Origin of the sequence: uncultured Amnibacterium sp., from assembly GCF_964250715.1 — a bacterium.
Lineage (GTDB): Bacteria > Actinomycetota > Actinomycetes > Actinomycetales > Microbacteriaceae > Amnibacterium.
The window spans coordinates 283,040-340,710 of sequence record NZ_CAXUGX010000001.1; the positions used below are offsets into that span (position 1 = coordinate 283,040).

Sequence of the window (57,671 nt, forward strand, 5' to 3'; positions counted from 1 at the left end):
TTTCCGCAACTCCGCACGCAGCCGCCCGGATCTCGGTCACCGTCCGTCCAGTCGGGGGCCTGCATCCGCGCTGCGGCCTGCACCGCAGTCCGGCCGCTGTACACACTCGTGCGGCGGCGTGCGCGAGATCGGGCAGCAACCGGTGTCGGGAGCGCCCGACGGCGGCGCCGTTACGCTTTCACCCAGGTAGAGCGCACCGACGCGCGAGCAGGAAGGACGAATCATGCCCGAAACCGCTTCGGAACCCTCGACCGAAACCCTCGAGAATCTCGCCCACGAGGACCGTCGCTTTCCGCCGTCGCCGGAGTTCGTCGCGCAGGCCAACGTCACCGAGAGCGCATACGCGGACGCCGACACCGACCGGGTCGCCTTCTGGGAGCGGGCCGCCGACCGCCTGACCTGGGGCGAGCGGTGGACGACCGCGCTCGACTGGTCCACCCCGCCGTTCGCGAAGTGGTTCGTCGGCGGTCGCCTGAACGTGGCCGTCAACTGCCTGGACCGGCACGTGGCGGCGGGCCTCGGCGACCGGGTGGCGTTCCACTTCGAGGGCGAGCCGGGCGACACCCGCACCATCACCTATCGCGACCTGACCGAGCAGGTCTGCCAGGCGGCCAACGCGCTGACCGACCTGGGCGTGCGCGCCGGCGACCGCGTCGCCATCTACCTGCCGATGATCCCGGAGGCCGTCGTCGCGATGCTCGCGTGCGCGCGCCTGGGTGCGCCGCACACCGTCGTCTTCGGCGGCTTCGCCGCGGAGTCGCTGGCAACCCGCATCCTGGACTGCGACGCCCACGTCGTGATCACCGCCGACGGCGGTTACCGCCGCGGCGCTCCCAGCGCGCTGAAGCCCGCAGTCGACGAGGCGCTGCAGCAGTGCCCGGACGTGACCGCCGTGCTGGTCGTCCGCCGCACCGGGCAGCCGATCGAGTGGACGGAGGGCCGCGACCGCTGGTGGCACGACACGGTCGGTCAGGCGCCGACCACCCACCAGGCCGAGCTCTTCGATGCCGAGCACCCCCTCTACGTGATGTACACCTCCGGCACCACGGGCAAGCCGAAGGGGATCCTGCACACCTCCGGCGGTTACCTGACGGGCGTCGCGTGGACGCAGTACGAGGTCTTCGACCTGAAGCCCGAGACCGACGTCTACTGGACCGCCGCCGACGTGGCGTGGGTGACCGGCCACAGCTACATCGTCTACGGACCGCTCGCGAACGCCTCCACCTCGGTGATCTACGAGGGCACCCCCGAGACGCCGCACCGCGGACGCTGGTGGGAGATCGTGCAGAGGTACGGTGTCACGATCCTCTACTGCGCGCCGACCGTCATCCGCACCTTCATGAAGTGGGGGGCGGAGGTGCCGGCGCAGTACGACCTGTCGTCTCTGCGGGTCATCGGTTCGGTGGGGGAGCCGATCAATCCCGAGGCGTACGTCTGGTATCGCCACCACATCGGCGGCGACCGCACCCCGGTGGTCGACACGTGGTGGCAGACCGAGACCGGGTCGATGATGGTCAGCCCCCTGCCCGGGGTGACCGCCGGCAAGCCCGGCGCCGCGATGCGCGCGCTCCCCGGGATCGCGGTGGATGTGGTGGACGATGCCGGAGTCGGCGTGCCGGACGGCGCGGGCGGCTACCTGGTGGTCACCGAGCCGTGGCCGTCGATGCTGCGCACCATCTGGGGCGACGACGACCGGTACGTCGACACCTACTGGTCGCGGTTCCCCGGCAAGTACTTCGCCGGCGACGGGGCCAAGAAGGACGACGACGGCGACCTGTGGCTGCTCGGGCGCGTGGACGACGTGATGAACGTCTCCGGTCACCGCCTGTCGACGACCGAGATCGAGTCCGCGCTCGTCGCCAATCCCAAGGTGGCCGAGGCGGCGGTCGTCGGCGCGTCCGACGAGATGACCGGTCAGGCCGTGGTCGCGTTCGTGATCCTGCGGGCAGAGGCCGGCGACGGAGGGCCCGAGGTGGCGAGCGAGCTGCGCGAATTCGTGGCGACGCAGATCGGCAAGATCGCCCGTCCGCGGCAGATCATGGTCGTCGCCGAGTTGCCGAAGACCCGGTCGGGCAAGATCATGCGACGCCTGCTGCGCGACGTGGCCGAGCACCGGCCCGTCGGCGACGTGACGACGCTCGCCGACTCCAGCGTGATGGCGACCATCAGCGCGGGGATGGCGGCGGCGGCTCCGGAGGACTGAGCGGGGCCGGGTGAGCTCTTCCGGTCTTCGACCCACCTCAACCGCGCCTCAGCCCGCCGGCGCCCCGATCCCGATCGTCGCGAGCTGCAGGTTGTGGTCGGAGCCCTGCAACTCCGGAACGAACGCGGTGCCGTTCAACGCGAGCACGTTGGCGTAGGCGAACGTGTTCGGGGAGTGCAGCAGCAGGATGTAGTCGATGCGGCTGGCCGGAGTCGTGCGCGGGATCACGTGCCGCGGGTAGCCGTCGTCCGGTCCGTCGTTGCCGTTGCCGGAGTTCTGGGTGCCGTACTGGATGCCGACGCGGTTGGTCGTGGCGGCGGCGTCGACGTAGCCGGCGCGGATGAATGCAGTCGGTGCCGCGTTCTGCTGGCGCACCGGGTCGGCGTTCAGGTCGCCGGTGAAGACGATGGGCAGGTGTTCGGTGTTCAGGCGGTCCAGGTAGGCGATCAGCCGGGTGGCCTCCTCGGCGCGGAGTGCCACGATCTGCGCGGTGTTCCCGACCGGGAAGTGGCTGGCCACGGCGATGAAGCGCCGGTTCGTCCCGTCGAGCATCGTGAACCGCGCCCAGGACGCCCAGCGGTCCCCGATCGCAGGCGTCCACCCCGGCACCTGCAGGTCGAAGACGGGGGAGACGAAACCGTTCGCCTCGGGATGCAGGCGGGTCGGGTCGTAGAAGATGTGCGCCCCGGCGGTGACCGCGTTGTTCCACTCCGGGTGCTGCAGCATCTCGAGGTGCACGAGCCGGTAGGCATCGGGCGTCGCCAGGGCGTAGGGCGCAGGTCCGGTCGCCAACTGGCCGGCCAGGTCGGAGTCCATCGAGTCCGCGCTGCACCAGATGTTCGCGGCGGGGTCGTTCCCGCTGATGCAGGGCCGCACGAGCGAGGTCGACAGCTCGGCCGTCGTCAGCAGGTCGGGATGCGCCCGCTCGATCGTGGCCACGACGCGCGGCTTCCGCGCGGCCCACTGGTCGGCCACGGTGAAGCCCTTGCTGGCACCGACGCTCTGCACGTTGAACTCGCCGACCGTCAGGCGGCTGCTGTCCGCTGCGGGGGCGGGCGGGCCCGCGAGCGCCCACGCACCCGGATCGGAGAGTCGCAGGCGGGCTGCACTGTCGTTCCCTGTCCCCTTGACCGGGTGGAGGCTCACGGAGTTGGTCTGCAGCACGCGCACGAACACCGGCTGCGCGCTGGTGGAGCCGAGCTGCGGCCGGAGCGCCTCCGGCACGGTCAGCACCACGCTGCGGGTCGTCGCCGGCAGCCACGTGGAATGGAAGCGCAGGGTCACAGCCAGCAGGTCGGCGCCGGCCGCGACGGCCACGTGGGTCGCGGTCCCACCGCCGCTCCAGCGCACGCGCACCCGGTTCGCTCCGGCGGCGGTCGCGGTGACGCCGGTCACCGGGGTCGGCAGCCCGGCGGAGGGAGTCGTCGTGCGCACCGGCGAGCGCAGGGTGCGGCCGTTCGTCAGCTCGGCGGTGACCTGCATCCAGAGGGTGCGCTCGTTCTTCAGCGAATGCAGGATCGCGTGAGTCAGCGTCGTATGCTTCGTCGTCGCCGCCGACATCGACTTGTGGCGGCTGATCCGCACCGCGTAGCGCTTCGCGTGCGGCACCGCGTGCCAGGACACCGACACGGTTCGGTTGCCGGCGATGAGGTGCGTCAGGCTCACTGGGGGCTTCGCTGTGGGCGTGGCCGCCTGCGCCGGCCCGATGACTCCGCCGCCAGCGAGCAGCGCACCGGCGAGCGTCGCGACGAGCGCCCCGACCACGGCTGTGCGCAGTCGACGGGCATGGCCATCGGAGCGGTGCATGGGTCGGGACATCGTTCGGTGCACGGCGGACCCCCCTCGTCGGCTCCGGGCAGCGGAACCAGCACGGTACGCGGCGGGCGTCCTCGGACACTCCTGCCACGCGGCAGTGGAGGTGCGCGACTAGGGGTCCCCGATGCCCAGCCAGGCCATTTGCAGGTTGTGGTCGGTGCCCTGGTACGCGGGCGTGAAGCGGTTTCCGGTCAGGTGCAGCACATTCGTGTAGCGGAATGTGACGGGCGAGTGCTTGACCAGGATGTAGTCGATGCGGCTGGTCGGGTAGGCGTGCTCGACGGCGTGCACCGGATAGCCCGGGTCGGCGCCGTCGGTGCCGTTCGTGCCGTTGGACGTGCTGTACCGGATGCCGCTGCGATGTGTCGTCGCCGCTGCATCCGCGTAGCCGTGCTGCACGAAGACGGTTGCGGCCGGCTTCGGGTCCCGAACGGCGTCGGCGTTCAGGTCGCCGGCGAATACGATGGGGGTCGGGCCCGCCAGGTGGTCCAGGTACGCGGTGAGTCGCTCCGCCTCCTCGTGGCGCAGAGCGACGATCGCGGCGGTCTTGCCGACGGGAAAATGGGTTGCCACGGCGTAGAACCGCCGGTTCGTGCCGTCCAGCAGCTGGAACTCGCCCCAGGAGCTCCAACGGTCCCCGATCGCGGGCGTCCACTCATCCATGTGCAGGTCGTAGACCGGTGAGATGTAGCCGTGCGCCAGCAGCGTCATCTTCTCGGGGTCGTAGAACAGGTGCGAGCCGTCGGTGACCGCGCCGTCCCATTTGCGCCCGTCCCGCGCCATCTCGGCGTGGACGGCCGCGTAGGCGTCCGCGGTCGCCAGGGCGTAGGGGTGCGGTCCCGTCGCAAGCGCGCGGGCCAGGTCCATGTACTGCGTCTGGTCGGTGCACCAGCGGCTGAGGCTGGGGGCGTTGCCGGCGGGGCAGGGTGCCGTCAGCTGGGTGGAGAGCTCGGCGGTCGCCAGCAGATCCGGATGCGATGCCAGCACGGTGGCAGCGATCCGGGGCAGCCGCGCCGGCCACTGGTCACCCGCCGTGAACGTGGCCGTGGCGCTGACGCTCTGCACGTTCAGTTCGCCGACGGTGATGCGGCTGACGTGCTCGGTGGGTGTGTTCGGGGTTCCAGCCATCGACCAGGTGCCGGGTGGTGAGAGCCGGAAGGCGTGGCGGGCGTCGAAGAAGAGCTCCTTCGCCGGCTGGGCGGTCGTGGCGTTGGATGCGATCACCTTCACGAAGACGGGCTGACCGCTGACCACGCCCAGCTTGTCGCGGAGCCGCTTCGGCACGGTGATCGTTACCGACCGGGTGGTCGCCGGCAGCCAGGCGGTGGTGAAGCGGTTGAACCGGGTGATGCTGTCGGAGCCGGCCGCGACGGCCACCTTCGTCGCGCGGCGGATGCCCGGCCAGCGAACCAGGATGCGGTTCGCCCCGGCGCCGCGGGCCGTCACTCCGGTGATCGGCTGCGGGACGCCCGCCGCCGGCGTTCCCGACGCCGTGGCACTCACGCGGTCGCCGGTGCGGGCGTGCGATGTGACACGCACCAGATACGGCGTGCCGTCCGTCAGGCCTTTGAACCGCGCGTGCAGGCCGGCGGTGCGGGCCGTGCGCGTGGGATGGTGCGGGGCGGTCAGGACCACGTCGTAGCGGGTGGCGTGAGGGACGGCCGCCCACGCGACGGTGATCGTGCGGTGACCGGCGACGACCCGCACGACGGGCGCGCCGGCGCCGCTCGCGTCGGCGGACGGACCGACCGCGACCGCGAGCGGTACCAGGGCCAGGGCGAGCGCCACCAGCAGTACGACGCCCGCTCGGCGGGCTCGCACAGCGGTGGGTATCGGAGGCACGTGGGACTCTCTCATCGGACTGGCCGGTACGGGCCGGGGGAGTCGGGAGGCGCCACGTTAGTGCCCTGCGGGTCCCGAACGGGCCGCGGCCCGCCCCCTCTTCTCGGGTCGCGCGTCTTCTTGGGCGCGTTCCCCTCTAGGGCGAGCGCCGCCGGACCGTGCGCAGGCGCTGTCTAGGCTGAGGCGATGACGGCGCTGAATCTCACCCGGCAGCGCCCGCTCGCCGATCGCAGTTCCTCAACGCCGTATCCGGTCGACGGCCCCGCCGACGCGCCTGTCGACGGACGCCCGGCCGAGGTACTCACCGCCGGTCGCCCCGCCCGTGGCCTGCTCGACCGGTTCGGCCGGACCGCGACGGATCTGCGGATCTCGGTGACCGAGAAGTGCTCGCTGCGCTGCACGTACTGCATGCCGGCGGAGGGGCTGCCCGCGATACCCGGGTCCGATCTGTTGACGCCCGCGGAGATCGGCCGGCTGGTCGGTATCGGCGTGCGCGAGCTGGGGGTGCGCGAGGTGCGCTTCACCGGCGGCGAGCCGCTGCTGCGCGCCGACCTGGCCGACATCATCGCGGCCGCTCGGCAGGCCGCGCCGGCCGTTCCACTCGCCATCACCACCAACGCGGTCGGCCTGGACCGGCGCCTGCCCGCGCTGCTCGCCGCCGGCCTGAGCCGGGTCAACGTCTCCCTCGACACCCTGGACCGCGAGCACTTCGCGCGCCTCACCCGCCGCGATCGCCTGCCGGCCGTGCTCACCGGCATCGAGGCCGTGCAGCACGCCGGCCTGACGCCGCTGAAGGTCAACGCCGTCCTGATGCGCGAGACCCTGGCCGATGCGCCCGACCTGCTCGCGTGGTCGCTGCAGCGCGGCGTCCGGCTGCGCTTCATCGAGCAGATGCCCCTCGACGCCGACGGCGTCTGGACGCGCGACGGCCTGGTCGGCGCCGCCGAACTGCTGGCACTGCTGGAGCGGCGCTTCGACCTGGTGCCGGTGGGCCGCGACGATCCGCACGCACCGGCGGAGGAATGGCGTGCTGTCGAGCGCACCACGACCGGGACGTCGACAGCGACCCCGCGCTCCGGGACCGTGGGCATCATCGCCTCCGTCACCCGTTCGTTCTGCGTGGAGTGCGACCGCACGAGGCTGACCGCGGAGGGCAGCGTGCGCGCCTGCCTGTTCGGCGACGACGAAACCCCGCTCGCCCCCCTGCTACGCGGCGGCGCTCCCGACCGGGTCGTCGCAGACGCCTGGCGGGCCGCGATGTGGGGCAAGCAGGCCGGGCACGGGATGGACGACGCCGACTTCCGCCGCCCGATCCGCAGCATGGGAGCGATCGGTGGCTGAGCCGATCGACGTCACCGTGCGCTACTTCGCCGCTGCCGCCGAAGCCGCGGGCCGCGAGCAGGAGGTGCTGCAGGTCGCCCCCACCGCCGGTGCCCTGCGCGCCGAACTCACCGCCCGGTACGGGCCGGCGATGGCGCACGTGCTGCAGATCGGCTCGCTGCTGGTCGACGGCGTGGTCACCCGCGACCCCGACCGCCCGGTGCGCGCCCGCGTCGACGTGCTGCCCCCATTCGCCGGCGGCTGACCCCCGCCCTCTCCTCCCGCCCCGCCCTGTTCCGCCCCGATCGCGCGAGGAATTCAGGACTTTTCGAGGATCTGAGCCGAACTCGGCCCGGTTTCGCCTTCATTCCTCGAAATCGCCTGGATTCTTCGAGGCGGAGGCGGAGGCGGAGGCGGAGGCGGAGGCCGAGGAGGGCGGCGGGGCGCCGGTCAGAGGTTCTGCCAGGTCGAGGTGCCGTCGTCGTGGTGCTGGCGCTTCCAGATCGGCACCGTCGCCTTGATGTCGTCGACCAGGGCCGCGCACGCCGCGAAGGCCGCCGCGCGGTGCGCTGCCGCAGCCACCGCCACCAGGGCGACGTCGCCGATACCGAGCACGCCGATCCGGTGCTGCGCCGCCACCGTCACACCGTCGACCGCGGCCCGGTCGCACGCCGCCAGCAGGAACGCGGCGGCGTCCGGATGCGCCGAGTAGTCCAGCCCGGTCACGCCCCGGCCGCCGTCGTGGTCGCGGATCACCCCGCGGAAGGTGACGAGCGCGCCGTCGGCCGCGTGCAGCACCGCCCGCTCCAAGGCGGCGGCATCGAGCGGCTCGTTCGTCACAGCCGCCGAGACGACCCCGCTCACGAGCTCGTCGAGGGCGGGTCGACCGGATGCGGCGCGAACTGGTGGGCAGGCGACTGGTGGGCGCCGTGCTCGTGGTCGGCCCGGCCCCGCACCTGCCGCAGCAGATGCGGCATCAGTTCGCTCAGCACCTCGAGCCCGTCGGTCACGCCGCCGGCCGACCCGGGCAGGTTCACCACGATCGTTCCGCCCGCCTGCCCGGCGAGACCGCGCCCGAGCGCCGCGGTCGGGGTCGCACGCACGCCGCGCGCGCGGATCGCCTCGGCGATGCCGGGCATGGTGCGGTCCAGCAGCGCGGCAGTCGCCTCGGGCGTGCGGTCGGACGGACTCGGCCCCGTTCCACCGGTGGTCAGCAGTACGGCGGGCCGCTCCCGGATCGCCGCTGCCAGCGCGGCACCGACGTCGGCATCGGCGACGACCCGGGGCTCGCCCACGTGCAGTCCCGACTCGCGCAGCCAGGCGACGAGCAGCGGCCCGGTCGTGTCCTGCCGCGTCCCCTGCGCGACGCCGGTCGAGACGACCACGGCGATCCCCAGCGGTGCAGCATCCTCGTCCGGCGCCGCGAGGGACCCCTGCCGATCACCTTCCCGCCCGCCCTCCCGCGTCCAGGTGCCGCGGGTGCCCCCGCGCTTCTCGAGCAGCCGCACATCCGTCAGCATCGCTCCGGGGTCCACCGCCTTCACCATGTCGTGCAGGCTCAGGCCGGCGATCGCCACGGCGGTCAGCGCCTCCATCTCCACGCCGGTACGGCCGGTGGCGCTTGCGGTCGCGGTGATCGACACCGCATCCTCGCCGACGGTCAGGTCGACCGTCACCTGGTCGAGCGGCAGCGGATGGGACAGCGGGATCAGATCGCTGGTGTGCTTGGCCCCGGCGATGCCCGCGATGCGGGCGGTCGTCAGCGCGTCGGCCTTCGGCAGCCCGTCGGCGCGCAGCAGGCGAGCGACCTCGGCGGTCGTCACCAGCCGCCCGGCGGCCGTGGCCGTGCGCCGCGTGACCGGCTTGCCGCCGACATCGACCATGCGAGACCGCCCCGTCTCGTCCTGATGGGTCAAGCGCTCCCCGGTCACAGCGGCAGGACCGTGACTCGGTCGCCGGCCGCCAACTGCAGCACCTGCTCCGGCACGTCGATCAGCACGTCGGCCCGCGCCATGGTCGTGACCAGGTGCGAACTCGCCCCGCCCACGACCCGCACCGTGTCGCCGCGCGCCTGCCCGCGCAGCCACTGGCGCTTGCCGGGGACGGATCGCACGTGGGCCTCCAGCGTCAGCAGCCGCGGCTCGATGGTCGCTAGCCCGGCCGCCCGCCGCAGCAGTGGACGAATGAACACGGTGAACGAGACCTGCGTGGAGACCGGATTGCCCGGAAAGCAGACGATCGGCACACCGCTCAGTACCGCCGTCGCCTGCGGACCGCCCGGCTGCATCGCGATCTCGGTCACCTCGGCGCCCGCCGGCTCCAGCACCTGGCGCACGACCTCGTAGTCGCCCTGCGAGATGCCGCCCGAGGTGACCACCAGGTCGGCCGCGGCCACCGCGTCGGCCAAGACGTCCGCGAAGGCCCCGGGGTCATCGTCCACCAGGGCCTGCAGCACCACCTCCGCCCCCGCCTCGCGAGCCAGTGCGGCCAGGGCCGTGCCGTTGGAGTCGTAGATCTCGCCGAATTGCAGGTGCCGACCCGGAGCGACGACCTCGGCACCCGTAGTCAGGATCGCGACGCGGGGCCGGGCACGGACCGCGACGTCGGCGGTGCCGGATGCGGCCAGCGCGGCCAGATGCCGGGCGGCGAGCACGGTGCCTGCGGCGACGACCAGCCCCCCGCGATCGAGGTCGGAGCCGACGATGCGCACGAAGTCGCCGGCCGCCCGGGAAGCGAGCACGGTGGCCGTGCCGTCGCCGGTCCTGGTGTCCTCCACGGGGACGACGCAGTCGGCGCCGTCCGGCAGGGGAGCGCCGGTCATGATGCGCAGCAGGTGCCCGGCCGGCAGACCGCGTGGCGCCGAGCGCTCCGCCGGCGCCACCCCGGCGACCGGCAGGGTGACCGGCAGCGTCGTGAGCTCCTCCGCCCGCGCCGCGTAGCCATCCATCTGCGCGTTGCGGAAGGGCGGCAGGGGGATGGCGGAGTGCACGTCCTCGGCCAGCGGCCGGCCGGCAGCCTGGGCGATCGGCAGCCGCTCGGTCCCGAGGGCGACGAGGGCCGGCTCGACGATGCTCGCGATGCGCACCGCGTGCTCGTCGACGCTGCGTCGTCGCGCCGGCATCAGTAGCGGGGCACCCGCGGGTCGACCATGTTGCTCCATGCATTGATGCCGCCGCGGAGCGAGGTGGCTTGGAAGCCCTGCGCGGTCAGCAGGCGAGCGGCTTCGGCGGAGCGGACGCCCGAGTGGCAGTACGTCACCACCGCTCGTTCCCGGTCCAGCTCGCCGAGCCGACCGGGCAGCTCGCCGAGCGGGATCAGCACGCTGCCGGGCAGCGTCGCGATCTGCGCCTCCCACTGCTCGCGCACGTCGACCAGCTGCACGTCGCCGTCCGGCGACTGCAGCAGCCGCTGGAGCGCGGGCGCGTCGATCTCGGTCGGCCGGACCGGCGCCGCGGGGGAGTCCTGCTCCTCGGCTTCGCCGGCCGTCCCGGTCTCGTCGGCCGAATCCGGGGAGACGGTGGCGTCTGCCGGTGCGATCATGCTCGACGAGGCGGCCGTATCCGACGAGTAGGGGATCTCGCAAATCCGTCCCGTCAGCGCGTCGACCACCAGCACCCGGCCGATCAGCGGCTCGCCGAGGCTCGTCAGCAGTTTGATCGCCTCCGTCGCCAGCAGCCCGCCGACGGTCGCGCACAGTCCGGGGAACACGCCGGTCTCCGAACAGGAGGGAGTCGCGTGGTCGGCCGGCTGCACGGGGAACAGGTCGCGCCAGCGCGGGCCGGCGGTCGTCCACGCCACCCCGACGTATCCGGTCGTGCCCTGTGCGGAGCCCCACACCAATGGGATGCGCGCGCTCGCCGCGGCGTCGTCCAGCGCATACCGCGCGGCGAGTGAGTCGGAGGCGTCGATCACCAGATCCGCTCCGGCGATCAGGGCGGCTGCGTTCTGATCCGTCAGGCGACGCCGCACGCCGGTCACGGTGCCGGCCGCGAGTGGTCGCAGCGCCTCGACCGCCGAGTCGGTCTTGCCCCGCCCGACGTCGGCCGTGGTGTGCAGAGTCTGGCGGTGCAGATTGCTCGGTTCCACGTCGTCGTGGTCCACGACGACCAGTTCGCCGATGCCCGCCGCGGCCAGGGCCGGCAGCACTCCGCTGCCGACGCCGCCGGCGCCGACGACCACGATCCGTGCGGTGCGGATGCGCTGCTGCTGGCGCGGGCCGAATCCGGGCACCGACAATTGGCGGTCCCAGCGCCCCGCGAGCGGCCGGACATGGCGGACGGCCTGGAGGGGTTCGACGTCGATCAGGGTCATCTGAGGATCATCCCACCCCCGGCCAGGCGGCGACCAGCTGCCGCATCCGCGGTGGAAGGTAGTCTGGAACACCGCACCTGCGGGGAGTGGATCGGAGGTGCACGTGCCCGATCGCATCCGCGTGGCCGACGGCGCCGCGTTGCTCGGGGTCAGCGACGACACGCTGCGCCGCTGGTCGGAGGCGGGCCGCATCACCATCCACCGCGACAGCGGTCGTGCAACGGTGGACGGCGCCGAGCTGGCGGCGCTCGCCACGCAGCTGGCCGCGGAGTCGCCGCTCGCGCACCTGGGTCCCTCCGAGGGCACGTCCTCGGCCCGCAACCGCATCCCGGGCATCGTCACCCGCGTCGTCCGCGACACCGTGATGGCCCAGGTGGAGTTGCAGGCCGGGCCGTTTCGCGTCGTCTCGCTGCTCAGCCGTGAGGCGGCCGACGAGCTGGATCTGCAGCCCGGATCGCTTGCCACCGCCACCGTCAAGGCCACCAACGTCGTGATCGAGCGCAGCGAACCGCCCGCCCACGATCCGCACCGAACCAAGGAGTCCCGTTGAGCCGATCCCAGCTCCAGGCCCGCTTCCCGGCGCACCTCCTGACGCGCTCCCGCGCTCGTGGCGTCGCGGCCCTGATCACGGCCGGGTCGGCGGCCGTATTGCTCGCCGGCTGCAGCAGCACCCCGTCGACGCCCGCGTCCTCCGCGGTGCCGCAGTCGGCGGCGGCCAGGACGCCCGCTGCCGACAACGGCCTGACCGGCTCCATCACGGTGGACGCGGCAGCGTCGCTGAACGGCGTCTACCCCACGCTCGCCGACTCCTTCACCGCGGCCAACCCGGGGACGAAGATCGCCTTCAACTTCGGCGGCAGCGACTCCCTGGCCGCGGCGATCGTCTCCGGTGCGCCCGTCGACGTCTTCTCCTCCGCCAGCACCAAGACGATGCAGACCGTCATCGACGCCAAGCTGACCGCCGCGACGCCGGTGGTGGTCGCCCGCAATCAACTGGAGATCGCCGTGCCGAAGGGCAACCCCGGCAAGATCACCGGGCTGGCCGACTTCGCGGACGCCGACAAGACCATCGTGATCTGCGCGCCGACCGTGCCCTGCGGCGCGGCCGCCCAGACGGTGTTCGCGGCCGCGAACGTCACGGCCAAGCCGGACAGCACCGAGCAGGACGTCACGAGCGTGCTGAACAAGGTGAAGCTGGGCGATGCCCAGGCCGGATTGGTCTATAGGACGGACGTGCAGGCTGCCGGCGGCGCGGTGAAGGGCATCCAGTTCCCGGAGTCGTCGCAGGCGATCCAGAGCTACCCGATCGCACCGCTGACGGGTTCGAAGAACCCGACCCTGGCCGCCGCCTTCGTGCGCTACGTGCAGCAGCAGGAGAGCGTGCTGCAGGCCGCCGGCTTCCTGACCCCGCAGTAGCGACGAGCGTCACCGCGAGGGTGCAGTAAAAGAGGAGTCGTGGGGCGGCAGGTGACGGCTCGGCGCGGCCGGCGACCCGGTCGGGCGCCGGGCTGGGTGATCCCGCTGGCCGTCGTGGGTGCGCTGCTGCTGGTCGGGCCGCTCGTCGCGCTGCTCGTGCGCGCGCCATGGAGCCGCATGCTCGCGATCATCACCGGCCCGGTGGTCCCGCAGGCGGCCGGTCTGTCGGTCGGCACCGCAGCCATCGCGACCGGACTGAGTGTCGTGCTCGGCGTCCCGCTCGCGGCCGTGCTCGCCGGCGCGGACGGCTGGCCCGCGCCCCTCCGACGACTCGCCCGGGCCCTCATCATCACGCCGCTGGTCCTGCCGCCCGTCGTCGGCGGCATCGCCCTGCTGCTGCTGCTCGGCCGGTTCGGGCTGCTGGGCGCACCCCTCTTCACGCTCTTCGGCGTCACGGTCCCGTTCACCACGGCCTCGGTCGTCATCGCCCAGGCGTTCGTCGGGCTGCCCTTCCTCGTGCTGTCGGTGGAGGGGGCGCTGCGCGGCGTCGATGCCCGATACCCGCGCGCGGCCGTGCTACTGGGCGCCGGTCCGCTGACCGTGTTCCTGCGGGTGACCCTGCCGCTCGCCGCGCCCGGACTGCTCGCCGGCACCGTGCTCAGCTTCGCCCGGTCGCTCGGCGAATTCGGCGCCACGATCACCTTCGCCGGCAGCCTGCCGGGGGTCACCCAGACGCTGCCGATCGCGGCCTACCTCTCCCTGTCCAGCGACCTGGACTCCGCCGTCGCAATCGCCGTCGTGCTGGTCGTCGTCTCCGCCGTCGTGCTGATCAGCCTGCGCGACAAGTGGCTGACAGGGCTGCGCACGTGAGCCGCGGTCGTCTCGACGCGCGCGTCGCGGTCCAGCACGGAGCGTTCGCCCTCGACGTCGCGCTGACCGTCGAGCCCGGTACCACCGTCGCGCTGGTCGGCCGCAACGGCGCCGGCAAGTCGACGCTGCTGAACGCGCTCGCCGGCCTGGAGCCGGTGCAGCGGGGGAGCATCGTCCTCGATGACCAGGTGCTCGACGGCGGTCCCGGCACCGAGTCCGTGTCGCCGGAGCGGCGCCCGGTCGGCTTCGTGCAGCAGCAGGTCGCCCTGTTCCCGCACCTCAGCGTGCTGGACAACGTCGCGTTCGGGTTGCGCACCGCCGGCCGCTCCCGTTCCTCCGCCCGGACGGCCGCTCGTCGCGCACTGGAGCATGCCGGCCTCGACGCCCTGGCCGAGCGCCGCCCCGCGGCCGTCTCAGGGGGTCAGGCCGCCCGTATCGCCCTGCTGCGCGCCACCGTTCGGCGCCCCGCGCTGCTGCTGCTCGACGAGCCGCTCGCCGCGATCGACGCGGAGTCCCGCCCGGCTGTCCGGGAACGCATCCGCGCCGACCTGGCCGACTTCGACGGCTCGGCGATCGTCGTCACCCACGACGTGCGGGATGCGGATGCGCTGGCCGATCAGGTGGTGGTGCTGGATGCGGGGCGGCTGCTGCAGATGGGCACCCTGGCTCACCTGCGGGCCGCCCCGGTGGATCCGGTGGTCACGCTGCTGCTGAAAGGGCAGCGACAGAACGGTCAGACGTCCAGGAACTCGCCGGCGGTCAGTGGGTAGTACTCGCCGCCCGCCGCGCGCGTCACGGCGGCGATCCGGTCGTTGGTCACTCCGAGCCCCGCCGCCGACAGCAGCCCGTCATGGGTGGGGAAGGCCCGCTTCGGCGCGACCGCGGTGACGTAGTCCATCACCTCGGCGACCTTCATCCACGGGGCGCTCGCCGGCGCCGCCAGCGTGTCCACGGTCACGCCGTGGGGGATCGTGAACGAGTCGCCGGGCGTGTAGATGCGATCGTTGATCAGCACCCCCAGGTTGTCGACGATGGGGATGGAGGAGTGGATCAGCGCGTGATCGCCGCCGAAGAACTGCAGGTGGAAGACGCCGACATCCACGATGTCGCCCGCGGCGACCGTCTCGACCGCGAAGTCGACAGCGGCCGCGGCGACGCCGGCCGGCCCGAAGATGCGGGCGGCCGGGTTGGCCTCCAGCAGCCGCTGCAACTGGGCAGGCGTCCAATGATCGGCGTGCTCGTGCGTGATGACGATCGCCTGCACGCCGTGCACCCCCGTGATGGGCGTCGTCAGACTGCCGGGATCGACGACCAGCGTGTGCCGCCCCTCCTCGACGATGAACGCGGCGTGCTCGAGCTTGGAGATGCGCATGCGCTCAGCCAAGCCCCACGCCGCTGGGGGAGTACTGCGAAGGCGCGGCGGAAGCGCCGGGGCCAGCGCGATCGGTCGGAGCGCTCGGCCGGAGCGCTCGGCCGGTATGGCATACTCGGGGGTCGCGTCGACACGGCGCACGGCACGCGGCCCCATCGTTTAGCGGCCTAGGACATCGCCCTCTCACGGCGGTAACGCGGGTTCGAATCCCGCTGGGGTCACAGCACGACAACCGAACGTGTCGTCCGCTTGGCCGGCCGGCCCGCCTCTCCGTCGCCGAGCACGGTGCGGTGGGCCGACACGTCAGGCTGCGCCGAGCGCCTAGCGCACGAGGAAGCCGGCGTCGACCGGCAGGGTGACGCCGGTGATGTAGCCCCCGTCGTCGCTGACCAGGAACAGGATCGCGTTGCTGATGTCCACCGGCTCGATCAGATCGACCGGCATCAGGTTCGCGGTCATCTTGGCGGCCTCGGGGTTCTCCTGGATGTAGTGCCCGATCACTTCGTTCATCACCATCGGCGTCCTGACGCCGGTGGGGTGCACGGTGTTGACCCGGATGTTGTGCGGGGACAGCGAGTTCGCGAAGCTGTGCATCAGGCCGACCACACCGTGCTTCGCCGCCGCGTATCCGGTGGCCGCCACCGATCCGTCGGCACCGCGCCCGGTCAGGCCCTGCGTGGAGCTGGTGAGCACGATCGCGCCGCCCTGACCACGCTCGATCATGTCGGGGGCGACCGCGTGGACGGTGTTGAAGACGCCGTTGAGATTGATGTCGATGACGTCCTTGTAGGTCGGCAGCGGGTCCGGCTCCTTGCTGCCGAGCTGTGCGATGCCCGCGTTCGCCAGGACGATGTCCACCGGGCCGAGCTCGGCGACGCCCGCGTCGTAGGCGGCCTTCACCTGGCTGAAGTCGCGGACGTCCGCCTTCTTCGCCACGATGCGCCGGTCGAGCGCCTCGATCTGACGGACGGTCTCGTCCAGGTCCTCCTGCGTCGACATCGGATAGTCGATTGTCCCGACCTGGTCGATCAGATCGAACGCGATGATGTTCGCCCCCTCCTGCGCCAGCCTGAGCGCGTGGCTGCGCCCCTGCCCGCGCGCCGCACCGCTGATGAAGGCCACTTTGCCGTCGAGCTTGCCCATGTGCTTCTCCTCTTCGAGTCGCGCCGAGCACCGTGCGCCCGGCCTCGGTCGCATTGTGGCACCGGGTGCCTCGGCGTGACCTGCGTGTGGCCGCCTTCGTGGGACGGGCAGGGAGCGTCGGGCGGATGACAAGAGCGGCGTCAGAGGTGCGACCAGGCCGCGTCGTTGCAGCCCGACCGCTGCACCACCTTCTTCAGCGCCGGAACTTCAGGGGCGTATCCCCGACTGAAGCGGCCTGAACCCGTTAGCTGTTGACCGACCGGGCGGCCCGGATGCGTGCTGCCTCGGCGATCGCATCGTTCTCCGGCGCGTTCGATCGTCCGAAGGGCCGCGCGATGACCATGTACAGCACGCCGATCAGCACGACGATGCCGAGTCCGATCAACACGATCCACCGGTCCACGAAGTCGACGTCCGGCGCTCCCGGCTGCGCCAGGATGACCATCGCGGCGATGCCGTACACGAGCGCGAGCACGTTGATGACGATGCCCGCGCGGCCGAGCGACCAGATCCCCGCGGGCTTCCAACCGCGGATGCGCTGCACCAGGCTGGCGAACACCACCATCTGGAAGCACACGTAGATCCCCATCACCGCGAAGGCGGTGACTCGGGTCAGGCTGTCCGGCGAGAGGAAGACCAGCAGGCAGATGATCGCGGGTGCGACCGCCGCGACGACCGCGGCGTTGCGCGGTGCGCCTCCCGTACCGCCGACCTCCGTCCGGAGACGGGCCAGCCAACGGTGACCGGGCAGCATCTCGTCGCGAGCGAACGAGAACAGCAGGCGGCTGAGCGCCGCCTGCAGCGACAGCATGCACGACAGGAACGCCGTCAGCGCGATCACCAGGAAGACCTTCACGCCGACCGGCCCGAGGCTGCCCGTCAGGATGGAACTGATCGGGTCGGCCACCTTGCCGGCGACGATGGCGCTCAGGTTCGGCGCCGCGAGGATGTATCCCAGGAAGGCGATGAACGCCGAGACGAATCCGATGACGATCGTCAGGTACATGGCGCGAGGGATCTGGCGGCCCGGATTCGCGACCTCTTCCGCGACATCGCCGCACGCCTCGAAGCCGTAGAAGAGGAACAGGCCCACGAGCGCCGCACCGACGAAGGCGGGGAAGTAGTTGCCGCCCTGCGCCGTGCCCATCGCGTCGAAGACCACGCCGAAGTCGTTCTTGCGCTGGAAGATCAGCAGGAACAGGCCGACGGCGATCACGCCGATGATCTCCGCGAAGAAGCCGACGCGAGCGGCGACGGACAGCACCTTCGTACCCGCGAGGTTCAGTACGAAGGTGACCCCCAGGAGAAGGACGGCGATCAAGAGGGTGGAGCCGGTCGCCGGAGTGAACCCGAACAGGGAGCCGACGTATGGCACCGCGAACTCGGCGATCGACGTGATCGTGACGATGAGCGCACAGAGATAGATCCATGCGACCAGCCAGGCGTACTTGCGACCCCAGAGGCGCCGGGCCCACGGGTAGAGGCCGCCGGTGATGGGGTACTGCGAGACCACTTCGCCGAACACGAGAGCGACCAGGAACTGTCCGCCGGCGACGATCGCCAGCCACCAGATGGCTGGCGGGCCTGCGGTGATGAGGGCGAACACCAGGAGCGAGAGCACGCCCGCCAGCGGCGACAGGTACGTGAAACCCAGGGAGAACGTCGCCACGAGCCCCATCGACCGGTCGAAGGTCTGAGGCGCGCCGTCCGGCTGCGTCGAGAGCGGCTGATTCCGAGTGGTCGACATAGCGCCGCCGTTCTGAGCGTTGGGACCAACGAGAAGGAGCAGAGAGAAAAGGGGAGGAGCACGTCCGTGGGACAGAGAGGCACCGCTACCCCGATCGAGGTGAGACGACCCCTCGAGTGGCGCCACACTATCGAGCGGGTGCAGTGGCGGGCAAGAAGTTGAACGAAAAACATCTCACTGTGGAACTTTCCTGCCTTGACGGTCCGGTCACGGCCCCGGACGACCTCGCGATACGCTCGGGCATGCGCGCGGACGAGGTCGTCGCGGCACCGGGGGCCGGCGTCGTCTTCCGCGCGGTTGACTCGTCGCGGCCGACTGCGGCGATCGTCGAGCGCATCCAATCGGGCATCAGTGTCGGCGTGCTGGGCGACGGTCAGGGATTGCCGTCGGAGCGCGAGCTGGCACGACTGTTCGACGTTCCGGCATTCACGCTGCGGGAAGCGCTGCGGGCTCTGCGGAGCGAGGGGTTGATCGAGACCCGACGCGGTCGCGGCGGAGGCAGTTTCGTTCGCCTTCCCGAGGGGCTGAACCGCGAGGTGGCGACCCGCCGACTGCGTCTGCTGTCCTCGGCGCAGATCAGGGACATCGGCGATTGGCGTCAGACACTGATGCTCGGTGCCGTCACGCTGGCCGTCGATCGCGCGGATCACGGCCAGGTCGAGCATCTCGTCGATCACGCTGTTCGGGTCGCCCACGCGGATTCGCTGACCGTGGCACGCCAAGTGCACTCGCGCTTTCACCTCGAGCTCGCGGCTGCGTCGCAGTCCACCCGCATCAATGCCGCCGAGATCGAGTTGCAAGCAAGTCACGGCTGGCTGTTCGGTACCGTCATCGACCGCGCGAGTTACCGAGCGACCGCATCGGAGCTGTTCGTCCAGATCGCGGCCGCGATCGACGGCCGCGATCGCGATTCGGCGCTGGACCGCACACGCGACTATCTGAATCACATCAACACCGCGCTGCTCGAACTCCGGATGGCGCCGGAGGAGCAGCCCTCGTGACCGACGGAGCCGAACCAGAACCACCGATCGCTGAACTCCAGCGCATCGTGGCGGACTTGGTCGACTCGACGGGCGCGACTCTCGATCGGCTGGCCGAGCAGGTGTCCCTCGCGCTGCCGGCTCGCAACGCCACGGCGGCACCCGCCGCCTTCGACGCGTTCGACGCCATCTGTCGAACCACCCTGCAGAGCGGACGCGGCCTTCGCGGCCTCGGCTTTCTGGCCGCTCCGGGAGAGGTGGCGACCGTCCGTCTGTGGGAGCGATGGTGGACGCGGACCCCCGCCGGCCGGCTCGTCCAGGGCGAGCACGATCTCGACCAGCACAGCCCGACCTTCTACGACTACTCCGAGCGCGATTGGTTTGTTCAGGTGCGGTCGTCGGAGGCTCGGTCGGCGGTCTTCGGACCGTATGTCGACTTCAACGGCACCAACGAGTACACCGTGACGTTCACGCGCGCCGTGCGGGTCGCGGCTCGATTCCTCGGCGTCGTCGCCGCGGACATGCACATCGACCAGATCGAGTCGCAGGTGGAGCCCGCCCTGCACGGGTTCGCCTCCGCCGTCGTCCTGCTCAACGACCAGCAGCGCGTCATCGCGTCGACGACGCCGCTGCATCCGCCGGGATCCATCGTGCGCTCGGCTGCGGACCAGATCGCGCTCCCCGTGCCGCCATGGGTCCTGGTCGAGGTCGGACATTGACTCGGAGCCCCGCCGCGTCGAAACTTGCGCAGACGCAACACTGCGTCGACCAATCACTGCGTTCCTGCAGCACTGGCGGAAGTCGAGGCCGAGCGTGACCGCAACCGACACCCATACCTTCACCAACTGGGCAGGCAACCAGCACTGCACGCCGACGGCGATCGTGCAGCCGACCTCGGTGCAGGAGGTGCAGGAGGCGGTGACGCGCGCGACCGGCGACGGCCTGGGTGTGCGCGTGCGGGGAGCAGGCCACTCGTGGACGCCCCTCGTCGTGACCGACGACGTGATGCTCGACGTCGCTCGGCTGCACGGCGTCCGGTCGGTGGACACCGAGCGTTCGCGCGTGACGGTCGGGGCGGGGACGACGGTCGAGCAGTTGGGGCCGCTGCTCTGGGACCACGGGCTGTCGCTCAGCAACCAGGGCGACATCGACGCACAGACGGTCGGCGGCGCCATCAGCACGGCGACCCACGGGTCGGGTCTGCAGTTCACCGGCTTCTCGGGGGCGGTCACCGCCGTGGAGCTGGTCACCGCGTCGGGTGATGTCGTCCGGTTCGACGAGGGCACGCCCGAACTCGACGGCGCGCGCACGGCGCTCGGATCGCTGGGCGTGATCACAGCGGTGCAGCTGCAGGCGATGCCGGCGTACCGGCTGGCCGAGCGGATCGACTACTGGCCGCTCGAGCGGGTCCTCGACCAGTGGGAGTTCGAGACCTCGACCCGGCGGCACTTCTCGTTCTTCTGGGGGCCGTTCCCGGGCTCGCTCGCTATGTACGGGCTCGGCGCCGATCCCGAAGGAATCACCGATCCGTGCTTCGTGAAGCGGTACGACCAGCTCGCTGTCGACGACCTCGAGACGGTCGACGGTGCCGATCGCCTCGATCGCGCCTACCGAGTGTTCCCTCAGCCCTTCGACCTGGAGTTCTACGAGCTCGAGTACTTCGTCCCCTTCGCGGTGGCACTCGACGCGGTCGACGCGGCCCGCCGAGTCATCCTCAGCTACCCGGAGCAGCGCTTCCCGCTCGAAGTGCGCACTATTCGCCAGGAGCCCGGATGGCTCTCGCCGATGTACGGCAGTGACGCGGTGTCGCTGTCGGTGTCCGGCGTTCCGAACACCGACTACGAACCGTTCCTGCGTGCCTTCGATAGGGCATTGCAGCCGTTCTCCGCGCGTCCGCACTGGGGCAAGATGCACTACTTCGATGCCGAACGACTGCAGCAGGTGTATCCCGAGTACCAGCGGTTCGTCGATCTTCGACGTCGCATGGACCCGGACGGCGTCTTCCTGAACGACCACTTGACCGAGATGGTCCGCTGATGGCGGCGCTCCCGACGACCGCAGTGCTCGGTCTGGGCAACATGGGCGCCGCGGTCGCCGAGTGCCTGATCGGAGCCGGTGCACCGGTGATCGTGTGGAATCGCACTGCGGCGAAGGCGGCGGCGTTCGACGGGCGCTGCACTGTCGCATCCGATGCCCGAACGGCCGTGCAGGGTAGCGATGTCATCGTGTCGGTGCTGCCCGACTACGACACCGCTCGCGCGGTGCTGGGCGACCTGCGATCCGACCTGAGCGGCAGAACGGTGGTGCAGTTGTCGAGCGGCACCCCGGATGAGGCGCGCGAGTTGAGCGCGTCCCTCATCGCGGACGGGGCCCGCTATCTGGACGGCAAGATCTTCACCTATCCCGCCCGTGTCGGCGCGCCGATGACGCGATTCGCGTACTCCGGGTCTGCGGCCGCCTACGAGTACTGGAGTCCGGTCGGTACGGCGCTCGGCGGCCGGTCGACCTTCCTCGGCGACGACCCGGGCGCTGCCGCCGCGGTGGACCTCGGGTGGCTGTCGTTCCTGTACGGCGCGAGCGTCGGGCTGTTCCAGGCCGTCGCCTACGCCCGGGCAGAAGGGGTCGACGCAGCAGCGGTCTTCGACTCCGTCCCCTCGTGGCTGTCCGAACTCGACGCGGAGTCGTCGTACTACGACTTCCTGCACGGCCGTGCCGACTACTCCGGCGACCAGGCGACCCTGGAAGTCCATCTCGCCGCGATGAGCCACCTCGCCGAGGCGGCCCGGTCGCGCGGCATCTCCGCCGCGCTTCCCGACGTGCTGCTGCAGGTCTTCGGCCGAGCGATCAGCCTCGGCCACGGTTCGGACGAGCTCGCCGCGGGAATCGAAGCGCTCATTCACCCCTGACCAGGAGGCCCGCGGGCGGTGGAACGACCACCCGGGCAGCCCTGCCCGACGCCCGTGTGCGACTCCGCGATACACCAGCACGTCAGGCGAACGCGCCCGAGGTATCCGCATCCAGCGCATGGATGACCTCTGCGACGCCCGGGTCTCTAGGACGTCGATCGGTCGTGAGCCGTCGAAGAACGCGTTCGCTTCGACGAGTTGTGATGACGCTGGGTGGGTCGACCATGCTCAGGTGCACACTCCATATGACGACGCTCCGCAGCATCGCGGGCGGCATGAACGACCAGGAGAACACCCATGACCCTTGAAACCGGCTCGCCGCTGACCCTGCACGTCCGTCAATCCGACGGAACGCCGTTCGACCTCGACACCTACCGAGGCACCAGCAACGTGTTCGTCTACTTCATGCGCGCGCTCAACTGCGCGCAGTGCAACTCCGCGGTGCGAACACTGACCTCGCAGAAGGACGAGCTCGCCGCCGCGGACGTGCAGGTGGTCGTCGCCGTACCGGAGGACGCAGCCGCGGCGACGGCGTGGAAGGCGAAGCGGGGCGTGCCGTTCCCGGTGGTCGTCGGCCAGGACGGTACCCCGCATGCCGAGGCCGGCCTGCTCAAGAAGGTGTTCGGCGCCATTCAGCAGTCCGGAGGCGTGCTGCTCGACAAGCACGGGCGGGTCCAATACGCCCACGTCAGCACGAATCCGGGCGCCAGCTACCAGCGCGACGAGCTGAAGGCGGCCGTCGCGGCACTCCCGGCGGCCTGACCGAACCGGCGCCAGATCGCGCGGGGCTGCCGACGCGTGGCCCGTGAGCGGGTCGTTAGGGTTTCGCCGAACGGCGTGAGTTCCCCGTAAGGACCGGTGCCGTGCGCCGGATCCGGGACGACGCTGAATCGTGACGCTTCGTCATCCCGATTCTCCGGCCCGCCTGCGGCCACATGGCGTGGTCGACCGTCTGCTGCACGGGGATCGCGCCTGGGGCGGCTTGGACGTCTGGCCCTCACGGGGCGGTGTGGTGCGCTACCGGCTGACCGTGTACCCGCCCGGCACGAATGCGCGGGAGCGGATGCTGCACCGGATGTGGCGGGCATGGCCGCTGACCGGCGGCATCGTGTGGCTCGCCATCATGCTGGTCGTCGGCTCGTTCGCTTCGGCGCCGCAAGCCCTCTGGGCGGCCACGGGCACGATCGGCGTCGCCACCGCCGTGACGGCGTGGCTCACCAGGGGCCGGCCTCGGCCGCGAACACTCACCGCGCTGCTGGTCGACGACATCGGTGGGCGGCTGACCGCCGGGTGGTTCGTCGAGCTTCGCAACGCGTTCGAGGAGCTGGAGGCGACGGAGTTGCGCCTGCGGGCCGGCCGTATCTCCGCGGTGCAGTTCGAGGTGCGGTGGAGCGAGGTGTTCGCCGGGCTCGACCTTCCGCGCGTTCCGTCGGACGGTGCTCGGGCCCGGTACGGTGCGACGAGGAGCGGTCGAACCGGTCTGCGGCACCCCGAGCCGTGACCGATCCCGAACGCTGCCGGCCGTTTCTGCGCCGGGGCGATCAGTGCTGGGTCGGCTCGGTGGCCGGCTCCGGCACGAATCGGTAGCCCATGCCGGGTTCGGTCAGCAGGTACTTCGGCCGGGACGGATCCGGCTCGAGCTTCTTGCGCAGCTGAGCCAGGTACAGGCGCAGGTAGCCGGTATCGTTCGCGTGCCCCGGGCCCCACACCTCGCTGAGGACCGTGCGCTGCGTGACGAGGCGGCCCGGGTGGCGTAGCAGCAGCTCGATGATCGCCCACTCCGTGGGGGTCAGCCGCACGACCTGCTCCGTGCCTCCGACGCCGCGCGTGACTCGCCGGCTGGCCAGGTCGATCGCGACATCGCCGAACCGCACCGCCGGCGCCGCCGACGCATCGTCGGCGGCGATGCGCCGGGTGAGTGCCCGGATGCGGGCGAGCAGCTCGTCGGCGGCGAAGGGCTTGGTCACGTAGTCGTCCGCACCGGCGTCGAGCGCGGCGACCTTGTCGGCGGAGTCGGTGCGCCCCGACACCACCAGGATCGGGATGCGGCTCCAGCCGCGGATCGCCCGGATCACCTCGATGCCGTTCAGCTGCGGCATGCCGAGGTCGAGCATCACCAGATCGGGATGGTCGTGTGCCGCCGCGTCCAGGGCCTGCTTGCCGGTCCGCGCCAGCACCAGTTCGTACCCGTGCGCGCGCAGCAGGATCCGAAGCGCAGCGAGGATCTGGGGATCATCGTCCGCGACGACGACCTTCACGCGGTCGTCTCCAGATCCGGGTGCAGCACCCGGTCGCGCTCGGGCTGCCCGGCCTCGCCGATCTGCCCGATCTGCCCTGTGTGCTCGGCGGGGTCGAGCGGCAGGGCGATGACCATGGTCAGGCCGCCGCCGGGCGTGTCCTCCGCTTGCAGCGATCCGCCCATCCCCTCGGTGAAGCCCCTGGACAGGGCCAGCCCCAGTCCGATGCCGACCGTGTTGTCCGTGTCGCCGGACTGCTGGAACGCCTCGAACATGCTCGACCGGCGGTCCTCCGGCACACCCGGGCCGTGATCGACCACGCGGATCTCGACCGAGCCGCCGAAGACGCTCGCCCCGACCTCCGGGGGAGCACCCGGCGGCGAGTACCGCAACGCGTTCGCCAGCAGGTTCACGAGTACCCGCTGCAAGAGGCCGGCGTCCGCGCGGACCGCCGGCACATCGTCCGGGATCCGCAGCACGACACCGCCCGGCGGTACCGCGAGTTCCTCCAGCACCGGCGGCAGCACGTCGTCCACGTCCACCGCGGCGAGCGAGACCGCCAGCACCCCCGCCTGCACGCGGCTGACGTCCAGCAGGTTCGTCACGAGGTCGGCCAGGTTCGACAGTCCCGCCTCGGCGCTCTTCAGGAGTGCGGCGCGGTCCGCCTGCGAGAGCTTGGTGGAGGGGGAGCGCAGCCCCGTCACCGCCGCCGTCGCAACCGCCAGGGGGCGGCGCAGGTCGTGCCCCACCGCGGCGAGCAGCGCGCTGCGCACCCGGTCGGTCTCGGCCAGCGGTGCCAGCTCGCTGGCGGAGACGGTCAGGTTCTGATGCTGCAGCGCGGCGTCCAGCTGAGTGACGATGACACCGAGCACGCGCCGGTCCGTGGCCTGGATGTCGTTGCCGACCAGCATGAGCGAGGCCCGCTCGCCGACCGGCAGCGTCGTGACGGTCCCCTTCGCCCCATCGGCGCCGTCGCTGGCGATGACGACGTCGCCGGAGACGAGCCGGACGGCCTCCAGGCCGAACGCCTCGCGGGTGCGCGAGACGATCGCGCCGAGCGCGTCGCCGCCCCGCAGCACGCTGCCCGCCACGGTGGCCAGCACCTCCGACTCCGCCGCGGACCGGTTGGCCGAGCGGGTGCGCCGGGCGGCCTGATCGACGACCAGACTGACCAGCACTCCGTTGACCACGTACAGGGCCAGGGCGAGGAAGTGGATCGGGCGCGCGACGCTCAGCTGCTCGATCGGCTCCACGAACAGGAAGTCGAGGGTGAGCCCGGACAGCACGGCCGCGAACGATGCCGGCAGCACTCCGCCGACCAGGGCGACGAGCACGACGAGCAGTTGGAACGCCAGCGCGTCGGCGGTCAGCGACTCGGTCGACCGCAGCGCGACGAGCAGCAGGGACAGCAGCGGCCCGCCGACGAGCGCCACCGCGAAGCCGGCGACGCGCCGCTCGATGCTGAGTGCGCCGCGGGTGTGGGGCAGCACGAGCCGCTGCCGGCCCGCCGCGGCGTGGTTGACGATGTGCACGTCGATATCGCCGGAGTCGCGGGTCACCGTGGAGCCGATGCCCGGCCCGGTCAAAAAGGCGAGCAGGCGGCTGCGCCGCGAGACGCCGATCACGAGCTGGGTCGCGTTGACGCCGCGCGCGAATGCGACGAGCGCCTCCGGGATGTCGCGGCCGATCACCTGGTGATAGGTGCCGCCGAGCTGTTCGACCAGGGTGCGCTGGCTGGCCAGGGCGTGCGGGTCGATCTCCCGAAGCCCGTCGTCGCTCGTGACGTGCACCGCCAGCAGATCTCCGCCGGACGCGCGGGCCGCGATGCGGGCGCCGCGCCGCAGCAGGGTCTCGCCCTCCCGGCCGCCGGTCAGGGCGACGACCACGCGCTCGCGCGCCTCCCAATGGGCGTCGATGCCGTGTTCCTGCCGGTACCGCTGCAGCGCGGAGTCGACCTCGTCGGCGAGCCACAGCAGCGCCAGCTCGCGCAGCGCGGTCAGGTTGCCCAGGCGGAAGTAGTTCGACAGGGCGGCGTCGATCCGGCTCGCCGGGTAGACGTCGCCGTCGGCGAGCCGATCGCGAAGCGCCTGCGGCGTCAGGTCGACCAGCTCGGTCTGGTCGGCGCGGCGCAGCACCGCGTCGGGGATGGTCTCGCGCTGCGGGACGCCGGTGATCTGCTCGACGACATCGTTCAATGACTCGATGTGCTGGATGTTGACGGTCGACAGCACGTGGATGCCGGCCTCCAGCAGCGTCTCCACGTCCTGCCAGCGCTTCTCGTGCTGGGAACCCGGGGCGTTCGTGTGCGCGAGCTCGTCGACCAGCGCGATCTGCGGACGCCGGGCCAGGATCGCATCCAGGTCCATCTCGGTCAGATGGACGCCGCGGTGCTCCACCTCCCGGCGGGGGATCGTCTCGATGCCGGGCAGCAGTGCGGCGGTGCCGCGTCGCTCGTGGGTTTCCACGACCGCGACCACCACGTCACGGCCGAGGCCGGTCAGCCGCAGGCCCTCCTCCAGCATCGCGTAGGTCTTGCCGACCCCGGGGGCGGCGCCGAGGAACACACGAAGTCGTCCCCTGCCCATCGCCCCTCCAGCCTCAGCCGTTGCCGTTCGGATCCATCGTCGCCAATGCGACGTTCAACTGCAGCACATTCACCGTCGATTGTCCGAGATAGCCGAGATCAGGGCCCTGCGTGAACTTATCCACCAGGGCGCGCACCGCGGTTGCGCTGAGGCCGCGCTCCTCGGCGATGGCGCCGACCTGCAGCCGCGCGTAGGCGGGGGAGATGTGCGGGTCCAGGCCGGAGCCGGAGGCGGTGACGGCGTCGGCGGGGATCTGGTCGGCGCTCACGCCGTACAGCGACTCGATCTGCTGCTTGCGCTCCTCGATCGCCTTGACGAGGTCGGGGTTGTTGGGGCCCAGGTTGCTGGCGCTGGAGGCGCCGCCGTCGTACCCGTCGCCGGCGGCGGATGGGCGTGACTGGAACCAGCGGACGATCGGAGCGCCCTTGGCGGTGGTGAAGGACTGTCCGATCAGGCTGGAGCCGATCGTCTTGCCGCCGACGACGACAGCGGATCCGTTGGACTGCGCCGGCAGGATCAGCTGGCCGATGCCCGTGATCGCGAACGTGTAGAGGATCGAGACGACGGTCAGCGCGATCAGGACGCGCAGGGCGACCAGGTACTGCCGGGACGAGCCGCGCAGCGGGGTGGTGGACATGGGAAGTGGTGCCTCTTCGTTCGGTCGTGCGTCGGTTCGGCGGATGCGGGTGCGGCTCAGAAGCCGGGGATCAGGCTGACGAGCAGGTCGATCAGCTTGATGCCGAGGAAGGGCGCGATCAGGCCGCCGACTCCGTAGATCAGCAGGTTCGTGCTCAGCAGCCGGGACGCGCCCGACGGCCGGTACTGCACGCCGCGCAGGGCGAGCGGGATCAGGGCGACGATGATCACCGCGTTGAAGATGACGGCGGAGAGGATCGCGGAGTCGGGCGAGTGCAGCTGCATGACGTTGATCGCCTGCAGCCCCGGGAACACGCCCACGAACATCGCCGGGATGATCGCGAAGTACTTGGCGACGTCGTTCGCGATCGAGAACGTCGTCAGCGCACCGCGGGTGATCAGCAACTGCTTGCCGATCGTCACCACGTCGATCAGCTTCGTCGGGTCGGAGTCGAGGTCGACCATGTTGCCGGCCTCTTTGGCCGCCGACGTGCCGGTGTTCATCGCGACTCCGACGTCCGCCTGCGCGAGCGCGGGCGCGTCGTTGGTGCCGTCCCCGGTCATCGCGACCAGGTGGCCGCCCTCCTGCTCGCGCCGGATCAGCGCGAGCTTGTCCTCCGGGGTCGCCTCGGCGAGCACGTCGTCGACGCCGGCCTCGGCGGCGATCGCCTTCGCGGTGATCGGGTTGTCGCCGGTGACCATCACGGTGCGGATGCCCATGGCGCGCAGGCTGGCGAAGCGCTCCGCCAGGCCGGTCTTCACGATGTCCTTCAGGTAGATCACGCCGAGCAGCTGGCCCCTGCCGTCCGGTCCCTGCGTCGCGACCGCGAGCGGGGTGCCGCCGGATTCGGAGATGTGCTGCACCTCGCGATGCAGGTCGTCGACGGCGGCCTGCGCAAGCGGTCCGGACTCGCCGGCCCAGGCCAGCACCTGGGCGGCGGCGCCCTTGCGGATACGTGTGCCGTCGGTCAGGTCGAGTCCGCTCATGCGCGTCTGCGCGGTGAACGGGACCGCTTCGCCGCCGCCGTCGGCGGGGCGCTCGTGGCCGAGCTCGGAGGCGAGGTCGAGTACAGAGGCGCCCTCGGGCGTCGGGTCGCTGAGCGAGGCGAGCGCCGCGGCGCGGATCAGTGCCACCTGCGACGCACCGCCGACCGCGGTGAAGGCGGCAGCGCGGCGGTTGCCGTAGGTGATGGTGCCGGTCTTGTCGAGCAGCAGGGTGGTCACATCGCCGGCGGCCTCGACGGCACGCCCGGACATCGCCAGCACGTTGTGCTGCACCAGCCGGTCCATCCCGGCGATGCCGATGGCGGACAGCAGCGCGCCGATCGTGGTGGGGATCAGGCACACCAGCAGCGCGATCAGCACCGTGATGCTGGGCGCGGCCTTCGCGAAGCCGGCGATCGGCCCGAGCGTCAGCACGACGACGACGAAGATGATCGTCAGGCTGGCGAGCAGCACGTTCAGGGCGATCTCGTTCGGTGTCTTCTGCCGAACGGCGCCCTCGACGAGCTTGATCATGCGGTCGACGAACGTCTCGCCCGGCCGGCTCGTGATGCGCACGACGATGCGGTCGGACAGCACGCGGGTGCCGCCGGTCACCGCACTGCGGTCGCCGCCGGACTCGCGGACGACGGGCGCGGATTCGCCGGTGATCGCGGACTCGTCGACCGAGGCGATACCCCAGATGATGTCGCCGTCGCCCGGGATCGGCTCCCCGGCGCTCACGACGACGACATCGCCGAGCGTCAGATCGGCGGAGGCGACCTGACTGGTCGCCGCGCGCTCGGCGCCCGCGTCACCGCGCTCGTCGTACTGATCGACACGGTTGGCGATGGTGGTGGTGCGCGTCTTGCGCAGGGCGGCGGCCTGGGCCTTGCCCCGCCCCTCCGCCACCGACTCGGCCAGGGTGGCGAAGAGCACCGTCAGCCACAGCCAGATCGCGATCAGCCACGTGAAGGTGATCGTCGCGCCGGTGGTCGTCGAGTCGCCGACGAAGGGCAGCGCCACGGCCAGCACGGTGGTGAGCGCCGCGCCCACCTCGACGATGAACATGACGGGGTTGTGCCAGAGTTCCCGCGGGCTGAGCTTCACGAACGCACCGGGCAGGCCGCGGATCAGCTGACCCGCGCTGAACGCGCCCTGCGGCGCCTTCTGGGGCGTGTGCTTCTGCGGGGCCCGGTCCGGCGCCGTCTCGGGCGTGGTCGGTGTGGTCGTGGTGGTGGTCATGGTCAGACGAGCCCTTCCGCCAGGGGACCCAGCGCGAGAACGGGGAAGTAGGTCAGTGCCGACACCACGAGCACGGTGCCGAAGACGAGCACGGCGAACTGCGGCCGGTGCGTCGGCAGGGTGCCCTCGTTCGCCGGCCGCACGTCCTGCGTCGCGAACGAGCCGGCCAGGGCGAGCACGAACACGATGGGCAGGTAGCGGCCGAGGAACATAGCTCCCGCCAGTGCCGCGTTCAACCACGGCGTATTCGCGGTGATACCGCCGAACGCCGAGCCGTTGTTGTTGCCCGCGGAGGTGAAGGCGTAGAGCACCTCGGAGAAGCCGTGCTGCCCTGGGTTGAAGATCGACACCTTGGTCAGGTCGCCGGTCAACGCGGGAATCGCGAAGCTGATCCCCAGCCCGGCCAGCACGATGGCCGGCGTGGTCAGCAGGTAGAGGCTCGCGAGCTTGATCTCGCGGCCGCCGACCTGCTTGCCGAGGAACGTCGGCGTGCGGCCGATCATCAGTCCGGCGAGGAACACCGCCACGATCGCGATGATCAGGAAGCCGTACAGCCCCGAGCCGACGCCGCCGGGAGCCAGTTCGCCGAGCATCATGTTGATCAGCGTCATCATGCCGCCGAGCGGCGTCAGGCTGTCGTGCGCAGCGTCGACCGCGCCGGTGGAGGTCAGTGTCGTCGAGGTGCCGAAGAGCGTCGAGGCGAGGATGCCGAAGCGCTGCTCCTTGCCCTCCATCGCCCCGGCGGCGGTGCGGGTGGCACTGCCTCCGCCGGCGTACTCGAACAGCGTCAGGGAGATCAGCGAGAGCAGGAACAGGCTCGACATGACCGCGAGCACCGTGCGGCCCTGGCGGCGGTCGCCGACCATGATCCCGAAGGTGCGGGCCAGCGAGAACGGGATCAGCAGCATCAGGAAGATCTCGAACAGGTTCGTCCATGCCGTCGGGTTCTCGAACGGGTGCGCGGAGTTGGCGTTGAAGAAGCCGCCGCCGTTCGTGCCGAGCTCCTTGATCGCCTCCTGCGATGCGGCCGGACCGCCGGGGATCGTCGCCGTGCCGCCGGTCAGGGTCTGCACGTGCTCGAACCCGTTGAAGTTCTGCACGACGCCGCCGATGATCAGCACGATCGCCGCGACCACCGAGAACGGCAGCAGGATCCGCAGCACCCCACGGGTCAGGTCGACCCAGAAGTTGCCGATCGTCGTGCTGCGGCGAGCGGCGAGCCCGCGCACCAGGGCGATCGCGACGGCCAGACCGACCGCGGCGGAGGCGAAGTTCTGCACGACCAGGCCGGCGAACTGCACGGTGTAGCCCATGGTCAACTCCGGCGAGTACGACTGCCAGTTCGTGTTCGTCACGAACGAGACGGCCGTGTTGAACGCGAGCCCCTCCGGGATCGCGGGCAGGCCGAGCGACCCGGGCAGCACCGCCTGCAGCCGCTGCAGGGCGTAGAGCACCAGCACGCCGAGCACCGAGAACGCCAGCACGCCGCGCAGGTAGTTGCGCCAGCTCTGGCTGGACCCGGACTGCACGCCGACCAGGCGGTAGAAGCCGCGCTCGATCGCAAGGTCGCGGTCGGAGGTGAAGGTGCGTGCCATGTAGGCGCCCAGCGGGCGGTAGCAGAGGGCGAGTAGCAGCGCGAGGGTCGCGAGCTGCGCGATGAAGAGGAGCACGGTCATGGTCAGAACCGCTCCGGCTTCACGAGCGCCACGACGAGGTAGACGAGCGAGGCGAGGGCCAGCACCGCGGCCAGCAGATCGAAGACGATCACAGCTTCTCCACCGCCCGTCCGACCAGTGCGACCATGGCGGCGAGCACGATCACGCCCGCCACACACACGACATCCAGCACGGCTACTCCGTCACAGATCGACCAGCACGCGGGCAGGGTCCTGCCGCGATCCCCGGTCGCTGTGACCGGAACGACTGATCTCACTCCCGGCCGGAGCGCGGACCTGCGTTCCTAACGCGATCCCTACGGGCGGGCCGCGATTCCTCACACGCTGCTCACGCCCGCTCGGGCGCTGCGGTCCATCCGCACGACCGCGAAGTATTCAGGCGATGTCGAGACCGCGGGCCGGATCCGGCCCGGATCCTCCTTCGCTTCTCGATCTGTCCTGAATTCCTCGGCTCGGGACGGTGGACTCGAAGGTTGTCAGGGCCGATTCGAGCATGCCGACGAGCACCTGCAGTTCGGCCTCGGTCGTCACGAGCGGCGGAGCGACCAGCACCGCGTCGAGGAATCCGCCCGTCGCGACGTAGACGATCGCCCCGGCGGCTCTGGCGTTCTCGGCGAACCGTGCGGCGGTGACGCCGGGGGCGGCGCCCGGGTCGAGTTCGAGCTCGACGGCCTGCAGCATCCCAATGCCGCGCACCTCGGCCACCACCGGGTGGGCGGCGGCGAGGCGGTCGAGCAGGAGTCGCAGCACCGCGCCCGTGCGCTCGGCCCGCTCGACCAGGCGCTCCTGCTCCATCACGTCGAGCACGGCGAGGGCCGTCGCGGCGGCGAGCGGGTTGCCTCCGTAGGTGTGACCGCCGGCGATGCGCCCGCTGCCGGCGGCGATCGCGTCGAGCACCGGCGCGTCGAGGAGCACGCCGGCGATGCTCGCGTAGCCGGCACCCAGGCCCTTGCCGAGGGCGACGAGGTCGGCCCGCACACCCCAGTGGTCGGCGGCGAGCACGCGGCCGGTGCGGCCCATGCCCGAGAGCACCTCGTCGAACACCAGCAGCGCACCGAACTCGTCGGCGAGGGATCGCAGTCCCGGCAGGTAGCCGTCCGGCGGCACGGTCGCCCCCAGGGTGGCGCCGCCGACGGGCTCGACGACGATCGCCGCGATACGGTCGCGGTTCCGTTCGAGCGCTGCGCGGGCGCCGGCGAGCAGCTGGTCGGTGTGCAGCCGTTCCGCGGCGGGGGACGGGTCGCGGCGGGTGGCGGGCGCCTCCAGTTCGGCGAAGGCGTACGCCAGATCGCCCACCACGGCGCGCCGCCCGTGACCGGAGAGCGACAGACCGCCGAGCGTGTTGCCGTGGTAGCCGCGCCGGTGGGAGAGGAACCACTGCCGCTCCGGCCGCCCCGTCTCGCGGTGGTACTGCAGCGCGAACTGCATGGCCGCCTCGACCGCCTCCGATCCGCTGCCGACGAGCCACGCCGCGGCGTAGCCGGTCAGGGCGGTGAGGCGCTCGGCGAGCCGCAGAGTCGGTTCGGGCGCGAACGCGCCGCGGTGCACGAAGGTCAGCCGGGCGGCCTGGTCGGCGATCGCGGCCACGATCCGCGGGTGGGCGTGACCGAGGGCGGACACGACCGCGCCGCTGCAGGCGTCGAAATACCGCCGGCCCGCGTCGTCCTGCAGCCAGACGCCCCGGCCGCGGACCGCGACCGGCAGGTCGGCGTTCAGCACGTTCTGCACCAGCGCGCGCCGCCGCGTCTCGATCACGCGGGTCAGGGTACAGGCGGGGCCGGATGCTCCCTCGGCCACACGTTCACGCTGTGGATCCAAATGCACTGCCGGTATCTGGCCGCCCGGACGTTCATAGACGACGCACTGCAGACCCATCGGAGCTGCGTTGTCCGCGCTCAGACGATGAGCACATGACGACTTCGACAGTTGCTGCCGGCCGCGCACCACACAGTGTTGACAGCCGCGCCCTGCACCGCCCGGTGGAGCGCGATCGCACGCGGATCCGGTGGGTGCGCCCGTCGTTCTGCGGGCTGCTCGCCCTCACCGCCGCCCTGTACCTGTGGGCGCTGGCGGACAGCGGCACGGCCAACAGCTTCTACGCCGCCGCGGTGCAGGCCGGCGCGACCAGCTGGAAGGCGTTCTTCTTCGGGTCCCTCGACTCGGCCAACTTCATCACCGTCGACAAGCCGCCGGCCTCCCTATGGGTGATGGCGTTGTCGGCGCGGCTCTTCGGCTTCTCCAGCTGGAGCCTGCTGGTGCCGCAGGCGCTGATGGGCGTCGCCTCTGTCGCGCTGGTGTTCGCCACCGTCCGCCGCACTCTCGCGATGCTGGGTGCGCGGGCGAGCGCCGTCGGCGGCCTGCTCGGCGGTCTGGTGCTCGCGGCGACGCCGGGCGCGGCGCTGATGTTCCGCTTCGACAACCCGGATGCGCTGCTGACCCTGCTGATGACGGTCGCCGCGTACTGCGTCGTCCGTGCGCTGCCGGCGGCATCGTGGAGATGGCTCACGCTCGCCGGTGCGGCGCTGGGCTTCGCGTTCCTGACCAAGATGCTGCAGGGTCTGCTCGTCTTGCCGGCCTTCGGCCTCGTCTACCTGGTCGCGGCCGACGCGACCCTCGGGCGCCGCATCCGGCACCTGCTCGTCGCCGCCGGCGCGCTCGTCGTCGCGGCCGGCTGGTGGGTGCTGGCGGTCGCGCTCTGGCCGGCGGACGCCCGGCCCTACATCGGCGGCTCGACCAACAACTCCGTGCTCGACCTGGTGTTCGGCTACAACGGCCTCGGTCGCCTGTTCGGCGGCAGCGGGAACGGCGGAGGCGGCGGGTCCGGGTCCTCCGGATCCAGCTTCGGCGGCGAGACGGGGCTGCAGCGGCTGTTCTCCGGCGAGATGGGCCTGGAGATCTCTTGGCTGCTGCCGGCCGCACTGCTGGCCCTGGTGCTCGGCCTGGTCGCCACCCGGCGCCGCGGTCGCCTGGACCCGCTCCGCGCCGGCCTCGTCACCTGGGGCGGCTGGCTGCTGGTCACCGGCCTGGTGTTCAGCTTCATGAGCGGCACGATCCACCCCTATTACACGGTCGCCCTCGCACCCGCGCTCGGCGGCCTGGTCGGCACGGCCGGGGTGCTGCTGTGGACGCGGCGGCGGACCTGGCTCGGGCGGGCGGGCCTCGCCGGGATGGTCGCGGTCAGCGGTGTCATGGCGTTCGTCCTGCTGAGCGAGAACGCGAGCTGGCTGCCGTGGCTGCGGTGGACCCTGCTGACCGGCGCGGTGCTGTCGACCGCGGGGATCGTGCTCGGGTCGTGGCTCCGCTCCCGTGGTGCGGCCCGACTGCTGGCCGTCACGGTGCTGACCGGCACGCTCTTCGGGCTCGGTGGCAGTGCCGCCTGGGCGGTTTCGACCGCGTCCGTCGCGCACACGGGATCCATCCCCTCCTCCGGCTCGGTGACGAGCGCATCGGGATTCGGCGGCGGCGCGGGCGGAGGCATGCCGGGTACCGGAACTGGGTCCGGTGGGAGCGCGCCGAGCGGCACGCGCCCGGGCGCCGGCGGCGCCACCGGAGCGGGCAGCGTCACGGGAGCAGGCATGGCGACCGGCACCGCCGGCGTCGGTACGCGGGGCGGCACGGCGACCTCCTCCGCGGCGCTCACGACGCTGCTGAAGTCGGCCGGCACGCGGTGGTCGGCGGCGACGGATGGATCGCAGCCCGCGGCGACCCTGGAGCTGGCCAGCGGCACGGCCGTGATGGCGATCGGCGGCTGGAGCAGCGACCCCACCCCGACGCTGGCGCAGTTCCAGGCCGCGGTGAAGGCGGGACAGGTGCACTACTACCTCGGCTCGACAGGTGGTGCCCAAGGCGGCGGCGCCGGCGGTGCGGGAACGGGTGCGGGAACGGGTACAGGAATGGGCGCGGGCGGTCAGGGCGGCTCGACCTCGACCGCGATCAGCACCTGGGTGAAGGCGCACTTCATGGCGACGACGGTCGGCGGCTCGACGGTCTACGACCTGACCAAGGCGACCTCGTAGCCGGTCGCCGGTTCGGTTCTCGATGCCTCGCTCACGCGGGTGCGTCGAGAACCGAGCCGTGAGCGCGGGTGCGAGGGCGCCACCGGGGACCGCCGACGGCCCGGCACTCAGGTGCATCCGCTACGGATGGACCATGCCGGATGTGGTGCTGATCGATGCCGGCGACGGGGCGCTGCCCGACGGCGCGATGCCCGGCGGGGCGATGCCCGGCGGGGCGATCGAGCAGGCGCGCGCCGCAGCCGGCGACGTCGATGCCGCGATCGGCCTGGCCCGCACCCTGGCCCAGTCCGCGCCGTATCCGGGGGAGGGTCGCACGAGCGGGCTCTGGTCGCTGCTGGCGAGCGTGGCGGCGATCGACCTGACCGTCGCCCGCGTCGTCGAGCCGCACCTGGACGCCCTGGCGATCCTGCGGCAGGCGGCGCTGCCGGCCGAGCCCGACGCGGTGTACGGGGTGTATGCCGCCGAGCGTCCCGGGCTCGTGGTCAGCGCGTTGCAGCGGGACGGTGGAACCGTGCTCGACGGGGTGAAGCCGTGGTGCTCGCTCGCGGGTTCGCTCGACCGTGCGCTCGTCACGGCGCAGACCCCCGCCGGCCGGCGACTGTTCGCCGTCGACCTGCACCACGACGGCGCCAGCGCGCTACCCGGCCAGTGGCACGCTCTGGGCCTCGCGGCAGTCGAGAGCGGCGATCTGCGACTGCAGGACGTTCCCGCCTCCCCGGTCGGTGAGGCCGGCTGGTACCTGGAGCGGCCCGGCTTCGCGTGGGGCGGCATCGGCGTGGCCGCCTGCTGGTACGGCGGGGCAGCGGCGGTGGCGCAGCGGCTGCTGGATTCGACGCGCGGCCGCGAGCCGGACCAGTTCGCGCTCGCGGCGCTCGGCGAGGCCGACCGGCTGCTGCACGGCGCCCGCCTGGCCCTCGCCGCGGCCGCGCACCGCGTCGACGACGGCGACGCGGTCGGCCCGGCCGGCGCGCTGCTCGCCGCGCGGGTTCGCGGCGTGGTGGCGACCGCGGCCGAGCGGGTGCTGATCCTGGCTGGCCATGCGCTCGGCCCAGCGCCGCTCACCCTCGACGGTGAGCACGCCCGCCGCGTCGCCGACCTGACGGTCTATCTGCGTCAGCACCACGCCGAGCGGGACGACGCCCGCCTCGGCGCCGCCGTGCGCGAGGACGCGCCGGCATGGTGACGCCCGACGCGGTGACCCCGGACGCGGTGATGCCAGATGCGGTGACGCCAGACGCGGTGATGCCGGATGCGACGACCCCGGGCGCGACGACCCCGGGCGTGTTCGACGGCTCCGAGCCGGGCACCCCGGAGTCGGCCTGGAGCGAGTACCGCGGCCGCGCCACACCGCTCGACATCGGTCCGCTGCACCGGCTCGTCGTGCTGGCCGCGCACCCCGACGACGAGACGCTGATGGCCGGCGGCCTGATCGCGACGGCGGCCGCCCGCGACGTGCCCGTGCACGTGGTGGTCGCGACCTGCGGCGAGGCCTCCCACCCCCGCTCGCCCACCTGGACGCCCCAGGCGCTCGCGGCGGAGCGGGAGCGGGAGGTGCGGCAGGCGGTGGCCGTGCTCGCGCCGCAGGCGTCCGTCACGCTGCTGCGACTGCCGGACGGGCGCCTGCGTGAGCACGCCGACGACCTGCGCGCGGGCATCGCCGACCTCATCCAGCCCGGCGACACGGTCGTCTCGACCTGGCGGGGGGACCGGCATCCCGACCACGAGACGGTCGGCGCCCTCGCCGCGCAGGTGACCGAAGCCGTCGGAGCGACGCTGCTGGAGGCGCCGATCTGGCTGTTCCACTGGGGCGTCCCGGCCGATGTGCCCTCCGATGTGACCTCGGGCACCTCCTCCGGTACCCCGTCGGGCAGTCCGTCCGCCGCCCCGGTCGCGGTGCGGTTCGAACTGTCCGCCGAGGCAGGCGAGGCCAAGGCGGCGGCGATCGCCGTCCACGCGACCCAGATCGCGCCCCTCTCGCCCGAGCCCGGCGACGAGGTGCTGCTGCTGCCCCAGATGCTCGCCCACTTCCAGGCGGGCAGCGAACTCTTCTTCGTCACGCCGGCGCCGGCCGCCGGGGAAACCGACTTCGACGCCATGTACGCGGGGAGCGACGACCCGTGGGGCTTCGCCGAGCGCTGGTACGAGCGGCGCAAGCGCGCCCTCACCGTCGCCTGCCTGCCCGCGGAGCGCTATGGGCGCACCCTGGAGATCGGCTGCTCCACGGGCCTGCTCGCGCAGGAACTGGCTCTGCGCTCCGACAGCCTGCTCGCCACGGACGTCGCTCCCCGGGCGGTGCGGCTGGCCGGCGACCGACTCGCCGAGCTGCCGCACGCCGCGGTGCAGCTGCGCCGCCTACCCGAGCAGTGGCCGGAGGGCACGTTCGACCTGATCGTTCTGTCCGAGACGGGCTTCTACCTGACCGGCGACCGCCTGCCCGCACTCGCCGAGCGCATCCGCGACTCCCTGAGCCCCGCCGGCACGGTGCTGCTCTGCCACTGGCGCCCGTTGGTCCTCGGCCTGGACCGGGGCGGCGACGCCGTGCACCGGGTGATCCGGGAGGCGCTCGACGCGACGGTGATCGTGCGGCACGACGAGGATGACTTCGTGCTCGAGGTGCTGCAGGCGGGCGCGGCCCGCAGCGTTGCCCAGGCGACCGGGCTGCGGTGATGCCGATGTACGAGGGGTCGGACCTGCTCTCGAGTTCTGCGGCGCCGGCCGTGCGCCGGATCGACCACCTGGTGGTCGCCATCCCGGCGCGCGACGAGGCGCCGAACCTGCCGGCGGCGCTCGCCGCGATCGAGACCGCCCGAGCGGCCCTCGCCGCCTGGGACCCGCATCCGCCCCGGGTGGTGGTCGTCGTCGCCGCGGACAGTTGCACCGATACGACCGCCGAACTGGCACGCGAGGCCGGCGCGACCGTGGTGGAGACGTTCGTGGGCAAGGTGGGCGCCGCTCGGTCCGCGGCGGTCGCGACCGGCCTGGCCGCGGCCGGAGCGCCCTCGGCCTGCTGGATCGCCTGCACGGACGCCGACTCCGTCGTGCACGTGGACTGGCTGCGGGTGCACCTGGCCGCCGCTCGCGGGGGAGCGGACCTGCTGCTCGGATCGGTGCGGCCCTCCCCGGTCGACCTGACACCGCACCAGCTCGCCCGGTGGCACCGGCTGAACCCGCAGGCGGAGGCGCATCCCTATGTGCACGGCGCGAACCTGGGCGTGCGCGCGGACTCCTACCTGCAGGTGGGCGGCTTCGCCGACGTCGGCGAGCACGAGGACGCGGCCCTGGTGGAGGCGCTCCGCACCGCCGGCGCCGTGGTGGTGACGACCGACCGTGCGCCGGTCACCACCTCGGGCCGCACGCACGGCCGCACTCCCGGCGGCTTCGCGGCCTACCTGCGCACCGCGGTCCTCCGGGACACCCCGGAGCGCTGAGCGGCACCTCCGCCCCCTCCGTCTTCGCGCGACCCCGTATCGACGGCGGTGGTCGGGCGCGCGACGTATGCGTGGGCTAGCCTTGGCAGCGCGAGTGGGAGTATCCCGTCTCCGCCGGATCCGTCATCACGAGCCGCAGTCGCCGCGGCTCCGGGCCGGTGGCATCCGCTGCGTCGAGCGGATGGGGAGAGACGTTCGGACGAGCGGCGTGTCCGCAGACCGGAGACCACCCGTGACCATCATTGCGCTGCCGTTCGAGATCGTCTCGATCGTCGTGCTCGTGCTCATCCTGGCCGCCGACGTGGCCCTCGCCTATCTGCGCCCGCGGGTGCCGACGACGCGGGAATCCGCGATCTGGGTCGGCTTCTACGTGGTGCTCGCCCTGGCCTTCGCCGCACTGCTGATCCCCGTGGGCGGGATCGATCACGCGACGGAGTTCGTCGCCGGCTGGCTGACCGAGTACTCGCTGTCGATCGACAACCTGTTCGTCTTCATCGTGATCATGACCGGCTTCGCCGTGCCGAAGAAGCATCAGCAGGAAGTGCTGATGGTGGGCATCATCCTGGCGCTGATCTTCCGCGGCATCTTCATCCTGATCGGTGCGCAACTGATCGAGACGTTCAGCTGGATCTTCTACCTCTTCGGCGCGTTCCTCGTCTACACGGCGATCACGCAGGCGTTCGGATCCGACGACACCGACCGCTCCGACGGGCGGCTGATCCGCTTCGCCAAGCGGCGGCTGTCCGTCACCGACGAGTACGACGAGGGCAAGCTGCGCACGACCGTCGACGGCAAGCGCCGGTGGACGCCGATCCTGATCGTCTTCATCGCGATCGGCAGCACCGACGTGCTGTTCGCGCTCGACTCCATCCCCGCGATCTTCGGCATCACCGAGAGCGCCTTCATCGTCTTCACCGCGAACGTGTTCGCCCTGATGGGGCTGCGGCAGCTGTACTTCCTGCTCGGCGACCTGGTGGAGCGGCTGCGCTACCTGAAGTACGGGATCGCCGTCATCCTGGCGTTCATCGGCGTGAAGCTCGTGCTGCACGCCCTGCACGAGAACTCGTTGCCGTTCCTGAACGGCGGTGAGCACATCACCTCGGTGCCCGAGATCGGCACGGGCCTCTCGCTTGCGGTCATCGTGGTGTCGATGGCCGTCGCCACGGCCGCGAGCCTGATCCACATCAAGCGCGACCCGAACGAGTCCTTCGCCGACCTGAAGCCGGGCGCCCCCGAGCACCGGGAGTAGCGCCCTCCCCGACTACGGAGCCCCACCCCAACTACGGAGCCCCTCCCAACTACGGAGATCCTCGGCGACACGCCGAGTTCGAGCCCGATTCCTCCGTCGTTGCGCATTCCGCTCCGTCGTTGCGCAGTCGGCTGCGCGGTAGTCGGAGGCATAGCCTGCCCGGAGGTGAAATCGCGTCGAGCAGGTGGTGCGCCGGCGGTATCGACGCTGGCGCTCGCGCTGGTGACCGGGTTCGGCCCCTTCGGTGTCGACGCCTACCTGCCGGCCTTACCCGCCGTCACACGCACGTTCGGCGCGTCCTCATCGCTTGTGCAGCTGACGATCACCGTGTTCCTGGTCGGCCTCGCGATCGGGCAGCTCATCGCCGGCCCGGTGTCCGATGCCGTCGGCCGGCGGCGCCTCGTGCTCGCCGGCACCGTGGTGGTGGCGCTGACGTCGGCGCTCTGCATCCTGGCGCCGACCATCGGATCGCTGCTGGTGGCCCGCAGCGTGCAGGGCCTCGCCGCCGGCAGCGGTGCGGCGATCGGGGTGGCGATCGTGTCCGACCGGTTCTCCGGTGCGGAGGCGGCCGCGAAGTTCGGCACGCTCGCGGCGATCCGACTCATCGCTCCGGTCGTCGCCCCGGCGATCGGCGGCCTGATCCTCGTCGTCTCCGACTTCCGCGGCGTGTTCGCATTCATGGCCGCCCTCGGAGTGATCGTCCTCGTCGCCGCACTGCTCGGGGTGCCGGAGACGCTGCCGGTGGAGCGGCGGCAGCCCGGAGGCGTCCGCAACCTGGTCGCCCGGACCGCCGACCTGCTCCGCGACCCGGCGTTCCGAGCACCCGTCATCGTGCAGTGCCTGGCCACCGCCGGATTCTTCGTCTACATCGGCGGCTCCTCCTTCGTCCTGCAGCAGGACCTGGGCATCGGCGAAGGTCTGTACTCGGTCGTGTTCGCCACCGACGCCGCAGCCATGGTCCTCGTCACCCTGCTCTTCCGCCTCCTGGTGCACCGGGTGCCGACGGCGCGGCTGCGCGGCGTCGGCCTGCTCATGTCGAGCGGAGCCGCCGTCCTGCTGGTCCTGCTGGAGCTGCTTGCCGGAGGTACCGCCCCGCTGGCACCGGTCTGGGTGCTGCTCGGTGTCGCGGTCGCCGGGAACGGCTTCTGCATCCCGGCGACCACCGTCCTCGCTCAGGCAGCGGGGCGCCGCTCCGCGGGCACGGCGTCCTCGTTGAGCGGGGGACTCAGCTTCCTCGTCGGTGGACTGATCACCCCGCTCACCGGGTTGATCGGCGTGCAGACCGTCCCGGTGATGGCCCTCGCCATGGCTGTGCTCTCGACCGCCGCGCTCGTCGTCTCGCGGGTGCTGCGCACGTCCGCGGCGCGATGACCCGTTCGGCGTCTCACCCGCGATCGCGGGCCGGGTTGATCACGTTCGGGCTCCGCTGCGTCGCACTCGCCGAGCTACTCGGCGTGCCGCTCACCACCATCGATCGGCGGCTCGCTCGCGATCCGGGCCTCCGCTGCCAGGTGATCGTCCCGTCCTGACCGATGGACGGTCCTTCAGCTGACGCTTCGCATCGAGCAGTTCGCGCTCCACCCAGGCCGCATCGCGCCGATACAGGTCCGCGTGCGCGCCGAGCTCAGGGCGCGCGCCCGCCCGCGAAGCGGTGGAGTCGGCGAGTTCCCGCAACCGCGCGGGGAGTATGTGCAGCACCGAATCCGAATCCGCCCCGTCGCCGTAGGCCCCGCACAGCAGGTCGAGGCGCTCGAGGAGGGTGGCCCGGTCGAACACGGGCAGGTCGGGGTTCGAGGGATCCGCCAGCGGGATCAGCCGGTAGCCGAGGTACGCCAGGTCCCAGAGGCGCGGTCCCGGGGACGCCTGGTCGACATCGATGACGCCCACCAGCACGTCCCCGCGGAAGACGAAGTTGTACGGCGCGAAGTCGTTGTGGCAGACGACCTCGACCGGCTCGTGGGCTGGCTGCTGCCAGATCCGCCCCTCCATGGGGAATCCGCCGCAGGCGTCGTGGTAGTCGCGCAGCCGACGGCCGGCGTCGAGCAGCACCGCCTCCGACCACACCCGGTCGGGCATCGGATACTGCGGTACGTCGCCGGGCAGGAACGAGAGCACCTCGCGCCCCTGCTCGTCGAACCCGAGGGGCTCGGGCAGCCAGTCGATCCCGCGGCCGCGGACGTGCCGCAGCAGGGCGTGCACGGAGGCGGACCACGGCCCGCTCTCCCGATGCACCGCGGCCCCGCGCCGTACCGGCGCGTTCCAGTTGCCGCCGCTCAGCCGCTCCTCGTCGGGCACGATCACATCCTGCTCCCGTGAAGCTGGTGGCCCGGGTCTGCCCGGGTTCGGGTCATCCGCCCTTGCGCGCGCATGGGCGGATGACTCCGATCTGGGCAGACGGCGGGAGAGTCGACGGCGGCGGCGGGAGGGGCGCCGTAACACGGTGGTAACGTCGGGGCGTGCTCGATCGCGTCCTCCTTCTTCCCTGCCGCGACGAGGCCTGATCCGCTCTGGCCCCTCGTCGCGGAGTCAACGCGCGCCTGGAGCCACGCAGTCAGACAGCAGAAGGAACACTCGGCATGATCGAAACGACCGCAGCACCTGAGACACCCACCGTCGGCCCCAAGACCCTGGCCGAGAAGGTGTGGGCCGCCCACCTCGTGAAGCCCGGCGAGAACGGCGCTCCCGACCTGGTGTACATCGACCTGCACCTGGTGCACGAGGTCACGAGCCCGCAGGCCTTCGACGGCCTGCGCGCCGAGGGCCGGCCCGTCCGGCGCCCCGATCTCACGATCGCGACCGAGGATCACAACACCCCGACGATCGACATCGACAAGCCGATCGCCGACATCACCAGTCGCACGCAGATCGAGACGCTGCGCCGCAATGCCGCCGAGTTCGGCATCCGGCTGCACTCCCTGGGCGACAAGGAGCAGGGGATCGTGCACATCGTCGGCCCGCAGCTGGGCCTGACGCAGCCCGGCGTCACGGTCGTCTGCGGCGACTCCCACACCTCCACCCACGGCGCGTTCGGCGCCATGGCGTTCGGCATCGGTACCAGCGAGGTGGAGCACGTGCTCGCCACGCAGACGCTGCCGCTGCAGCCCTTCAAGACCATGGCGATCACGGTCGAGGGCACCCTGCGGCCGGGTGTCACCGCGAAGGACATCATCCTGGCCGTCATCGCCAAGATCGGCACGAACGGCGGTCAGGGCTACGTGCTGGAATACCGCGGCAGCGCCATCCGCGCCCTCTCCATGGAGGGCCGCATGACGATCTGCAACATGTCCATCGAGGCGGGCGCCCGCGCCGGCATGGTCGCACCCGACGAGACCACATACCGCTACCTGCATGGACGAGCGCACGCGCCCAAGGGCCTGGACTGGGACGACGCGGTCGCCTACTGGAAGACGCTGCCGACCGACGACGACGCCGTGTTCGACGCGGAGGTGTTCCTCGACGCCGACCAGCTGGAGCCGTTCGTCACCTGGGGCACGAACCCCGGCCAGGGCGTCACGCTGGCGGGCTCGGTACCCGATCCGGCCGCGATCGACGATCCGCAGCAGCGGGACAGCGCCGAGCGGGCGCTGGAGTACATGGCGCTCACCCCGGGCACCCCGATGAAGCAGATCCCGGTCGACGCCGTGTTCATGGGCTCCTGCACCAACAGCCGGGTCGAGGACCTGCGCGCGTTCGCCTCGATCATCAAGGGCCGCACCAAAGCCCCGGGCGTCCGCGTCATGGTCGTACCGGGCTCCGCCCGCGTGCGGCTGGAGGCGGAGGCGGAGGGGCTGGACAAGGTCATCACCGACTTCGGGGCGGAGTGGCGGTACGCCGGTTGCAGCATGTGCCTTGGCATGAACCCCGACCAGCTCGCCCCCGGCGAGCGGTGCGCCTCCACCAGCAACCGCAACTTCGAGGGCCGGCAGGGCAAGGGCGGGCGCACCCACCTGGTGTCGCCCCTCGTCGCTGCCGCCACCGCCATCCGCGGCACCCTCAGTGCTCCTTCAGACGTCCTTCGGCCATCCGATCCCGCCGATATCGCTGCGCTGCCCAGCGCATCCGAAGGTGCCGAGGAGGTGCTGGCGTAATGGAACCGATCACCACCCACACCGGGGTCGCGGTGCCGCTGCAGCGATCCGCGGTCGACACCGATCAGATCATCCCGGCGGTGTACCTGAAGCGGGTCACCAAGACCGGGTTCCAGGATGCGCTCTTCGCGCACCTGCGTCAGCACGACGACTTCGTCCTGAACGACCCCGCGTACGCGCACGGCTCGGTGCTGTTCGCGGGGCCCGACTTCGGCACCGGATCCAGCCGCGAGCACGCCGTCTGGGCGCTGCGCGACTACGGCTTCCGCGCCGTGTTCAGCCCGCGGTTCGGCGACATCTTCCGAGGCAACAGCGGCAAGCAGGGCCTGCTCACCGGAGCGGTCTCCGAGAGCGACATCGAGAAATGCTGGGAAGCCATCGTTGCGGAACCGGGTCGGACGGCTAGCGTCGACCTCCACACCCGGACCGTCTCGATCGGCTCGCTCGTCGTGCCGTTCGAGATCGACGAGTACACGCGCTGGCGCCTCCTGGAGGGTCTGGACGACATCGCCCTCACGCTCACCAACGAGGCGGACATCACAGCGTTCGAATCCGGCCGCGAGCACTGGCGGCCCCGAACATTGCCGGTGACGACTTGAGCAACCTGATCACGGACGCCCGCCGAGCCGGAGCCAGCGTCGGCCTCACCTTCGACAGCATCACGATCGAGGGCGGCCTGCCGCTGTCGGGCGAGGTCGACGTGCGCGGGGCGAAGAACCTCGTCACCAAGGCGATGGTCGCCGCACTGCTGTCGGAGGGCCGCAGCGTGCTGCGCGACGTTCCCGACATCAGCGACGTGCGCGTCGTGCGCGGGCTGCTCGAGATCCACGGCGTCACCGTCACGAAAGGGGTGGAGGACGGCGAGCTGATCCTCGACGCCTCCAAGGTGCGCAGCGCGCACTTCGCCGAGATCGACGCGCACGCCGGTTCCAGCCGCATCCCGATCCTGTTCTGCGGGCCGCTGCTGCACCAGCTGGGTGAGGCGTTCATCCCCGACCTCGGCGGCTGCCGCATCGGCGACCGGCCCATCAACTTCCACCTGGACGCCCTGCGCAATTTCGGCGCCGTCGTCGAGAAGCTGCCGGCCGGCATCCGCATCACCGCGCCGAACGGCCTGCACGGCGCCCAAGTGGTGCTGCCCTACCCGAGCGTCGGAGCGACGGAGCAAACCCTGCTCACCGCGGTACGCGCCGAGGGCGTCACCGAGTTGCGCAACGCGGCGATCGAGCCCGAGATCATGGACCTGATCGCGATCCTGCAGAAGATGGGCGCGATCATCTCGGTGGAGCCCAACCGCGTGATCCTGATCGAGGGCGTGCGCACCCTGTCCGGCTACACCCACCGCGCGATCTTCGACCGCAACGAGGCCGCCAGCTGGGCCTCCGCGGCGCTGGCGACGCAGGGCGACGTGTTCGTCAAGGGTGCCAAGCAGGAGCACATGATGACGTTCCTCAACATCTTCCGGAAGGTCGGCGGCTCGTTCAACGTGCGCGAGGACGGCATCCGCTTCTGGCATCCCGGCGGCGACCTGAAGCCGGTCGTCATCGAGACCGACGTGCACCCCGGCTTCATGACCGACTGGCAGCAGCCCCTGGTCGTGGCGCTCACGCAGGCGATCGGCACCTCGATCATCCACGAGACGGTGTACGAGAATCGGTTCGGCTTCGTGTCGGCGCTGCAGAAGATGGGCGCGGACATCGTCGTGCATCCGCACGGCCTGGCCGACACGCCGAGGCGGGTGCCGCGCCGCGACCTGGAACAGGCCGCCGTCATCACGGGGCCGACCCCGCTGCACGGTGCGAATGTGGAGGTGCCCGACCTGCGCGGCGGCTTCTCGCATCTGATCGCGGCGCTGACCGCGACGGGGCGTTCCACGGTCAGCAACGTGGGCATCATCAGCCGGGGATACGAGAACTTCGAGGGCAAGCTGCTGGCGCTGGGGGCCCGCTTCTCCGTCGATGGTTGATCCGCTCCCACCCGTGACGGGGCCGCTGACGGTGCAGGAGCCGTCCGGCAGCGCCCGACCCGGGCAGGAGAAGCGGCGCCCGTCGCTCTGGTGGGTGCTCGGTGCGATCGCCGTACCGTTCGTGCGGGGCAGCAGCCGCCTGCGCGTGCATGACGCCCACAAGCTGCCGGCGACCGGCGCCTTCGTGCTCACGCCGAACCACCTGAGCAACATCGATCCGCTCGTCGTGGCGGTCGCGGTCTGGCGGCTCGGCCGCGCACCCCGGTTTCTGGCGAAGGCCTCCCTGTTCCGCGTCCCGGTGATCGGAGCGTTGCTCCGCTCGGTCGGGCAGATCCCGGTGGAGCGGGGCGGCATGCATCGTGCCGCAATCCCGCTCGACGCCGCCCGCCGACTGGTCGAGCACGGGCAGTGCGTCATCGTCTACCCGGAGGGCTCGCTGACCCGCGATCCGCAGCTGTGGCCGATGCGCGGCAAGACCGGGGCCGCGCGGCTCGCCATCGAACTCGGCATCCCCCTGATCCCCGTCGCCCAGTGGGGGTCGCAGCGCCTGATGCCGGTCAACACGACCCGGTTGACCCTGCACCTGCGGCGACCGCGGATCGACGTCAGGTTCGGCGATCCTGTGGATCTCAGCGAGTGGGCGGGTCGCGCGACGGATGCGCAGGCCCTGCACGCGGCGACCACCCGGGTGATGGCCGCGATCACCGAGCTGCTCGCGCAGGTGCGCGACGAACCGGCGCCGCGGGAGCGGTGGGACCCACGTGGCCACGGGCAGACCGAGACCGGGGTGTTCTGACGGTGGGCGCCAGTCTGTCGACCGGATATCTCGCTTGACCGGCCGTTTGGCCGTGCTGGGCGCCGGCAGCTGGGGGACCACCTTCGCCAAGGTGCTGAGCGACGGCGGCAACCCGGTCGCGCTCTGGGCGCGGCGTCCGGCACTGGCGGATTCGATCCGGCGCCGCCACCGCAACGACGACTACCTGCCCGGCGTCCTGCTGCCGGAGTCGATCGAGGTCGACTCCGACGTCGCCGTCGTGCTCCGCGACGCCGAGATGATCTTCTTCAGCGTCCCGAGCCAGGCCCTCGCCGGCACGATCACGGAGGTGCGCAGGCACGTGCCGCCCGACGCGCTGGTCGTCAGCCTGATGAAGGGCGTCGAACACGGCACCGGCCGACGGATGAGCACGGTGCTGCGCGACGACCTGGGGGCGTCCGACGACCGCATCGCCGTGGTCTCCGGTCCGAACCTGGCCACCGAGATCGCCCGCGAGCACCCCACCGCCGCGGTCGTGGCCGCCACTTCGCCCGAGACGGCCCGGCGGGTGGCGACCGCGGCGACCAATCGGTACTTCCGCTCCTTCGTGAACGGCGACGTGATCGGCACCGAGTTCGGCGGCGTGCTGAAGAACCTGATCGCGGTGGCGATCGGCATCGTGATCGGGGTCGGCTGGGGCGACAACACGAAGGCGTCCATCCTGACCCGGGGCCTTGCGGAGATGACCGACTTCGCCGTCGCCTTCGGCGGCCGGCCCGAGACGCTGGCGGGCCTCGCGGGCCTCGGCGACCTGATCGCGACCAGCGAGTCGCCGTTGTCCCGCAACAATCGCGCGGGCCGGCTGCTCGGGCAGGGCTACACCCTGGACGACGTGGTGCGCACGATGGACCAGACCGCGGAGGGGCTGACGTCGATCGCGCCGGTACTGGAGCTGGCTCGGTCGCGCGGCGTCGCGATGCCGATCGTCAGCCAGGTAGCCGACGTGCTCGCCGGCACGCTCGACCCCCGGGACATCGCCCCCCACCTGACCGACGACCTGCTCCCGGTGGGGGAGTAGCGGGCGCGACCGTCGGGGTGTGGGGGTGTCGGCGCGGGAGGTTACGGTCCGCGCATGCCCCCGCTACCCGCACCTCTCCCCACGGTGCCGATCCACGCCTACCCCTCCCCTTGGCGCCTGGACCGGTCCTTGCCCTCGCCCTGGTTCCGACTCGAGCATCGGGGCTTCGAGCCCGCTGAAGCCGTGACCGTCACGCTGCTCGGTTCGGCCCGACTGATCGCCGCAGTCCCCGGCCGCGTCCATCCGGGTGAGCGAATCCGGTTCGCGATCCGTGGTCAGGACCCGGCGATCGATTCGACGCTGATCGTGCGATGGCTCCGACCGGGCGGAGAGGAGTACCTCGCGCGCGAGGTGTTCTAACTACGCTCCGCGCTCCGCGTCGGGATGCTGCGACCGCTCGGCTTTGAGCCGCCGGCGGTTCTCCGACCGTGGCTGCCGCACGGGCACCATTTCCGCCGTCAAGCCCGTCACGAGTTCACCAGGGTCCATCCCGAGCGCGCCGGCGATCGCGACCAGGGTCGATAACCGCAGGTCCGTCGCGCCGTGCTCGGCACGGCGGATCGTCAGCAGGTCTTGGCCCGCCTTCTCGGCAAGACGCTCCTGCGTGAACTCGACGACCCGTCGCCGGGCGACGATCCGCTTTCCCACCTCATCGGCCGCGAGGGATGAGGTCTGCACCTCGGCAATGTTCGCGACCCCCGTGCACGTGCTACCAGGGCGCACGAGCACGGTGCTTATATGCACTGTGCTCGATCGGACGACGAAGCCCCTCGCCATCCGCGCGCAGCAGGTCACCTCCTGGCGTGATGTGCCGCCTCCCGGCGTCGTGCTCGACCGGGTGTACTTCGGACCGGATCCGGTCGGCGTCGGCCTGCAGGTCGCGGTCGCCCACACATCCAGTCGGCCGAGTCGGGATCTCCTTCGGAAGCTGTGGGATCTTCGCGGTGCGAAGAAGAGCCTCAACGTCATCGTCGCGGTGGTGCACGGCGACCAGGTGTCCGTGCTCGGTCCCGACCTGCGGGCGCAGCCGATCGAAGACCTCTCGGTTGGTCAGGCGACGCGGCACCTGCAGTCCGTGCTGGACGAACCGGATTCGCATACCGCGTACGAGCGATCCGGCACGCTGCGCAAGGCGCTGAACAGCACCGGGATCGCCGGATTCACGAACAGCGGCCTCTTCGCGAGCCACCACGTGTCGCGGCGGGTGCCCGAACGCAGCGACTGGGCCGCATCCGCGGTGGCCGCGCAGCGGATGCTGCCGCTGCGCGGCCGACCACTGATCGAGGCGCTCGGCTTCATGGTGCACGAAGAGGGTGCGGCCCTGGTGCTCTCAGGCCGTGGCGAAGTACCGAGGGCCGTGGCCGTGCTGCTCGATGAGACCGAAGCGTTCGATTCGAGCAGCCCGCGGTTCCAGCTGTCACCGGTCGCGTTCGGCCTCGCCGAAGCGTCGCGTCGCGGGGTGAACTGGCTGGTCGTGCTGCGCCGACACCAGATCCGTCTGTACCCCGCGCGCACCGGCGTGGGGGTCGGACAGAAGGGGCAGGTCGAGACCTTCTTCGAGATCGACCTCGCGGCTGTCAGCGACGAACATGCGGCGTTCCTGCCACTGGTCTTCGCGGAGGCGGCGCTCCGGCCCGACGGGTCGGTGCAGCAGATCCTCGACGGCAGCGCGAGGTATGCGACCGAGCTCGGCGAACGGCTCCGCGAACGCATCTATGACAATGTCGTGCCGCCGCTCGCCCGTGCGCTGGCGGCGCGGCTGCCCGAGCTGGGACTCGCCGCCGACGAGGAAGGTCTGCGGACCGCGTATCGGCTGACCCTGCGCATCCTGTTCCGGCTGCTCTTTCAGGCGTACGCAGAGGACCGCGGCCTGCTGCCGTCCGGCCGGAACGAGCACTTCGACAGCCGCAGCCTGAAGACGGCGGCGCAGCGGTACCGCGACAGCGTCACCGGCGACTTCAGCGCGACCGCGACCGGCCTGTGGGCGGACCTCGAGGGCGTCTGGCAGGCGATCGACCAGGGCAACGAGCAGTGGTCTGTACCGGCGTACAACGGCGGCCTGTTCTCAACCACCCAGCACGAGGGCGCACACATCGCGCGGCTGACGCTGCCGGACGCGGTCGTCGGCCCGCTGTTCCAGGCGCTGCTCGTCGACGTGAACCGCGACGGCGAGCGCGGCCCGGTCGACTTCCGATCGCTGAACGTGCGCGAGTTCGGCACGATCTACGAGGGCCTGCTCGAAAGTTCACTGTCGATCGCCGATATCGACCTCGCCGTGGATCCGGCCGGAGGCTGGGTGCCGGCCAGAGCAGGGGACACGATCGCGGCGAGGGCTGGCGAGCCCTACTTCCACTCGTCCTCGGGCGAGCGCAAGGCGACCGGCTCGTACTTCACGCCGCCGATCGTCGTCGACCACCTCATCGAGCGGTCGATCGTGCCGACGCTCACCGCGCACCTCGACCGGATCGCTGCACTGCTCGGCGCGGGCGACACCGCCGCGGCCGGCAAGCAGTTCTTCGACTATCGCGTCGCTGACCTCGCCATGGGTTCCGGCCATTTCCTCGTGGCCGCGATCGACCGCGTCGAGGCGCTCTACCGTGATTTCCTCACGACCCATTCCGTGCCGTCCGTGCAGCAGGAGCTGGTGCGGATCGCCGAGGCGGCCAAGCGCGCGCTCGGCAAAGACCTGACAGCGATCGCCGAGATCGAGGACGTGGCGCTGCTGAGACGGCAGGTCGCGCGGCGCTGCATCTACGGCATCGATATCAACCCGCTCGCGCTCGAGCTCTCCCGCCTCGCGCTCTGGATCCACACATTCGTGCCTGGCCTGCCGATGTCGAGCTTCGACCACAACCTCGTCTGCGCGAACAGCCTGACGGGCATCGGCACGGTCAACGAGGCGCTCGTCGCGCTGGAACCGGGTAGGAAGCCTGGCGATGTGACTCTTGTCGACGGCGTCGTGCAGCAGAGCCTCGAACAGGCGGCCGCTCTCTGGTCCGAGGCGGCGAATGCTGACGAGGCAGACAAAGCGGGCGTCGAAACGGGTACCGCCCTCGCAGTCGAAGCCCGGCGACAGGCCGCACCCGCCGGAGCCGTCCTCGATCTTGCGGTCGCAGTTCGGTCGCGCGTCGTCGCGCCGATGATGGCGGTCGACGCAGACCAGCTCGTGCAAGCGGCAGCGGTGCCCGAGGTGCAGGATCTCGTCGACCGCCTGAAGCCGGCGCACCTGCCGCACCTCTTCCCAGAGGTGTTCATGCGGGAGCGACCGGGGTTCGACGTTCTCGTTGGTAATCCGCCATGGGAGAAGCTCCACGTCGAGGAACATCAGTGGTGGGCGCTGAGGTTGCCGGGGTTACGGGGTTTGACGCAGGCGAGACGCCAGGCCGCTCTCGCTGGCCTAAAGGCAGATCGCCCAGACCTGCTGGTCGAATTCAGAGCCGAAGTTGACCGAATGGCGGCCGCTCGCGATGCCATCGCCGTCGGCCCATTTCCGGGCATCGGTGCGGCGCACTTGGACCTCTACGCAGCCTTCGCGTGGCGAAACTGGCAGCTTGTGCGTCCCAACGGACGCGCTGCATTGGTGCTACCACGTGGCGCCCTGTCGGGTTCGGGTCTGCAGCACTGGCGCCGGGAGATCCTGTCCAGTGGAGCGTTTGCTGATGTCTGCTTTCTCGCGAATAACGGCGGTTGGCTCTTCGAAGGCGTCCACAACTCATACACGGTCGGGCTCACGGTGCTTGACCGGAGCGAGCCACATGTCGTTCGCTTCGCGGGACCCTTCGCGTCCGAGCGGGAGTTCGTGGCCGGCGCAACTCAGCTGGCAGAGGTCAGTGGTGAGGAATTTGCTACCTGGTCATCGACAGCGGCCTTTCCATTGGTACCTGACCCGACATCAGCCGAAGTGTTCGGCCTGATCAACCGCCAGCCCGAGTTTGGCGCCGCTTCGGCCACGTGGGAGTTCCGGCCGATCCAAGGGGATGTGAACACGACCTCGAACAAGAGCCTGCTGCAATTTGACGTTGACGAAGCGCTGGATCGCATTCCCGTGATTTCGGGCGCGTCTTTCAACCTGTGGGACCCAGGCGCTGGGCCGCCCTACGCATACGCCCAACACGGAGTGCTCCGCCCGTATCTACAGAGCAAGCTCGATCGAGCTATTGGATCGACACGCTCGGCATACGCAGATCTGATGTTTTCGAAAGGCCAGTTGCCGCTCGACCGTGCGCGAATCGCGTTCCGCGATGTCGCTCGCGCCACCGACACACGAACGGTTATCGCTTGCATGCTGCCTCCGGGCACTGCGGCCGTGCACACCGCGCCCATCCTGGTCTCAAGAAGGGGCGGCCCGACGGCGGAAGCGTTCCTGCTCGGGGTGATGAGCAGCATCGTCTTCGACTGGGCGGCCCGCAGGTGGGTCGAACTGCACCTGACATTCGAGCTGCTCAACGCCCTGCCCGTGCCACATCCGGACGACGGCCGCCTCTCGCGTCGCGTGATCGAGATCTCAGGCCGTCTCGCCGCAATCGACGCCAGGTACCAGGACTGGGCGGACGAGGTTGGCGTGCCCGTTGGTTCGGTGCGCTCACCGGCCGAGAAGTCGGATCTTATCCATGAGCTCGATGCGCTTGTATCCCTGCTCTATGGACTTTCCGAAAGGCAAGTCGAGCACGTGTTCGCGACGTTCCACCGCGGCTGGGACTACCGGCCGCGGCTCGACGCCGTGCTCGAGCACTACGCCACCTGGAAGGGCAGCGCATGACCTCCGACTTCCTACCCGTCTTCGCCACCAACCGGGCCGATCTCGATCTGACCGTGGCCGGCGAGGTGAACCGGTTGTTCCGAATGCTCCGAGAGCACTACTCCGCCAAGCCGGACGCCGCGATCGCCACCGCCTACATCAATCCGGGTGGGTTCGCCCTGCTCGCCGACGAGCTCGAGCGCGTGCCGCGCATCCGGCTGCTGCTCGGCGCCGAACCGGAGCAGGAGACCGTACGACGGTTGGCGGCGCAGGACGCCGACTACGATGACCGACTCTCCCGCGCCCTTGCAACGCACGAGGACTGGCTCGTCGCCGAGCGCGACACCACCGGCTTCAGCAGGCAGGCGAGCGACGACGCTCGACGCATGGTCGGGTGGCTGCGGTCGGTGGATCCGCAGGGCGAGGCGCGCGTCGAGGTGCGCCGGTACAGCGATGGATTCCTGCACGGCAAGGCGTACATCGCCGACCATCCCGTGCTGCCCGGCGTACTCGCCGGCTCCAGCAACTTCACCTTCGCCGGGCTCAGCCGCAATGCCGAGCTGAACCTCGGGTACCCGACCGGCGAGCACACCAGCCGCGTCATCGACTGGTTCGAGCACTACTGGGCGAACAGCGACCCCTACGACCTGGCTGGCCTGTACGCCGAGCAGTGGCAGCCGCACGAACCGTGGCCGATCTTCCTGCGCATGCTCACCGAGCTGTACGGCGATCACCTCGACGAGGAGCGTCCCGGTCCCACCGAACTGCACCTGGCCCCGTTCCAGAGCGACGGCGTCGCCCGGATGGAACGGCTGCTCGACTCCATGAACGGCGTGCTCGTGGCCGACGAGGTCGGCCTCGGCAAGACGTTCCTGGCGGGCGAGGTCATTCGGAAGGCGACGGACGAACGCCGCCAGCGCGTACTGGTGATCGCGCCGGCGGCGCTCAAGGAGAACGTCTGGAAGCCGTTCATCCGGCAATACGGACTGCGCCTCACCGAGGTGCTGTCCTACGAAGAGGTGCGGGACCGGATGCGCGAGACCGACCCGCGGCACACCCAGTTCCTCGGCGAAGTCGAGGACACCGCCATGGTCGTGGTCGACGAGGCGCACAACCTGCGGAACGCTGGAGCGGCGAGATCCGAGGCAGTCGATCGCGTCATTCTGAGCGGTAAGTACCCGAAGCAGGTCGTGCTGCTGACCGCGACGCCCGTGAATAACAGCCTGACGGACCTCGAAACGCTCATCCGGTACTTCGTGCGCGACGACGCGCAGTTCGCGTCCATCGGCATCGCGAGCATTCGCGAGTACATCAAGCACGCCCAGTCGATCGAACCCGAGAACCTGTCCCCCGAGCACCTGTTCGACCTGATGGACCAGGTCGCCGTGCGCCGAACACGCAAATTCGTGAAGGAGCAGTACCCGAACCAGCGAGTGCCCGGTCCCGGCGGCACCGAGGTCGTGGTCGCGTTCCCGAAGCCCGAAGTGCGTCGCATCGACTACGAGCTGCCGCCCTCCGGCATCACGCTGATCGACCGGATGATCTACGCGCTCGATCGGCCCGATGACAGCGAGCTGTACGTCTCGCATTCCGCACCCGATGCCGACCCGTGGCGCCTGAAGCTCGCGCGATACACGTCGAGCGGCTACCTGATCGGGCAGAGCCGGCCCGAGGGCTTCCAGGTCAACAACGCCGGGCTGCTCCGATCCGCGCTGCTGAAGCGGCTGGAGAGCAGCCCGAACGCGTTGCGCAGCACGCTGACGACCCTGATCGATGCGCACCGTGTGTTCCTCGACGCACTGTCCCGCGGGTGGGTTCTGCAGGGCGAGGCGCTGCGCGACTGGGGCTCGTCCGAGTCCGACGAGCTCGACGAGTATGTCGAGCACCTGGATGCTGATGAAGCGCAGCAGGCACAACCCGCCGCGGCGTTCCACGTCGATGAGCTGACCACCGATGTCGAGTCGGATGTGCGGCTGCTCCGCGAACTGCTCGAATTGACCGACCAGTCGATCGCCGAGGCCGAGACGAAGGCGCAGCGTCTGGTCGAGGAACTCGCCGCGATTGCCCTCGCGGCGCGCAGCATCGATCCCACCGGGCTCTCCAGTGCCGACCGACGAAAAGTCATCGTGTTCTCCACCTACTCGGACACGATCGTGGCCCTGCACGACTTCCTGGTGGCAGCAATCCGGGATGCGCCCCACGGGCATCCGCTCGTCGACTATCGGGACCGGCTCGCGCCGGCGGTCATGGGCGCGTATGCATCCGTGCAGAAGCGCGGCGCGACCGGCGGCGTCGATCAGGCCGGGCGCAAGAACACCATCGAGGGCTTCGCGCCGATGACCGCCGGGCCGCTCGGGGACGACGGCCGGCCGCTCGCGAACGACCTCTACGACATCCTGCTGACCACCGATGTGCTCGCGGAGGGCGTCAACCTGCAGCAGGCCGGGCAGATCATCAACTACGACCTGCCCTGGAACCCTATGCGCATCGTGCAGCGACACGGCCGTGTCGACCGCATCGGCAGCAGGCATGCCGCCGTGCGCCTCGGTCTGTTCTTCCCCGCCGAACGCCTCGACGAGATGCTGCACCTGGAGACGACCCTTGAACGCAAGCTCGCTCAGGCGGATGCCGCAGTCGGTGCCGGCGAGGTTCTGCCGGGACGCCGCAGCACCGACCCGCTCGCCTACTCCGACCAGCACGGTGCCGATCCGGACCGCGCGGTCGCCGAGTTCGAGGATTTGCTCGAACAGCGCGGCAGCAGTGCCGCGCTGTCGGGCGAGGAGTACCGGCGCCGCCTGTTCACCGCGGTCCAGCACGACACGTCCCTGCGCAAGCACGTCGGGGCACTGCCGTTCGGGTCGGGATCCGGCTTCGAGAACGCGCACGCCCGCGCCAACGGCTATGTCTTCTGCGTGCGGATCGGCGAGGAGGCAAAGCCGTGGTTCCGCTATGTCGAATGCGACGAGCGGTGGTGGCCGACGGGGCGGATCTCCGACGACACGCTGGTGAGTCTGGTTGCGGCGGATCCGGTCGTCGCTGGCACCCCGCGGTGGATGACCGACGACGTCTACGACGGCGCGTTCGACTCGTGGGTCCTGGCCCGCAGGTCGGTGTTCGAGGGTTGGGACCGGCTGACTGACCCGAACAACCTCGTGCCCGATGTGCCGAAGGCGTTCCGTGATGCGGCCGACCTCGTCCGCCGTGCCGGCGCGTTCCTTGGCACGGCGGACCAGCGCGCGCTGCTCGACAAGCTGCGGAGCGTACCCACGGCTCGCGTCACCCGGGCGGTTCGCGCGGCGCTCGCCGCCGACGCTCCGGACGAGAACCGCATCCGACTGGTACTCGCCGAGGTCCAAGCCGCCGGCCTGCAAATTCCAGTGAAGCCGAAGCCGCTCCCCGAGGTCTCGCTCGACCAGGTGCGCCTTGTGTGCTGGATGGCGGTGCGAGGTACCCACCCGGCATGACGCGCCGGTCGGTGATCAGGACAGCGCTCGCGCCGGACTCGTCTCGGGCTCATATGTCCTCCGGTCGACGCAGCAGATCGAGAAGCCGGTGATTCACGAACAGAAGTTGCGCGCCGACCTGGACGCTGAAGAGCACCTCCGCGTCGGCGAACGATGCTCCGAGGTGTCGAGCTCGCACCTCAATCAGGTCCCCGAGAGCCGCGACGACTCAGGTCGGAGTGCGCGGCCAGCACATGAGTCGACGGGAAGAAGTGATATCAGTGCGTCCCGCACCTCGCACACACCCCGGGTCTGCTCTGCGCGAATTCCCAACTTCCTCGCCGCTTGGACATGTTCGTAGGAGTCGTCCAGGAAGACGATTCTGTCGGCAGTGGTACCGACGGCACGGATAGCGTGATGAAACATCTCAGGATCCGGCTTCATCATCCCCAGTTCATGCGACACGAATGTCCAGTCGAAGTAACCGACAATGCCCCAACGGTCTCGATGCCGTTGCCAGTGAACGGAATTCGTGTTACTGAGGCATCCCATCGGGATGGTGCCATGAAGAGTTCGAATCAGCTCGACCGATCCCTCGAAGGGGCCCGCGGGCCATCGCGTGAAGTCGTCCACAAACTCGCTTACCGTCAGTGTGAGTCCCCAGTCGCGCACGATACCTTCGCCGAACGTATAGGCATCGCACGTACCCCGTTCAAAAGCTTGTACCCATCTGGATGCAACCCACCTAGATTGCAATGCTGCGTCGTCGTTCTCGCCTGTCAGTTCGGCAAGTCGACTCAGCCCGACGAAGTTCATCAACACGCCGCCAAGATCGAATAAGATCACATCGGATCCAGGTTCCTCAGACTCTTTCACGTTCAGACAAGTCCGTGACGTACGCATCGCATCCGTCAATCGGTGAAGAAAGCTTCGGTCACGACTTGTCCTCCTCGTCCTCGAACAGGATGTCGAGGAATCGGGTGTTGACGAAGAGGCGGTCTCGGCCGACCACGACCTGGTCCAGCACACGGGCTTCTACCAACGCCTCCAGCCATTTCGTGGCGGTCGGCCGCGACACCCTGCACCGTTCCACGACTGTTCGGATCCGCAGATACGGCTGCTCGAACAGGACCGCCAACAGGTCGGCGTCGACACCGCGGGGGAGGGCGGCGGCGATCTCGTCATGCACCACTGATTGCAGCACACGGATCGCCCCGATCTTCGTCAGGGTGAAGAGCGTGGTCTGTCGGACACCCTCGAGGATGTAGACCAGCCAGTCCTCCCAGGCGCCGTCCCGAGTGACCGCAAGGAGCAGGTCGTAGTACTGCTGCTTCGTCCGAATGATGTAGCGCGACAGGTACAGAATCGGCAGCGAGAGCAATCCGCTGGACACGAGCAGGAGCACGTTGAGAATCCGGCCGGTCCGGCCGTTGCCGTCCGAAAACGGGTGGATCGCCTCGAACTGATAATGCGTGATCGCCATGACGACGATCGGGTCGAGGTCGCTCTCGGAGTGGATGAAGTGTTCCCATGCCCGGAGCATCGCGACGATGACCTCTCGACCCTCGGGCGGCGTGTACACCCGCCGACCGCCCTGGCTGCCGATGAATGTTCCTGGTCCGGATCG

47 protein-coding genes and 1 tRNA gene (1 of these 48 cut by a window edge) are annotated in these 57,671 nt (G+C 70.7%); 28 read left to right on the forward strand and 20 right to left on the reverse strand.

All coding sequences use genetic code 11. The annotated features are described in order from the left end of the window. Nucleotides 1-223: 223 nt before the first annotated feature. Nucleotides 224-2,203, forward strand: a complete 1,980-nt coding sequence (gene acs, locus ACFE7H_RS01320; RefSeq protein WP_375399385.1) for an acetate--CoA ligase — start codon at nt 224-226, stop codon at nt 2,201-2,203. Nucleotides 2,204-2,251: 48 nt separating this feature from the next. Here acs and ACFE7H_RS01325 read toward each other — a convergent pair whose 3' ends face one another. Together ACFE7H_RS01325 and ACFE7H_RS01330 are read right to left on the reverse strand one after the other, a co-directional pair. Further along, complete coding sequence (locus ACFE7H_RS01325) at nt 2,252-4,009, reverse strand: hypothetical protein (protein WP_375399386.1); 1,758 nt, start codon at nt 4,007-4,009, stop codon at nt 2,252-2,254. 120 nt (nt 4,010-4,129) lie between these two features. Then, the gene (locus tag ACFE7H_RS01330; protein WP_375399387.1) at nt 4,130-5,860 is read right to left on the reverse strand and encodes a hypothetical protein; all 1,731 of its coding nucleotides are present in this window, start codon (nt 5,858-5,860) and stop codon (nt 4,130-4,132) included. Nucleotides 5,861-6,046: 186 nt separating this feature from the next. Here ACFE7H_RS01330 and moaA point away from each other — a divergent pair, with 186 nt between their 5' ends. Together moaA and ACFE7H_RS01340 are read left to right on the forward strand one after the other, a co-directional pair. After that, a complete protein-coding gene (gene moaA, locus ACFE7H_RS01335; RefSeq protein ID WP_375399388.1) occupies nt 6,047-7,201 on the forward strand; it encodes a GTP 3',8-cyclase MoaA in 1,155 nt (384 codons plus the stop codon). After that, on the forward strand, nt 7,194-7,445 hold the full coding sequence (locus tag ACFE7H_RS01340; protein ID WP_375399389.1) for a MoaD/ThiS family protein: 252 nt from the start codon (nt 7,194-7,196) through the stop codon (nt 7,443-7,445). The genes moaA and ACFE7H_RS01340 overlap by 8 nt, the downstream gene beginning before the upstream one ends. Before the next feature lie 185 nt (nt 7,446-7,630). Here the strand turns inward: ACFE7H_RS01340 and ACFE7H_RS01345 are convergent, their stop codons facing one another. The 4 genes from ACFE7H_RS01345 to ACFE7H_RS01360 are packed head-to-tail and all read right to left on the reverse strand — an operon-like array spanning nt 7,631 to nt 11,491. Then, a complete protein-coding gene (locus ACFE7H_RS01345; RefSeq protein ID WP_375399390.1) occupies nt 7,631-8,044 on the reverse strand; it encodes a molybdenum cofactor biosynthesis protein MoaE in 414 nt (137 codons plus the stop codon). Further along, entirely contained in the window at nt 8,041-9,111 is a 1,071-nt protein-coding gene (gene moaCB / locus ACFE7H_RS01350) for a bifunctional molybdenum cofactor biosynthesis protein MoaC/MoaB (protein ID WP_375399391.1), read from the reverse strand. The genes ACFE7H_RS01345 and moaCB overlap by 4 nt, the downstream gene beginning before the upstream one ends. Continuing rightward, nucleotides 9,108-10,301 (reverse strand): gephyrin-like molybdotransferase Glp, encoded by a 1,194-nt coding sequence (glp, locus tag ACFE7H_RS01355; protein WP_375399392.1) that lies wholly within the window; start codon nt 10,299-10,301, stop codon nt 9,108-9,110. Before glp ends, moaCB begins: the two co-directional genes overlap by 4 nt. After that, nucleotides 10,301-11,491, reverse strand: a complete 1,191-nt coding sequence (locus tag ACFE7H_RS01360) for a ThiF family adenylyltransferase (RefSeq protein ID WP_375399393.1) — start codon at nt 11,489-11,491, stop codon at nt 10,301-10,303. Before ACFE7H_RS01360 ends, glp begins: the two co-directional genes overlap by 1 nt. A 103-nt stretch (nt 11,492-11,594) precedes the next feature. On the opposite strand from ACFE7H_RS01360, the gene ACFE7H_RS01365 reads away from it, so the two are divergent. From ACFE7H_RS01365 to ACFE7H_RS01380, 4 genes are read left to right on the forward strand one after another with little or no spacing between them, the layout of a single operon-like run. Further along, complete coding sequence (locus ACFE7H_RS01365; RefSeq protein ID WP_375399394.1) at nt 11,595-12,041, forward strand: molybdopterin-binding protein; 447 nt, start codon at nt 11,595-11,597, stop codon at nt 12,039-12,041. After that, nucleotides 12,038-12,907, forward strand: a complete 870-nt coding sequence (gene modA, locus ACFE7H_RS01370) for a molybdate ABC transporter substrate-binding protein (RefSeq protein ID WP_375399395.1) — start codon at nt 12,038-12,040, stop codon at nt 12,905-12,907. Before ACFE7H_RS01365 ends, modA begins: the two co-directional genes overlap by 4 nt. 39 nt (nt 12,908-12,946) lie before the next feature. After that, nucleotides 12,947-13,777: a molybdate ABC transporter permease subunit gene (gene modB, locus ACFE7H_RS01375; protein ID WP_375399396.1), complete on the forward strand. Its 831-nt coding sequence runs from the start codon at nt 12,947-12,949 to the stop codon at nt 13,775-13,777. Beyond that, complete coding sequence (locus tag ACFE7H_RS01380) at nt 13,774-14,547, forward strand: ABC transporter ATP-binding protein (RefSeq protein WP_375399397.1); 774 nt, start codon at nt 13,774-13,776, stop codon at nt 14,545-14,547. The genes modB and ACFE7H_RS01380 overlap by 4 nt, the downstream gene beginning before the upstream one ends. On the opposite strand, the gene ACFE7H_RS01385 is transcribed toward ACFE7H_RS01380, so the two are convergent. Then, on the reverse strand, nt 14,511-15,149 hold the full coding sequence (locus ACFE7H_RS01385) for an MBL fold metallo-hydrolase (protein WP_375399398.1): 639 nt from the start codon (nt 15,147-15,149) through the stop codon (nt 14,511-14,513). The two genes, ACFE7H_RS01380 and ACFE7H_RS01385, sit on opposite strands and share 37 nt — an antisense overlap. Nucleotides 15,150-15,297: 148 nt before the next feature. On the opposite strand from ACFE7H_RS01385, the gene ACFE7H_RS01390 reads away from it, so the two are divergent. Then, nucleotides 15,298-15,370, forward strand: a tRNA-Glu gene (locus ACFE7H_RS01390). A 100-nt stretch (nt 15,371-15,470) separates the two neighbouring features. On the opposite strand, the gene ACFE7H_RS01395 is transcribed toward ACFE7H_RS01390, so the two are convergent. Together ACFE7H_RS01395 and ACFE7H_RS01400 are read right to left on the reverse strand one after the other, a co-directional pair. Continuing rightward, nucleotides 15,471-16,292, reverse strand: coding sequence for a mycofactocin-coupled SDR family oxidoreductase (locus ACFE7H_RS01395; RefSeq protein ID WP_375399399.1), 822 nt, complete (start codon nt 16,290-16,292; stop codon nt 15,471-15,473). Between the two features lie 244 nt (nt 16,293-16,536). Continuing rightward, nucleotides 16,537-18,039 (reverse strand): APC family permease, encoded by a 1,503-nt coding sequence (locus ACFE7H_RS01400; RefSeq protein ID WP_375399400.1) that lies wholly within the window; start codon nt 18,037-18,039, stop codon nt 16,537-16,539. Nucleotides 18,040-18,182: 143 nt separating this feature from the next. Here ACFE7H_RS01400 and ACFE7H_RS01405 point away from each other — a divergent pair, with 143 nt between their 5' ends. From ACFE7H_RS01405 to ACFE7H_RS01430, 6 genes are all read left to right on the forward strand, one after another. Continuing rightward, the gene (locus tag ACFE7H_RS01405) at nt 18,183-19,040 is read left to right on the forward strand and encodes a FadR/GntR family transcriptional regulator (protein WP_375399401.1); all 858 of its coding nucleotides are present in this window, start codon (nt 18,183-18,185) and stop codon (nt 19,038-19,040) included. Then, on the forward strand, nt 19,037-19,738 hold the full coding sequence (locus tag ACFE7H_RS01410; protein WP_375399402.1) for a cache domain-containing protein: 702 nt from the start codon (nt 19,037-19,039) through the stop codon (nt 19,736-19,738). Before ACFE7H_RS01405 ends, ACFE7H_RS01410 begins: the two co-directional genes overlap by 4 nt. 94 nt (nt 19,739-19,832) lie before the next feature. Beyond that, nucleotides 19,833-21,056 carry a D-arabinono-1,4-lactone oxidase gene (locus ACFE7H_RS01415; protein ID WP_375399403.1) on the forward strand — a complete coding sequence of 408 codons (1,224 nt, stop codon included), beginning with the start codon at nt 19,833-19,835 and terminating at the stop codon, nt 21,054-21,056. Beyond that, on the forward strand, nt 21,056-21,925 hold the full coding sequence (locus ACFE7H_RS01420; RefSeq protein WP_375399404.1) for an NAD(P)-dependent oxidoreductase: 870 nt from the start codon (nt 21,056-21,058) through the stop codon (nt 21,923-21,925). Before ACFE7H_RS01415 ends, ACFE7H_RS01420 begins: the two co-directional genes overlap by 1 nt. A 297-nt stretch (nt 21,926-22,222) precedes the next feature. After that, nucleotides 22,223-22,687 carry a redoxin domain-containing protein gene (locus ACFE7H_RS01425; protein ID WP_375399405.1) on the forward strand — a complete coding sequence of 155 codons (465 nt, stop codon included), beginning with the start codon at nt 22,223-22,225 and terminating at the stop codon, nt 22,685-22,687. A 178-nt stretch (nt 22,688-22,865) separates the two neighbouring features. After that, nucleotides 22,866-23,426: a DUF6611 family protein gene (locus ACFE7H_RS01430; protein WP_375399406.1), complete on the forward strand. Its 561-nt coding sequence runs from the start codon at nt 22,866-22,868 to the stop codon at nt 23,424-23,426. A 40-nt stretch (nt 23,427-23,466) separates the two neighbouring features. Here ACFE7H_RS01430 and ACFE7H_RS01435 read toward each other — a convergent pair whose 3' ends face one another. The 7 genes from ACFE7H_RS01435 to ACFE7H_RS01465 form a co-directional block, all read right to left on the reverse strand. Then, on the reverse strand, nt 23,467-24,183 hold the full coding sequence (locus ACFE7H_RS01435) for a response regulator (RefSeq protein ID WP_375399407.1): 717 nt from the start codon (nt 24,181-24,183) through the stop codon (nt 23,467-23,469). Beyond that, nucleotides 24,180-26,747 (reverse strand): ATP-binding protein, encoded by a 2,568-nt coding sequence (locus ACFE7H_RS01440; protein ID WP_375399408.1) that lies wholly within the window; start codon nt 26,745-26,747, stop codon nt 24,180-24,182. The genes ACFE7H_RS01435 and ACFE7H_RS01440 overlap by 4 nt, the downstream gene beginning before the upstream one ends. Before the next feature lie 13 nt (nt 26,748-26,760). Continuing rightward, complete coding sequence (gene kdpC / locus ACFE7H_RS01445; protein WP_375399409.1) at nt 26,761-27,384, reverse strand: potassium-transporting ATPase subunit KdpC; 624 nt, start codon at nt 27,382-27,384, stop codon at nt 26,761-26,763. A 56-nt stretch (nt 27,385-27,440) separates the two neighbouring features. Beyond that, nucleotides 27,441-29,609 (reverse strand): potassium-transporting ATPase subunit KdpB, encoded by a 2,169-nt coding sequence (gene kdpB / locus ACFE7H_RS01450; protein WP_375399410.1) that lies wholly within the window; start codon nt 29,607-29,609, stop codon nt 27,441-27,443. Nucleotides 29,610-29,611: 2 nt separating this feature from the next. Further along, the gene (gene kdpA / locus ACFE7H_RS01455; RefSeq protein ID WP_375399411.1) at nt 29,612-31,285 is read right to left on the reverse strand and encodes a potassium-transporting ATPase subunit KdpA; all 1,674 of its coding nucleotides are present in this window, start codon (nt 31,283-31,285) and stop codon (nt 29,612-29,614) included. A gap of 2 nt (nt 31,286-31,287) precedes the next feature. Then, a complete protein-coding gene (locus ACFE7H_RS01460; RefSeq protein WP_375399412.1) occupies nt 31,288-31,377 on the reverse strand; it encodes a potassium-transporting ATPase subunit F in 90 nt (29 codons plus the stop codon). A 282-nt stretch (nt 31,378-31,659) separates the two neighbouring features. Beyond that, on the reverse strand, nt 31,660-33,039 hold the full coding sequence (locus ACFE7H_RS01465; protein ID WP_375399413.1) for an aspartate aminotransferase family protein: 1,380 nt from the start codon (nt 33,037-33,039) through the stop codon (nt 31,660-31,662). A 155-nt stretch (nt 33,040-33,194) separates the two neighbouring features. Between ACFE7H_RS01465 and ACFE7H_RS01470 the strand changes: the two genes are divergently transcribed. From ACFE7H_RS01470 to ACFE7H_RS01495, 6 genes are all read left to right on the forward strand, one after another. Beyond that, nucleotides 33,195-35,300: a glycosyltransferase family 39 protein gene (locus ACFE7H_RS01470; protein WP_375399414.1), complete on the forward strand. Its 2,106-nt coding sequence runs from the start codon at nt 33,195-33,197 to the stop codon at nt 35,298-35,300. Nucleotides 35,301-35,433: 133 nt separating this feature from the next. Continuing rightward, nucleotides 35,434-36,483 (forward strand): acyl-CoA dehydrogenase, encoded by a 1,050-nt coding sequence (locus tag ACFE7H_RS01475; protein ID WP_375399415.1) that lies wholly within the window; start codon nt 35,434-35,436, stop codon nt 36,481-36,483. Further along, nucleotides 36,477-37,967 (forward strand): PIG-L family deacetylase, encoded by a 1,491-nt coding sequence (locus ACFE7H_RS01480; RefSeq protein ID WP_375399416.1) that lies wholly within the window; start codon nt 36,477-36,479, stop codon nt 37,965-37,967. The genes ACFE7H_RS01475 and ACFE7H_RS01480 overlap by 7 nt, the downstream gene beginning before the upstream one ends. Next, nucleotides 37,967-38,728 (forward strand): glycosyltransferase, encoded by a 762-nt coding sequence (locus tag ACFE7H_RS01485; protein WP_375399417.1) that lies wholly within the window; start codon nt 37,967-37,969, stop codon nt 38,726-38,728. Before ACFE7H_RS01480 ends, ACFE7H_RS01485 begins: the two co-directional genes overlap by 1 nt. Before the next feature lie 241 nt (nt 38,729-38,969). Then, nucleotides 38,970-39,977 (forward strand): TerC/Alx family metal homeostasis membrane protein, encoded by a 1,008-nt coding sequence (locus tag ACFE7H_RS01490; RefSeq protein ID WP_375399688.1) that lies wholly within the window; start codon nt 38,970-38,972, stop codon nt 39,975-39,977. Nucleotides 39,978-40,142: 165 nt separating this feature from the next. After that, nucleotides 40,143-41,348, forward strand: coding sequence for a multidrug effflux MFS transporter (locus tag ACFE7H_RS01495; protein WP_375399418.1), 1,206 nt, complete (start codon nt 40,143-40,145; stop codon nt 41,346-41,348). A 90-nt stretch (nt 41,349-41,438) separates the two neighbouring features. Here ACFE7H_RS01495 and ACFE7H_RS01500 read toward each other — a convergent pair whose 3' ends face one another. Continuing rightward, a complete protein-coding gene (locus ACFE7H_RS01500; RefSeq protein WP_375399419.1) occupies nt 41,439-42,272 on the reverse strand; it encodes a phosphotransferase in 834 nt (277 codons plus the stop codon). 281 nt (nt 42,273-42,553) lie between these two features. Between ACFE7H_RS01500 and leuC the strand changes: the two genes are divergently transcribed. The 6 genes from leuC (at nt 42,554) to ACFE7H_RS01530 (ending at nt 48,223) form a co-directional block, all read left to right on the forward strand. Further along, nucleotides 42,554-44,065: a 3-isopropylmalate dehydratase large subunit gene (gene leuC, locus ACFE7H_RS01505; RefSeq protein ID WP_375399420.1), complete on the forward strand. Its 1,512-nt coding sequence runs from the start codon at nt 42,554-42,556 to the stop codon at nt 44,063-44,065. Further along, nucleotides 44,065-44,664 carry a 3-isopropylmalate dehydratase small subunit gene (leuD, locus tag ACFE7H_RS01510; RefSeq protein ID WP_375399421.1) on the forward strand — a complete coding sequence of 200 codons (600 nt, stop codon included), beginning with the start codon at nt 44,065-44,067 and terminating at the stop codon, nt 44,662-44,664. The genes leuC and leuD overlap by 1 nt, the downstream gene beginning before the upstream one ends. Continuing rightward, a complete protein-coding gene (gene murA / locus ACFE7H_RS01515; protein WP_375399422.1) occupies nt 44,661-46,031 on the forward strand; it encodes a UDP-N-acetylglucosamine 1-carboxyvinyltransferase in 1,371 nt (456 codons plus the stop codon). The genes leuD and murA overlap by 4 nt, the downstream gene beginning before the upstream one ends. Before the next feature lie 13 nt (nt 46,032-46,044). After that, complete coding sequence (locus ACFE7H_RS01520; protein ID WP_375399423.1) at nt 46,045-46,827, forward strand: lysophospholipid acyltransferase family protein; 783 nt, start codon at nt 46,045-46,047, stop codon at nt 46,825-46,827. A gap of 34 nt (nt 46,828-46,861) precedes the next feature. Next, a complete protein-coding gene (locus ACFE7H_RS01525; protein ID WP_375399424.1) occupies nt 46,862-47,863 on the forward strand; it encodes an NAD(P)H-dependent glycerol-3-phosphate dehydrogenase in 1,002 nt (333 codons plus the stop codon). Between the two features lie 183 nt (nt 47,864-48,046). Further along, nucleotides 48,047-48,223 carry a hypothetical protein gene (locus ACFE7H_RS01530; protein ID WP_375399425.1) on the forward strand — a complete coding sequence of 59 codons (177 nt, stop codon included), beginning with the start codon at nt 48,047-48,049 and terminating at the stop codon, nt 48,221-48,223. On the opposite strand, the gene ACFE7H_RS01535 is transcribed toward ACFE7H_RS01530, so the two are convergent. Continuing rightward, entirely contained in the window at nt 48,224-48,541 is a 318-nt protein-coding gene (locus tag ACFE7H_RS01535; RefSeq protein WP_375399426.1) for a helix-turn-helix domain-containing protein, read from the reverse strand. Nucleotides 48,542-48,842: 301 nt separating this feature from the next. Here ACFE7H_RS01535 and ACFE7H_RS01540 point away from each other — a divergent pair, with 301 nt between their 5' ends. Further along, nucleotides 48,843-52,622: an Eco57I restriction-modification methylase domain-containing protein gene (locus tag ACFE7H_RS01540; protein ID WP_375399427.1), complete on the forward strand. Its 3,780-nt coding sequence runs from the start codon at nt 48,843-48,845 to the stop codon at nt 52,620-52,622. Beyond that, nucleotides 52,619-56,065: an SNF2-related protein gene (locus ACFE7H_RS01545; protein ID WP_375399428.1), complete on the forward strand. Its 3,447-nt coding sequence runs from the start codon at nt 52,619-52,621 to the stop codon at nt 56,063-56,065. The genes ACFE7H_RS01540 and ACFE7H_RS01545 overlap by 4 nt, the downstream gene beginning before the upstream one ends. Before the next feature lie 183 nt (nt 56,066-56,248). Here ACFE7H_RS01545 and ACFE7H_RS01550 read toward each other — a convergent pair whose 3' ends face one another. Both ACFE7H_RS01550 and ACFE7H_RS01555 read right to left on the reverse strand, forming a co-directional pair. Next, nucleotides 56,249-56,890, reverse strand: coding sequence for an HAD family hydrolase (locus ACFE7H_RS01550; protein ID WP_375399429.1), 642 nt, complete (start codon nt 56,888-56,890; stop codon nt 56,249-56,251). Between the two features lie 88 nt (nt 56,891-56,978). Next, nucleotides 56,979-57,671: the 3' portion of a Fic family protein gene (locus ACFE7H_RS01555; RefSeq protein WP_375399430.1), read on the reverse strand. Its footprint extends 405 nt past the window's final position; the window shows 693 of its 1,098 coding nt (coding positions 406-1,098); its start codon lies beyond the right edge, outside the window; its stop codon occupies nt 56,979-56,981.

Excerpts from the sequence above, each read along its gene's own strand:
- acs (WP_375399385.1), top strand. The coding sequence starts at position 224 with ATGCCCGAAACCGCTTCGGAACCCTCGACCGAAACCCTCGAGAATCTC.
- ACFE7H_RS01325 (WP_375399386.1), bottom strand. The coding sequence starts at position 4,009 with ATGCACCGCTCCGATGGCCATGCCCGTCGACTGCGCACAGCCGTGGTC.
- moaA (WP_375399388.1), top strand. The coding sequence starts at position 6,047 with ATGACGGCGCTGAATCTCACCCGGCAGCGCCCGCTCGCCGATCGCAGT.
- glp (WP_375399392.1), bottom strand. The coding sequence starts at position 10,301 with ATGCCGGCGCGACGACGCAGCGTCGACGAGCACGCGGTGCGCATCGCG.
- ACFE7H_RS01360 (WP_375399393.1), bottom strand. The coding sequence starts at position 11,491 with ATGACCCTGATCGACGTCGAACCCCTCCAGGCCGTCCGCCATGTCCGG.
- ACFE7H_RS01385 (WP_375399398.1), bottom strand. The coding sequence starts at position 15,149 with ATGCGCATCTCCAAGCTCGAGCACGCCGCGTTCATCGTCGAGGAGGGG.
- ACFE7H_RS01395 (WP_375399399.1), bottom strand. The coding sequence starts at position 16,292 with ATGGGCAAGCTCGACGGCAAAGTGGCCTTCATCAGCGGTGCGGCGCGC.
- ACFE7H_RS01400 (WP_375399400.1), bottom strand. The coding sequence starts at position 18,039 with ATGTCGACCACTCGGAATCAGCCGCTCTCGACGCAGCCGGACGGCGCG.
- ACFE7H_RS01420 (WP_375399404.1), top strand. The coding sequence starts at position 21,056 with ATGGCGGCGCTCCCGACGACCGCAGTGCTCGGTCTGGGCAACATGGGC.
- ACFE7H_RS01425 (WP_375399405.1), top strand. The coding sequence starts at position 22,223 with ATGACCCTTGAAACCGGCTCGCCGCTGACCCTGCACGTCCGTCAATCC.
- ACFE7H_RS01440 (WP_375399408.1), bottom strand. The coding sequence starts at position 26,747 with ATGGGCAGGGGACGACTTCGTGTGTTCCTCGGCGCCGCCCCCGGGGTC.
- kdpC (WP_375399409.1), bottom strand. The coding sequence starts at position 27,384 with ATGTCCACCACCCCGCTGCGCGGCTCGTCCCGGCAGTACCTGGTCGCC.
- kdpB (WP_375399410.1), bottom strand. The coding sequence starts at position 29,609 with ATGACCACCACCACGACCACACCGACCACGCCCGAGACGGCGCCGGAC.
- kdpA (WP_375399411.1), bottom strand. The coding sequence starts at position 31,285 with ATGACCGTGCTCCTCTTCATCGCGCAGCTCGCGACCCTCGCGCTGCTA.
- ACFE7H_RS01470 (WP_375399414.1), top strand. The coding sequence starts at position 33,195 with ATGACGACTTCGACAGTTGCTGCCGGCCGCGCACCACACAGTGTTGAC.
- ACFE7H_RS01475 (WP_375399415.1), top strand. The coding sequence starts at position 35,434 with ATGCCGGATGTGGTGCTGATCGATGCCGGCGACGGGGCGCTGCCCGAC.
- ACFE7H_RS01480 (WP_375399416.1), top strand. The coding sequence starts at position 36,477 with ATGGTGACGCCCGACGCGGTGACCCCGGACGCGGTGATGCCAGATGCG.
- ACFE7H_RS01485 (WP_375399417.1), top strand. The coding sequence starts at position 37,967 with ATGCCGATGTACGAGGGGTCGGACCTGCTCTCGAGTTCTGCGGCGCCG.
- leuC (WP_375399420.1), top strand. The coding sequence starts at position 42,554 with ATGATCGAAACGACCGCAGCACCTGAGACACCCACCGTCGGCCCCAAG.
- leuD (WP_375399421.1), top strand. The coding sequence starts at position 44,065 with ATGGAACCGATCACCACCCACACCGGGGTCGCGGTGCCGCTGCAGCGA.
- ACFE7H_RS01545 (WP_375399428.1), top strand. The coding sequence starts at position 52,619 with ATGACCTCCGACTTCCTACCCGTCTTCGCCACCAACCGGGCCGATCTC.